Annotated in this window: 42 protein-coding genes and 2 tRNA genes; 9 read left to right on the forward strand and 35 right to left on the reverse strand. The window is 64.9% G+C overall.

Annotated elements, in window-relative coordinates:
* Positions 1-171: 171 nt before the first annotated feature.
* From IVB31_RS28150 to IVB31_RS28175, 6 genes are all read right to left on the reverse strand, one after another.
* Complete coding sequence (locus IVB31_RS28150) at positions 172-555, reverse strand: RidA family protein (protein WP_247330623.1); 384 nt, start codon at positions 553-555, stop codon at positions 172-174.
* A gap of 17 nt (positions 556-572) precedes the next feature.
* Positions 573-2,918: an acetamidase/formamidase family protein gene (locus IVB31_RS28155; RefSeq protein ID WP_247330625.1), complete on the reverse strand. Its 2,346-nt coding sequence runs from the start codon at positions 2,916-2,918 to the stop codon at positions 573-575.
* A 306-nt stretch (positions 2,919-3,224) separates the two neighbouring features.
* Complete coding sequence (locus IVB31_RS28160; RefSeq protein WP_247330627.1) at positions 3,225-4,466, reverse strand: acetamidase/formamidase family protein; 1,242 nt, start codon at positions 4,464-4,466, stop codon at positions 3,225-3,227.
* A 55-nt stretch (positions 4,467-4,521) separates the two neighbouring features.
* On the reverse strand, positions 4,522-6,144 hold the full coding sequence (locus tag IVB31_RS28165; protein ID WP_247330629.1) for an amino acid ABC transporter permease/ATP-binding protein: 1,623 nt from the start codon (positions 6,142-6,144) through the stop codon (positions 4,522-4,524).
* The gene (locus IVB31_RS28170) at positions 6,144-7,025 is read right to left on the reverse strand and encodes an ABC transporter substrate-binding protein (RefSeq protein ID WP_247330798.1); all 882 of its coding nucleotides are present in this window, start codon (positions 7,023-7,025) and stop codon (positions 6,144-6,146) included. The genes IVB31_RS28165 and IVB31_RS28170 overlap by 1 nt, the downstream gene beginning before the upstream one ends.
* Positions 7,026-7,471: 446 nt before the next feature.
* Positions 7,472-7,732, reverse strand: coding sequence for a hypothetical protein (locus IVB31_RS28175; protein WP_211395868.1), 261 nt, complete (start codon positions 7,730-7,732; stop codon positions 7,472-7,474).
* A 257-nt stretch (positions 7,733-7,989) separates the two neighbouring features.
* Here IVB31_RS28175 and IVB31_RS28180 point away from each other — a divergent pair, with 257 nt between their 5' ends.
* Positions 7,990-8,214: a hypothetical protein gene (locus IVB31_RS28180; RefSeq protein WP_247330631.1), complete on the forward strand. Its 225-nt coding sequence runs from the start codon at positions 7,990-7,992 to the stop codon at positions 8,212-8,214.
* An 84-nt stretch (positions 8,215-8,298) separates the two neighbouring features.
* On the opposite strand, the gene IVB31_RS28185 is transcribed toward IVB31_RS28180, so the two are convergent.
* The 10 genes from IVB31_RS28185 to IVB31_RS28230 form a co-directional block, all read right to left on the reverse strand.
* Positions 8,299-8,445, reverse strand: coding sequence for a hypothetical protein (locus tag IVB31_RS28185; protein WP_247330633.1), 147 nt, complete (start codon positions 8,443-8,445; stop codon positions 8,299-8,301).
* A 180-nt stretch (positions 8,446-8,625) separates the two neighbouring features.
* A tRNA-Cys gene (locus tag IVB31_RS28190) sits at positions 8,626-8,699 on the reverse strand.
* Between the two features lie 168 nt (positions 8,700-8,867).
* Positions 8,868-9,629, reverse strand: coding sequence for an enoyl-CoA hydratase-related protein (locus tag IVB31_RS28195; RefSeq protein WP_247330635.1), 762 nt, complete (start codon positions 9,627-9,629; stop codon positions 8,868-8,870).
* A 203-nt stretch (positions 9,630-9,832) separates the two neighbouring features.
* Positions 9,833-10,585 (reverse strand): ABC transporter ATP-binding protein, encoded by a 753-nt coding sequence (locus IVB31_RS28200; protein WP_247330637.1) that lies wholly within the window; start codon positions 10,583-10,585, stop codon positions 9,833-9,835.
* Between the two features lie 7 nt (positions 10,586-10,592).
* Complete coding sequence (locus IVB31_RS28205) at positions 10,593-11,309, reverse strand: ABC transporter permease (RefSeq protein WP_249803648.1); 717 nt, start codon at positions 11,307-11,309, stop codon at positions 10,593-10,595.
* A gap of 198 nt (positions 11,310-11,507) precedes the next feature.
* Positions 11,508-12,245, reverse strand: a complete 738-nt coding sequence (locus tag IVB31_RS28210) for a tRNA-uridine aminocarboxypropyltransferase (RefSeq protein ID WP_247330642.1) — start codon at positions 12,243-12,245, stop codon at positions 11,508-11,510.
* A 40-nt stretch (positions 12,246-12,285) separates the two neighbouring features.
* Positions 12,286-15,393: an efflux RND transporter permease subunit gene (locus IVB31_RS28215; RefSeq protein ID WP_247330644.1), complete on the reverse strand. Its 3,108-nt coding sequence runs from the start codon at positions 15,391-15,393 to the stop codon at positions 12,286-12,288.
* Positions 15,393-18,542 (reverse strand): efflux RND transporter permease subunit, encoded by a 3,150-nt coding sequence (locus tag IVB31_RS28220; protein WP_247330646.1) that lies wholly within the window; start codon positions 18,540-18,542, stop codon positions 15,393-15,395. The genes IVB31_RS28215 and IVB31_RS28220 overlap by 1 nt, the downstream gene beginning before the upstream one ends.
* Positions 18,543-18,578: 36 nt before the next feature.
* Entirely contained in the window at positions 18,579-20,000 is a 1,422-nt protein-coding gene (locus IVB31_RS28225; protein ID WP_247330648.1) for an efflux RND transporter periplasmic adaptor subunit, read from the reverse strand.
* A complete protein-coding gene (locus tag IVB31_RS28230; RefSeq protein ID WP_247330650.1) occupies positions 19,990-21,474 on the reverse strand; it encodes an efflux transporter outer membrane subunit in 1,485 nt (494 codons plus the stop codon). The genes IVB31_RS28225 and IVB31_RS28230 overlap by 11 nt, the downstream gene beginning before the upstream one ends.
* 684 nt (positions 21,475-22,158) lie before the next feature.
* On the opposite strand from IVB31_RS28230, the gene IVB31_RS28235 reads away from it, so the two are divergent.
* Complete coding sequence (locus tag IVB31_RS28235) at positions 22,159-23,193, forward strand: cysteine synthase A (RefSeq protein WP_247330652.1); 1,035 nt, start codon at positions 22,159-22,161, stop codon at positions 23,191-23,193.
* Here the strand turns inward: IVB31_RS28235 and IVB31_RS28240 are convergent.
* From IVB31_RS28240 to IVB31_RS28280, 9 genes are all read right to left on the reverse strand, one after another.
* Positions 23,190-23,723 carry a DUF805 domain-containing protein gene (locus IVB31_RS28240; protein ID WP_247330654.1) on the reverse strand — a complete coding sequence of 178 codons (534 nt, stop codon included), beginning with the start codon at positions 23,721-23,723 and terminating at the stop codon, positions 23,190-23,192. The genes IVB31_RS28235 and IVB31_RS28240 overlap by 4 nt on opposite strands.
* A gap of 136 nt (positions 23,724-23,859) precedes the next feature.
* Entirely contained in the window at positions 23,860-26,103 is a 2,244-nt protein-coding gene (locus IVB31_RS28245) for a glycosyltransferase family 41 protein (RefSeq protein WP_247330656.1), read from the reverse strand.
* Positions 26,104-26,240: 137 nt separating this feature from the next.
* A complete protein-coding gene (locus tag IVB31_RS28250) occupies positions 26,241-28,484 on the reverse strand; it encodes a tetratricopeptide repeat protein (protein WP_247330658.1) in 2,244 nt (747 codons plus the stop codon).
* Between the two features lie 137 nt (positions 28,485-28,621).
* Positions 28,622-30,862: a tetratricopeptide repeat protein gene (locus tag IVB31_RS28255; protein WP_247330660.1), complete on the reverse strand. Its 2,241-nt coding sequence runs from the start codon at positions 30,860-30,862 to the stop codon at positions 28,622-28,624.
* Positions 30,863-31,015: 153 nt separating this feature from the next.
* Positions 31,016-33,256: a tetratricopeptide repeat protein gene (locus IVB31_RS28260; RefSeq protein WP_247330662.1), complete on the reverse strand. Its 2,241-nt coding sequence runs from the start codon at positions 33,254-33,256 to the stop codon at positions 31,016-31,018.
* Positions 33,257-33,358: 102 nt separating this feature from the next.
* Positions 33,359-34,096, reverse strand: coding sequence for an amino acid ABC transporter ATP-binding protein (locus tag IVB31_RS28265; protein ID WP_247330665.1), 738 nt, complete (start codon positions 34,094-34,096; stop codon positions 33,359-33,361).
* 11 nt (positions 34,097-34,107) lie between these two features.
* Positions 34,108-35,628, reverse strand: coding sequence for an amino acid ABC transporter permease (locus IVB31_RS28270; RefSeq protein WP_247330667.1), 1,521 nt, complete (start codon positions 35,626-35,628; stop codon positions 34,108-34,110).
* On the reverse strand, positions 35,625-36,830 hold the full coding sequence (locus IVB31_RS28275) for an ABC transporter permease subunit (RefSeq protein WP_247330669.1): 1,206 nt from the start codon (positions 36,828-36,830) through the stop codon (positions 35,625-35,627). Before IVB31_RS28275 ends, IVB31_RS28270 begins: the two co-directional genes overlap by 4 nt.
* 23 nt (positions 36,831-36,853) lie before the next feature.
* Positions 36,854-37,870: an amino acid ABC transporter substrate-binding protein gene (locus IVB31_RS28280; protein ID WP_247330672.1), complete on the reverse strand. Its 1,017-nt coding sequence runs from the start codon at positions 37,868-37,870 to the stop codon at positions 36,854-36,856.
* A gap of 394 nt (positions 37,871-38,264) precedes the next feature.
* On the opposite strand from IVB31_RS28280, the gene metC reads away from it, so the two are divergent.
* Both metC and IVB31_RS28290 read left to right on the forward strand, forming a co-directional pair.
* Positions 38,265-39,449 (forward strand): cystathionine beta-lyase, encoded by a 1,185-nt coding sequence (gene metC, locus IVB31_RS28285; RefSeq protein ID WP_247330674.1) that lies wholly within the window; start codon positions 38,265-38,267, stop codon positions 39,447-39,449.
* 152 nt (positions 39,450-39,601) lie between these two features.
* The gene (locus tag IVB31_RS28290; RefSeq protein WP_247330676.1) at positions 39,602-41,293 is read left to right on the forward strand and encodes a Na/Pi cotransporter family protein; all 1,692 of its coding nucleotides are present in this window, start codon (positions 39,602-39,604) and stop codon (positions 41,291-41,293) included.
* Between the two features lie 113 nt (positions 41,294-41,406).
* On the opposite strand, the gene IVB31_RS28295 is transcribed toward IVB31_RS28290, so the two are convergent.
* From IVB31_RS28295 to IVB31_RS28320, 6 genes are all read right to left on the reverse strand, one after another.
* Positions 41,407-41,745 (reverse strand): lipid-A-disaccharide synthase N-terminal domain-containing protein, encoded by a 339-nt coding sequence (locus IVB31_RS28295; protein ID WP_247330678.1) that lies wholly within the window; start codon positions 41,743-41,745, stop codon positions 41,407-41,409.
* On the reverse strand, positions 41,742-42,491 hold the full coding sequence (locus tag IVB31_RS28300) for a glycosyltransferase family 2 protein (protein ID WP_247330680.1): 750 nt from the start codon (positions 42,489-42,491) through the stop codon (positions 41,742-41,744). Before IVB31_RS28300 ends, IVB31_RS28295 begins: the two co-directional genes overlap by 4 nt.
* Positions 42,492-42,557: 66 nt before the next feature.
* Positions 42,558-43,403 (reverse strand): phosphatase PAP2 family protein, encoded by an 846-nt coding sequence (locus IVB31_RS28305; RefSeq protein WP_247330682.1) that lies wholly within the window; start codon positions 43,401-43,403, stop codon positions 42,558-42,560.
* Position 43,404: 1 nt separating this feature from the next.
* Positions 43,405-45,147 carry a glycosyltransferase family 39 protein gene (locus IVB31_RS28310; protein WP_247330684.1) on the reverse strand — a complete coding sequence of 581 codons (1,743 nt, stop codon included), beginning with the start codon at positions 45,145-45,147 and terminating at the stop codon, positions 43,405-43,407.
* 50 nt (positions 45,148-45,197) lie between these two features.
* Entirely contained in the window at positions 45,198-47,315 is a 2,118-nt protein-coding gene (gene pbpC, locus IVB31_RS28315) for a penicillin-binding protein 1C (RefSeq protein WP_247330686.1), read from the reverse strand.
* Between the two features lie 5 nt (positions 47,316-47,320).
* A complete protein-coding gene (locus IVB31_RS28320; protein ID WP_247330688.1) occupies positions 47,321-52,525 on the reverse strand; it encodes an alpha-2-macroglobulin in 5,205 nt (1,734 codons plus the stop codon).
* A 400-nt stretch (positions 52,526-52,925) separates the two neighbouring features.
* Between IVB31_RS28320 and IVB31_RS28325 the strand changes: the two genes are divergently transcribed.
* A tRNA-Arg gene (locus tag IVB31_RS28325) sits at positions 52,926-53,002 on the forward strand.
* Between the two features lie 169 nt (positions 53,003-53,171).
* Complete coding sequence (locus IVB31_RS28330; RefSeq protein ID WP_247330690.1) at positions 53,172-53,426, forward strand: hypothetical protein; 255 nt, start codon at positions 53,172-53,174, stop codon at positions 53,424-53,426.
* A 39-nt stretch (positions 53,427-53,465) separates the two neighbouring features.
* Here the strand turns inward: IVB31_RS28330 and IVB31_RS28335 are convergent, their stop codons facing one another.
* Together IVB31_RS28335 and IVB31_RS28340 are read right to left on the reverse strand one after the other, a co-directional pair.
* Positions 53,466-53,822 carry a hypothetical protein gene (locus tag IVB31_RS28335; protein ID WP_247330692.1) on the reverse strand — a complete coding sequence of 119 codons (357 nt, stop codon included), beginning with the start codon at positions 53,820-53,822 and terminating at the stop codon, positions 53,466-53,468.
* Between the two features lie 15 nt (positions 53,823-53,837).
* Positions 53,838-55,106: a hypothetical protein gene (locus tag IVB31_RS28340; RefSeq protein WP_247330695.1), complete on the reverse strand. Its 1,269-nt coding sequence runs from the start codon at positions 55,104-55,106 to the stop codon at positions 53,838-53,840.
* A gap of 118 nt (positions 55,107-55,224) precedes the next feature.
* Between IVB31_RS28340 and IVB31_RS28345 the strand changes: the two genes are divergently transcribed.
* Positions 55,225-55,452, forward strand: a complete 228-nt coding sequence (locus tag IVB31_RS28345) for a DUF2171 domain-containing protein (protein WP_247330697.1) — start codon at positions 55,225-55,227, stop codon at positions 55,450-55,452.
* 125 nt (positions 55,453-55,577) lie between these two features.
* On the opposite strand, the gene IVB31_RS28350 is transcribed toward IVB31_RS28345, so the two are convergent.
* On the reverse strand, positions 55,578-55,796 hold the full coding sequence (locus tag IVB31_RS28350) for a hypothetical protein (RefSeq protein WP_247330699.1): 219 nt from the start codon (positions 55,794-55,796) through the stop codon (positions 55,578-55,580).
* Between the two features lie 210 nt (positions 55,797-56,006).
* On the opposite strand from IVB31_RS28350, the gene IVB31_RS28355 reads away from it, so the two are divergent.
* The gene (locus tag IVB31_RS28355) at positions 56,007-56,405 is read left to right on the forward strand and encodes a hypothetical protein (RefSeq protein WP_247330701.1); all 399 of its coding nucleotides are present in this window, start codon (positions 56,007-56,009) and stop codon (positions 56,403-56,405) included.
* Between the two features lie 87 nt (positions 56,406-56,492).
* The gene (locus IVB31_RS28360) at positions 56,493-56,651 is read left to right on the forward strand and encodes a hypothetical protein (RefSeq protein ID WP_247330703.1); all 159 of its coding nucleotides are present in this window, start codon (positions 56,493-56,495) and stop codon (positions 56,649-56,651) included.
* An 88-nt stretch (positions 56,652-56,739) separates the two neighbouring features.
* Here IVB31_RS28360 and IVB31_RS28365 read toward each other — a convergent pair.
* Positions 56,740-57,441 (reverse strand): hypothetical protein (locus tag IVB31_RS28365; protein ID WP_247330705.1); only part of this gene is annotated, 702 nt, incomplete at its 5' end.

A 57,441-nucleotide genomic window follows, 5' to 3' on the forward strand; every position in this document is an offset into this window, starting at 1 on the left:
TAGAATATTTTCGCATGCGCGGGTTGACCCGCTGGTTGGGTGTTTTGCCCGTCGGGCAACACAAGGAATCGTAGGGTGGATTAGCCGAAGGCGTAATCCACCGCTTCCTTTGCTTCGGAAACAGACGTGGGGATTGCGCTTCGCTAATCCACCCTACGAAGTCTTGGTGTGTCACGGCCTCCGGCACACCAGGTCGATCTCGATCAGCGCGTCATAGGCAAGCCCGGTGACGCCGACGCAGGTGCGGGCCGGCAGTCGGCCGGGCGCGAAGTACGTGCGATAAGTCTCGTTCATCGCCGCATAGTCTTCCTTGAAACGCGTGAGATAGATCCGCGTCATCACCACGTGCTCCAGGCCAAGGTCGAGGCCGGCGAGAACCACCTTCAAATTCTCCATCACCGCGCGGGTCTGCGCGACGATGCCCTCGGGCAGCACGCCCGGCATCTCCGGCGTATCCGGCATCTGTCCGGTGACGAACACGAAGCCGTCGGTCTCGACCGCGTGGCTGAAGGGCGCGACCGGCTTCGGTCCGCCGCTGATCATGTGGAATTTCACTCGATCTATCCTTGGGTTTAAGGCGCGTCCTGAAACAGGCGCTTGCTGAGAATGGCGTGCACGCCCCAATTGCCGTCGACCACCTGGGTGACGCCGAAATCGACGGCCGCCGACATCAGCGCGATCGCCTCGTCCTCGCTGAGGCCTTTGACGTTCATCAGGAAGCGCCGCATCTTGCGGAACGCATCCTTCATGGCGAGGTCGAGCGACGATTTGGCGTAGACCTCGCTTTGGCCCTGCGCGCCGAATTCGGCGAGGTAGTTGGGATGGCTGAAGCCTGTCAGCACCCAGTCGGTCGCGGTCTCGATCAGGGGATAAGAGAGATCGGCGAAGGGCTGGCCGGCGAGATCGGCCTTCTTGTGCAGGATCACCTCGAACGTCCCGGTCATCGAGCATTCGATCGCGGTGCCGCTCAACTCTCCGTCGCCCTGGGTGGCATGGGAATCGCCGACCGACAGCAACGCGCCAGGCACCGAGACCGGAAGATAGACGGTCGCCCCCTTCCCCAACCGCCAATTGTCGAGATTTCCTCCGAAATAGGAGGGCGGCACCGAGTCCACGAAATCGACCTCGCGCGGCGCTACCGCGATCACGCCGAAATGCGGCCGCAGGGGAATGCGGATGCCGTCGAGCACGGCATGGCGGCGCTTGACCGTGCCTGTGACGACGGGCACACCGGGATAATCGTAGGTGGTGTGCACGACGCCGAAAGGATCGGTCTGCGGCTCCCAGCGGTAGGAATAAAGCGCGCGGGCGTGCGGCGCGTCGGTATCGTCGAAGATCTCGTAGATGGTGACGACCTCGCGCGGCTTGGGCCCGGTGAGAAACTCGTTGTAATGATATCCCCACCACGCCGCGACCGAGGAGCCGAATACACGACCCGCATGGCTCGGGTTGCGGCTTGCGCGTGGCACCATGTCGAGGATGCGAACCTCCAGGACGTCGCCGGGCTGGGCGTCCTTCACCGCCACGGGCCCCGTGCAGATGTGGACGCCAAAGCCCTCGCCGGCGCCGCGGCCGAACACGCTGGCATCCATCGGACCGGCGCCGCGACGGTCGACGTTCTTCCTGTCCGCGGTCCAGCCGAACACGCTTTCGGCGCCGGCATCGCCCGCGATCATCATGTCGGGGGCGTCGGAGGCGTGCTGGGTCAGCGTCTCGATCGTGATCGTGTCGCCCGACGCAATCTCGATCTGCGGCGACAGCGAGCGGCTGAAATAGCCCCAATGGACGCGGCCGGCTTCGACCGGGAGATGATGATGCCTGCGCCCGGCCGTGCGCGGCTCTTCGGCGTCGGGACGGGTGACGTTGCCACGTGCCTCCACGCCACTCTGATGCGCGCGCAGCAGCGCCAGCGCCTCATGTGGCCAGCCGCGCTGGCCGGCAATTCCGTGCTGCGATGTTGCCCGCCCCGCCTCCTGCTGACGAAATTCGCGCGGCGGCAGGCCGAAGCGGTGGCGGAAGGCGCGGCTGAAATGCGCGGAATCGCCAAAGCCATAAGCGTAGGCGATTTCCGAGATCGAGCGATGCGCTTCCGTGGGGTTGGACAAGTCGGCCCAGGCGCGCTGCAGGCGGCGCTCTCGGACGTAATGGGTGAAATTATCGCCGACCGTCTCGAACAGCTTCTGCAAGTAGCGCTCGGAAATCCCCTCGGCCTGTGCGACCCGCGCCGGCACGAGGTCGGGATCGTCGAGCCGGCGTTCGATGGTCTGGCAGATCCGGTGTAGCAGCGCCGCCTGCGTCGCGCTCGATCCGGCTTCGGAGGTCAAGGCCGCCAGTTGGTGCGCCAGTGTCAGCAGGAGGTCGACGAGGGACTGAGCCACCGAGTTCCATTCGGCATCGCTCAAATTGTCGAGCGTACGCGCGCTGGCGTCCAGCAGGCGCGCGAACACATCGGCGAAGCCGCTGGGCGGAACGACGCGGGGCTCGCCGAGCGTTGGCCTGCCCCTTGGGTTGCCCGAGAGGCGCCCGTGTAGCGCTTCCGAGGTGACCGACAGCACGATGGCGCGCATGTCACGCTGGAACACGATGCTCCAGTCGCCGCGCCGCGGCAGCAGCACGAGATGACCAACGGGAACGATGCGGTGTCCGGCGGCGCTTTTCAGCACCATGCCGTCCTCGACCGGCATCAGCGCGATGGGGAGGTCTTCGTTGGATTGCGCGAGCGGGCCGATGGTCTGCGCGCCCGCAGCCATGCGCGTCAGCGCAACGCCCGTGGCGTGGCGATGCGACGCCGTCGCGTGCCCGTCGAGGATGGAATGGCCAGTGGCCGGTTGCAGGCCGACCGCAGCCAGCACGTCCCGCCAGGCTTCGGGGCGGTCGTCTTGCGCGTAGGACTCGCTCGTGAAGGGACGGAAGCTCATCGGATCGGCCCAGATTGCAGTCGATCGAAGCAACCTCCGTGCCAGACGCACGGGATCATCCGTCGCAGCGACGGGCCGTAAATGACGATCCCTGCTCATCCTCTCATCCCGAAAACAGACTTCGCTTCAACGTACTATGCTGTGAAAGGGCTCGGCCTTCATGGTTCGAGACGCGCCGCAAGGCGGCGCTCCTCACCATGAGGGTCTAAGATCTCACCGCGAAACGGGACCTCATCCTGAGGAGCCCGCCAAAAGCGGGCGTCTCGAAGGATAGGCCGCAACGAAACTCCCTCGTCTGAAGGCGCATCAATCGCACCGGAAGATGTTCTTGCGGATCGTGCCGTGGACGCCCCAATTGGCATCGACCACCTGGGTGACGCCGAAATCGGCACCGACCGACAACAGCGAGATGGCCTCGTCCTCGCTCAGGCGATGCACCGTCATCAGGAACCGCCGGAGCTTGCGAAACGCATCGCGCATCGCACGGTCGAGGCTCGAATGATTGGCAATCTCGGTTTGCGCATCGGCGCCGAGTGCGGCGAGATAGTTCGGATAGGTGAAGCCGTAGAACGACCATGCCTGATCGGTCTCGAGCATCGGATGGTCGAGCCCTTCGAGGTTGGTGCCGGCGAGATCGGCCTTCTTGTGCAGAACAAATTCGAAATCGCCGGTGAGCGAGGTCTCGATCGCCGTGCCGCCGAGCTCGCTGTCGCCTTGCGCGGCATGGGGATCGCCGACCGAGAAATAGGCGCCGGGGACCGCGACGGGGTAGAACATCCGCGCGCCCTTGCCGATGCGCCAATCGTCGATGTTGCCGCCGGTATAGCTCGGCGGGATCGAGCTGACGAAATCGGCCTCCGATGGCGCAAGGCCCATGGTGCCGAAATGCAGCCGCGCCGGCACCTTCACGCTCGACAGGACGTTCTCGCGCTTCGTGATGGTGGCGTGATCGACGCGCACGCCGGGATAGTCGATGGTCGGATGCACGATGCCGTCAGGATCGGTCTGCGGCGTCCAGACATAGTTGTAGACGGCCTTCGCGTAGGGCTCGCCGGAGGTGTCGAGCTCGAAGATGGTGACGACCTCGCGCGGCTTCGGCTCCTCGATCAGATCGTGGTAGTGAAAGCCCCAGTTCGCCGCGACGTTGGAGCCGAAGCAGCGGCCGGAATGGCAAGCGCTGCAGCTTGGCCGCGGCCGGACGTCGAGGATGCGCACTTCAAGAATGTCGCCGGGCTCGGCGCCTTCGATCGCCACTGGTCCGGTCAGAAGATGCACGCCGATCCCCTCGCCTGCACCACGAATGAACGGGCCTTCGACCGGGCCCGAGCCGCGGCGCGCCACCGCTTTGTGCTCGCGCGTCCACTGGAACACGCTCTCGGCGCCGGGATCGCCTGATATCATGCGCTCGTAATCGTCGTTGGCGTGGTGGGTGAGTGTCTCGATGGTGGCGCGATCGCCTGAGCGCAGCGTCAGGGCCGGCGCGACTTTCTTGGAGAAATAGCCCCAGTGGACGGTTTTCGGCGACACCGGCAGCGTGAAATGCTTCATGAGATGGCCTCTTCAGGGAACGCGGTCGTCAGTCTTGCGAGGCCGGACGGCAGGCTCATCGCACGGCCTCCGGAATCTTGTCGGCTTCCATGACGCTCAGGAAGCGTGCGGTCAGCGGATTACGGGGGTTGGTGAGCACCTCGTGCGCCGGCCCCTCCTCGATGATCGTGCCGCCGCTCAGGAAGGCAACACGGTCGGCGACTTCGTCGGCGAAGCGGATCTGGTGCGTCGAGATGATCATGGTGAGACCGTCGTCGATGGCGAGGCGCCGGATCACCTCAAGCACCTCGTTGACGAGCTCGGGATCGAGCGCGGAGGTCGGCTCGTCCAGCAGCAGTACGCTCGGGTTCGGCGCCAGCGCCCGCGCAATGGCGACGCGCTGTTGCTGGCCGCCCGAGAGATGCCGCGGCAGCGCATCGGCACGATGTGTCAGGCCGACGCGGTTGAGCAGCTCGGTGGCGCGACGATCGGCATCGATCCTGGTCATGCCGTGGACCCAGCGCAAGGGACCGGCGATGTTCTCCTTCGCCGACAGATGGGCGAACAGGTTGAACTGCTGGAATACCATGCCGACGCCGACGGTCGCCCGTTCGTTGGCGATCGCCCGCGGTGACAGCAGCTTGCCGTCGTCGTCGAAACCGAGACGGCGGCCGCCGACCCGCACTGTGCCGGACTCCCAGCTTTCAAGGTGGTTGATGCAGCGGAGCAGCGTGCTCTTGCCCGAGCCGCTCGGCCCGAGCAGCGCGACGACCTCGCCGACTCGGACGGTCAGATCGAGGCCGGCGAGCACCTTTTGCGGGCCGTAGCTCTTGGTGAGATCCCTGGTTTCGACCGCGATGTTGTTGCGTGCGATCGTCGCGGCGCGCCGCGTGCGCTCCTCGCGCGTCAAGGCGAGCGGCGGCGTGTCGGTGAGCTCTGGCTGTGCGGGCTCGGGGGCGGCAACGGCGGCTGCGGCAAGGTCGAGCTTTGTGCCGAGATCGACACGACGCCAAGGCAAGTAATCAGCGAGCTTGCGCTGACGGTCCTTGGTCCGGTCGAGATCAAGCAGCCATTCGACGAAAAGCTGGATGATGCTGATGGCAAAGGTCAGCACAAGGTACAGAAGGCCCGAGGCGAAGAAGATCGAGAAGAAGTCGAAGGTCGAGGACGCGAGCTGGGTCGAGCGCAGGGTCAATTCCTGGACCGCGACCACGGACGCCAGCGAGGAGTTCTTCAGCGCACTGACGGCCTCGTTGCCAAACGCAGGAATCATGGTGCGGATCGCTTGCGGCGCGATCACCCGCCACATCAGCACGCGTGGTGTCATGCCCAGCGCCTGGCCGGCCGTGACCTGCCCGCGATCGACGCCGAGCACCCCGGCCCGCAGCATCTCCGCGATGAAGGGCGCCTCGTTGCAGGCGAGCGCGAGGCCGGCGGCCAGCACGGCCGGCAGCTTGATGCCGATATGCGGCAGCGCGTCGTAGGCAAACACCATTTGCAGGATCAGCGGCGTGCCGCGGAAGATCACCGTGTAGGCCCTGGCGATCGCCGCCAGGAGCCAGAAGCGCGAGAGCTGCATGCCGGCAAGGATCAACCCGAGGATCAATCCGCCGCCGAGCCCGAGGGCTGTCACCTCGAGGGTGAGCTCGATGCCCTCGAGCAGATACGGCATGCTCAAATAGTGGAGGAATAGCGACATCAGTCGGCCGTCAGAATGTCCGGCTCCTTGAAGTTGCCCACATCGAGCCCGTGCTTCTTCAGAAGCTCCATGTGCGTGCCGGCCTTCTGCACCTCGATCAGGGCAGCAAGCACGGCGTCACGGAATTTCGGCTTGTCCTTGGGCACAGCGATGCCGACCGAATACGGGATCGTCACGGCGGTCGCCTTCTCCAGCTTGTCCGGATAGGCCTTGACCGCGCTGTCCACGGTGTTGACGTCGTTGACATAGGTGTCGGCGCGGCCGGCGAGGATTGCCTGGATGCAGTTGGCGTTGTTGTCGTAGAGCTGGACGGTCGGCTCGGGCTTGCCGGCCTTCTTGCACTCCGGCATCAGCGCCTGGATCAGGGGCACCTCGACATAGCCGGTGTTTTCGGCGGCTGCCGCCCCGCACATCGACATGTTGATGCCGTTGATGCCCTTCGGATTGCCCTTGGCGACCAGCACGCCGTCGAACACTTTCGAGTAGGTGATGAAGTCGGCCGCTTTCGCGCGCTCCTTGGTGGCGTAGATGTCGGAGATGACGATGTCGGCTTGTCCCGCGGCGAGCGTGGTCAGGAGCGCCGCAAATGTCACCGGCTTGTAGGTCAGCTTGAAGCCGAGGCATTCGCCGATGGCTTCGCCGAGATCGATGTCGAAGCCGATATATTTGCCGGGGTCTTTCGGGTCGATGGTCTCATAGCCCGGCGTGTGCGGGTTGATGGCATTGACGAGCGTCTTGCCTTTCCAGTCCGGATATTTCCCCTGGAGCGCGGCGCAGGCCGCAGGCGCCGCGGCCTGCGCGCTCAGCGGCGCGGTAGCGACCAGACCGAAAGCGATGGTGACGCCGAGCGCGACTTTGCGCCATGGCAACGCGCGCGACATCCCCCGCGTCTGGGGCAATACCCGTCTCTCCATCTCCAGCTCCTTCGAATTGTCATGGCACTGGCCGTGTTCCAGATCTCGGGAGCGAGCCTAGTTGGAGCGGCCAGAGAAAAGCTTGTCCGCGGGCGTACAAAAAATTGGATGGAGGGAGCCTGCGATTTGGGCAAGCCGCTGCACAAAATCTGTTCGTGGGCACGGAACGTCGAGATCCGCAATTCCGAATTCGGAACAATCACATGATCTCGAGCGGCGCAGCGATCTGTCCGATAATGGAATCACTCGGTGCGACATTTGACGGAGATATGGCGTCGGCAAGACGTATCTGCGAAGGCGCGGCGGCGCGTCGCCGTCTCTCCACAGCCTGTCCGCAGCATATCCACAGGCTGACCATGGCGGATTCGCGAGCTCGCGCGAGCCACTTGCTGCGCACAAATCCACAGGCCCGCTCAGCCGCCCGCTTGGTCGAACACGCTGCGGCAGGCCTCGCTCAGGCTGGCGCGGTTGCGGCGCAGGCACGCCGTGATGGCCCGAACGTTGGGGATCTCTCCGGCGCAAAGGCGATAGACGTCGGGCGTGCAGGCCCGGCGTTGTTCCTGGGTTCCCTGGGCGTGCGCCGCGGACGCGAACAAAGTCAGGAACAGCCCGAGCGTCGAGGCGCGCCGCGCCCGGCTTTTCACACCCGCAAACCGCAAGAACCTCGCCTTCATGACCAGTCTCCCGTTCTGCCCTGCCCGCCCGGCCTGCATTGGCCGGTGTGCGAAGGGGTAGGAGAAATAAACAGCGGACGATGTGATCTCCTTCACACTGCGGGCGCCCGGCAGGAACCTAGCGTTCCCACGGGAATTTTCATGAATCGCTAACCAATCGGGACCCGATCGGACGATCGTTAAAATGCGAACGATCGGCTCAATCGGGAAACAAACCGGCTTTGCGACAGTGCGCCATCCGCGGTCCGGAGGGTGTGATGAGCGAAGCCGAATTCAACTTGCTGCTGGATGCCGTCGAGGACGCCATGGTCCATGAAGACCTGATCCATCAAGACCTGGTCCATCAAGATCTGGCATTCGCGTCGGAGGAGGATTTCGTGCCCCGCTCGTGGTCGTACGCCGTAACGCCCAAAGCCGCCAATGACAACGAGGGCGCCTGGCCTCTGCTGCCGTTTCCGGACGGCTGGTACGCGGCCTGCTGAGGCCAATTTCCCCGTGAACCGATACGCCCGCGCTCTGCGGGCGTTTTGCCATAGGCCCTGTGCCAAAACCCGGCGCGGCCGCGATCAGGCCTTGCCGGGCTCCTCGCCGTCCTGCGGCGCCCGGTCGGGTGCCGCCGACGGAAAGATGCTGTCATAGATCGCACGGGCCTCGCGAATGAGGCGAGCGCGCTCCAGCTCGGATTTCGGGACAAATCGGACGATTTCGCTCACGTGCTCTCCAGCACTCGATGGACGGGAATGCATCACTTCGCAGATGCGAACTCTATGCCAACGAGCCTGAATCGCGGGTTTCCGCCACCCCCGGGCAAACCCGGTGCGTGCGGCCGGCAGGCATCCCCTCGGAACCCCGCTTCGCAATCGAATATTTGCCGAGATATCAGGAGCTTGTGATGGAGGCCACGTCGGGACTCGAACCCGAGTAAACGGTTTTGCAGACCGGCGCGTAACCACTCCGCCACGTGGCCCCAACGAGGGCGGAGCAATATAGGGGATCAAGGGTTTAGGCAACCCCGACGGGGCGGCCAAGCCTTCGCGCCGTCGAGATATCGCGCAAGAATCTCGTCACCTCGCCCGGCGCGCTCCTCGATAGGAGCATTCATCGTTGCGGCGCGGAATGAAGGCGTGCCGCCGATTTATCGGGTCTTGCGCGCAAAGAAATTCTGAAAGGCCGCGAGCGCCTCGGGCGATCGCATGCGTTGGCCGAAGAAGTGGTTTTCCTGACTGATCCGGCGCTCGATATCTTCGGTCGGAGGCCTCAGGAGCTTGCGCGAGATCGCAACTGCCTCGGCAGGCAAGGCGCAGATCTGCCGCGCCACCTTTTGCGCTTCCACCACGGCGTGACCGGGCGGGACAATTTGATTGACCAGGCCGGCTTCCCGGGCGGCTTCCGCGCTCATCTCGCGACCCATCAGCAGCGTCGCGAAGGCGCGCTGATGCCCGACCATATGCGGCACGACCAGACTGGTGGCGCCGTCGGGTACGAGTCCATACTGGATGTACGGCGACGAAAACGTCGTCGTCGTGCTCGCGATCACATAGTCGCAATGGACCACCATGGTCATCCCGATGCCGATCGCGATGCCGTCGACTGCGGCGATGATCGGCTTGGTGTTGTTGACCAGCGAGTGCAGGAAGATCACGGAATTGCGGGGGCGCCCGGCGTCTTGTGCCTCGGTGGCCGCTTTCAGGAAATCGCCGATGTCGTTGCCGGCGGTGAACACGCCGGAGCGTCCCGTCAGGATCAGGCAGCGGATCGCGGGATTGGACTGCGCGGAGTCGATGGCATCGCTCATCGCCAGGTACATGTCCTGCGTGAGCGTGTTCTTCTTCTCCGGCCGCCGCATCGTGATGATGCGGGTGGCGCCCTCGTCGGTGACGATGATGTGCTCGGCCATGACGCTCCTCGCTTCGCTTGCGAATGGACGCTCGGCGCGCGGCGCCCTGGTTCTTCTTCCTCGGCGGCTTTGCCGGACCGGGGGCGCGCGCTCCGCCCCGCGGTCGTATGTCCCGTCGGGCACCGGAATCCTGTCGAGCGCTGCCTTATACGCCTTTTCATCGACTTTCGGGTGGTTTTCGACGGTCGGGCCCGACGGGGCGGCTAGGCCTTCGTGCCGCCGAGATATCTGCCGAGAATCTCGTCGATCGCGCCGGCCGCCGCGATCCGTCCCTCCTCCAGAAGGATCGCGCGGTTGCAGATGCTCCTGATCAGGTCGATGTCGTGCGATGCCAGCACCAGGATGCCGGCGCGCGCGACGATTTCGTCGAGCCGTTGCCGCGCCTTCTTGCGGAACTGCTGGTCGCCGACGCCGATCCATTCGTCGAGCAGCACGATCTCGCCTTCGACTGCGGTTGCGACCGCAAAAATCAGGCGCAGCATCATGCCGCTGGAATAGGTGCGCAGCGGCAGGTCGAGCCGGTCGCCGAGCTCGGTAAACGCGGCGATCTCCGCGCGCCGGGCGTCGATCTCGGCGCGCCGCGCGCCGATCACGAGGCCGCGCCGCATGATGTTCTCGTAACCGGTGGCCTCCTCGTCGAAGCCGGCCTGGAGATCGAACAGCGACAGGCAGCGGCCGTCGATGTCCACGCTGCCCGCGGTCGGATGGTAGATGCCGGCGAGCACCCGCAGCAGCGTGGTCTTGCCGGCGCCATTGGCACCGATGATGGCGACGCGGTCGCCGGCGCGGATGTCGAGACTGACGTCCTTGAGCGCGGAGACGATGTGTGGGACGGCAGCCTGCCGCCGCAGCGTCACCGCGCTGACGAACCGGCTGCGCAGCGAGCGGTCGCGGAACGACAGCACCGGAAACGTCACCGAGACGTTGCGAAGCACGATCTGGGCAGCAAGGCTCATGCGCGCCTCACAGCCAGTACGCCACGCGGTGGCGGTATTTCGCGTAGCAGCCGAGGCCGATGACCGCCATGACGGCCGCATAGACCAGCCCGAGCAGCCATTGCTCCGGATCGGTCGGCTGCGACAGCAGCGGCCTGCGCACGAGATCGAGCAGCGTCGCGAACGGATTGGCGCGGATCAACCAGTCAAAACCGGTGCCGCGCACGGTGTCCTCGGTCCAGATGATCGGCGTCAGGAAGAAGACGAATTGCAGGCCGCTGACGATGGCCGAGCCGATGTCGCGAAAGCGCGCGCAGAGCAGGCCGAGCGCGACCGAGCCGCCGAGGAGAACGATGAGCAGGATCGCAAAGCCGGGCGCCGCGAGCAGCATGTTCCCATGCAGCGGCCACGGCATCACGAGATAGAGCAGGAGCAGGATCACCAGATGATGCGCCAAGATGAGGACGTTGCGCGCGATCATCTGCAGCACATGCACGATCAGCGGCGCCGGCACCGCCTTGATCAGATGGCCCGATGCCACGAAGATGTTGGACCCCTCCTGGAGCGTCGTCGCGATCAGCGTCCAGACGATCAGGCCGACCGCGAAGAGCGGCAGGAAGCTCGTGATGTCCTGCTTGAACAGGGTCGCATAGACCGTCCCGACACTGGCGATCGTCGCCGCGAGTGTCAACGTGATCCAGAGCGGGCCGATCACGGTGCGCCGGTAGCGCAGCGAAATGTCCATCAGCGCGAGCGTGCCCCACCGATCGAGCCGCGCCGCCTGAGCCAGGATTTCCTTCGCTGCGGCCTGAATTCGAATGCCCGTCACGCTTCCGGCTTTCCGATGGTGCGACAGGATAGCAGATGGCATCGCGTCGGCCGAGCGTCTCTATCCGCCCGCTCCCCGCGGGGCAATCAACCGTACGGATGAATTGGGCCGAAGTCAGGCTCGCTTCTTGCCCCGCCGGACACCGCGCCGGCGGTCCTTGGCCACCGGCTTTGGCGCGAGCTCCGGCATTTCCGCCTGCACCTCGCGATAGCGCGTCAGCATCCGTTCAAAGCTGGCGTTCAGCGTCTCGGCAATGTCGGGCCGCTTCTCGAGGCTGGCCAGGATCGCCGCTGCGGCCTCGATGGTCGACAGCCCGTCCTTGCGCGGCTCCTTGCGCAGGCGTCCGTAGCGGGAGGGGGCGGCCGGGTTGAGGATGACGCGCTGGCATTTCAGCATCCAGGGGTTGCGCCACCACAGTGCCTTGGCCTGGCTCCAGGTGCCGTCGAGCAGCACCACGCCTTCGATTCCGCGCAGAATGCCCCGCTGGTGTTCGGCCACCTCGCCCTTTCGGGTCAGCGCGATGACGTCTCCCTCCGCTTCGAGATCGGCCGCACGAGCCGAGCCGAGATAGAGTATGGCCCATTTTGCGGGATCATCGACCGGTTGCCCCAGTGCCTTGGACAGACTCGGCCAGGACAGTCCGACCCGTAGCGTGGCATCGGCGAAATGCTTGGCAAGCAGCCGCGCGGTGGCGAGCGCGCTGTCCTGCTCCTGCGGATGCTGCAGGATCAGGAGCGAGAGCCGGTTTTCAATGGGTGTGACGCTGTCGCAGATGCACAGCGGCATCGGCTTCTGGCAATGCGGGCATTCGGGGATCGGCTCGGCCGGCGCGGCGGCGGTGGGGTTCGACATGGCGCCGCTATACGCTTTGCACGGCGGTTCAACAACCCGCCTATTCCGCCGGCGCCGCCAGCGGCCGCGGCGCGGACCGCCGGCGCAGGCGGTCGATCAGCAGGTAGATCACGGGCGTGGTGTAGAGCGTCAGGATCTGCGAGACGAACAGCCCGCCGATGATGGTGATGCCGAGCGGGCGACGGAGCTCCGTGCCGGGTCCGGTGGCCACGACCAGCGGAATGCCGGCGAACAGCGCCGCCATGGTCGTCATCAGGATCGGGCGGAAACGCGCCTGGCACGCCTCGAAGATCGCTTCCGCCGAGGACAGGCCGCGCTGACGCTCGGCATCGAGGGCGAAATCCACCATCATGATGCCGTTCTTCTTGACGATGCCGATCAGCAGGATGATGCCGACGAAGGCGATCACCGTCAGCGGCGTGTTGGTGAGTTGCAAGGCCAGCAGCGCGCCGAGCCCCGCCGACGGCAGCGTCGAGATGATCGTGAGCGGATGGGCGAGGCTCTCATAGAGCACGCCGAGCACGATATACATCGCCACCAGCGCCCCGAGGATCAGCAGCGGCTGCCGGCCGCTGGTCTTGGCGAAATCGCCGGCATTGCCGTCAAAACTGCCGCGGATGCCCTCCGGCATATGCAACTCCTCGACCGCGCGCTGGATGTTCTGCGTTGCGGCCTGGATCTGCACGTCCGGCAACAGGTTGAACGACACGGTGGTCGATGGGAACGATTGCGAATGATAGACCGCGAGCGCGGCGAGCCCGCGCGTCGCATGCACCACGGCCGACAGCGGCACCTGCGCGCCACCCGCGCCGGCGACATAGATACGGTCGAGGTTGGACGGGTCGACCTGGAATTTCGGGTCGATCTCCAGCACGGTCATGTACTGGTTGCGCTGGGTGTAGATGATCCCGATCTGACGCTGCGAGAAGGCGTTGTTGAGCGCGTTGTCGATGTCCTGGACGCGGACGCCGAGCGCTGAGGCCTTCTGGCGGTCGATCGACAAGGTCAGTTGAAGCCCGCCGGGATCGCGGTCGCTGGAGATATCGGTGATGCCCTCGACGCTCTCCATGCGCTTGGCCACGATTGGGGCCCATTTCTGCAACAGGCCAAGATCGGTGCTGGACAGCGTGTACTGATAGTCGGAATCGCTCTGCCGTCCGCCGGCCCGCACGTCCTGGGCGGCGAACATGAAGAGGCGGATGCCGGGCACCGGGTACAAAGCGCGCCTGAGACGGTCGATCACGACCTGGGTCGAGACGTGGTCGCGCTCCTCCGGCGGCTTCAGGCTGATGAACATGGTGCCACGGTTCGATGTCGCGGCGCCCGGCCCCCCGCCTCCGCTGCCGACCGTCGAGCCGATGCCGGCAACCGCCGGATCCTGCATCACGATGTCGGCAAGCCGCTGCTGCAGGCCCAGCATGGATTGGAACGAAATGTCGGCCGAGGCGCGCGTGGCGCCAATGACGAAACCGGAATCGTCGGTCGGGAAATACCCCTTGGGGATCTTGATGTAGAGCGTCACCGTCAGCGCAATGGTGGCGAAGAACACCAACAGCGTCAGCAGGGGAAAGTCCAGTGCCGCGCGCAAGGTGCGGGCATAAAACGCGACGACGCGCGTCAGCGAACCCTCGATGATTCGATCGAACAGGGTCGCGGTCCCCGAGGTGGCCTGCCGGATGTAATGGGCGCAGATCATCGGCGTGACCGTGAGCGACACCAGCGTCGAGACCACGATCGCGAAGGTCAGCGTCAGCGAAAACTCGCGCAAGAGACGGCCGACGATGCCGTCCATGAAGATCAGCGGTGTGAAGGCCGCGATCAGCGACAGGCTGATCGACACCACGGTGAAGCCGATCTGCCGGGCGCCCTCCAGGGCTGCCTGGAGCGGCCGCATGCCGTGCTCGAGATTGCGGTACATGTTCTCGATCATGACGATGGCATCGTCGACCACGAAGCCGACGGAGATCGCCAACGCCATCAGCGACAAATTGTCGATCGAAAATCCCGCGACCCACATGCCGGCGCAGGTCCCCGCCAGCGCCAGCGGCACGGAGATGCCGGCCGCGATCGTCGGCGTGAGGCGTCGCAGGAAGACGAACACGACGACCATCACCAGGATGGCGGTTGCGAGCAAGGTCCACTGCATGTCCTGCACGCTGGCGCGGATCGTGCTGGTGCGGTCGACCAGAGTGGAAATATCTACGCCGGCCGGAATCCATTGCTTCAGCTCGGGGATCAGCGCCTTCACCCTGTCGACGGTGTCGATGACGTTGGCATCGCCCTGCTTGGTGATCTGGATCAGCACCGCGGGCTGCTTGTTGAACCAGGCGATGGAGCGGGCGTTGCGGACGCCGTCCTCGATGTCGGCGACGTCGGACAGCCGCACGAAATTGCCATTGGAACTCTTGATGACGATGTCGCGAAACTCTTTCGCAGTGCGCATCTGCTTGTTCAGCGCCAGCGTCTCGCTCTGGCGCTCGCCGTTGAAGATGCCGACCGGGCCGAGGGGATTGGCATTGATGATCGCCGTCCGGACGCCGTCGGTGGCGATGCCTGCGTTCGACAGCGCGACCGGATTGAGCTGGATGCGCACCGCCGGCTGGTCGGCGCCGCTGACCGTGACGTCGCCCACGCCTGGCACCTGCGAGATACGCTGCGCGATGACGGTATCGGCGACGTCGTAGATCGCACTTGCCGACAGCGTCTTCGAGGTCAGCGCCAGCACGAAGACCGGCGCGCCGGCCGAGTTGGCCTTGCGGAAGCGCGGCAGCGTCGGCAGATCGCTCGGCAGATCGACCAGCGAGGCGTTGATGGCGGCCTGCACGTCACGCGCAGCCTTGTCGATGTTGCGGCCGATGTCGAACTGGAGCTGGATATTGGAGACGCCGAGCGAACTCGTCGAGGTGATCTGGTTGATGCCCGATATCTCACCCAACCGCCGCTCCAGCGGCGAGGCCACGGTCGCGGCCATCACGGATGGATCTGCGCCGGGGCGGCTGGCCGAGACGAAGATGGCGGGAAAATCGACGTTCGGAACCGAGGCGACGGGAAGAAACTCGTAGGCGACGCCACCCAGCAGGAACAACCCGATCGACAGCAGCGTGGTCGCGACCGGGCGGCGGATGAAGGGCTCCGAGATCGATGCCATCACTGCATCCCCTCGGTCGCGCCCGCGACGGGCGGGCCGCCGGATTCGGCCGGCGGCAGCGCCTGCTCGAGGCGACGGTTGATGCGGTCGAGCGCGAGATAGATCACCGGCGTGGTGTAGAGCGTCAGCAGCTGGCTCAGCAGCAGGCCGCCGATGATGGAGATGCCGAGCGGAAAGCGCAGTTCCGCGCCGGTGCCACTCTCGATCGCCAGCGGCAGCGCGCCGAACAGCGCGGCCAGCGTCGTCATCATGATGGGACGGAAGCGCAACAGACAAGCCTGCACGATCGCCTCGTTCGGCGACATCCCCTGCCTGCGCTCGGCTTCGAGCGCGAAGTCGATCATCATGATCGCGTTCTTCTTGACGATGCCCATCAGCAGGATGATGCCGATCAGCCCGATCACCGAGAGGTCCTGCCCGCACAGCATCAGCGCCAGGATCGCGCCGACGCCGGCCGAAGGCAGCGTCGAGAGGATCGTGATCGGGTGGATGTAGCTCTCATAGAGCACGCCCAGCACGATGTAGATGGTGATCACGGCGGCGAGCAGCAGCCACGGCTGCCCCGCGAGCGCCTTGGAGAATTCGGCGGCATCGCCGGCATAGACGCCGACGATGCTGTTGGGCATTTCGATGCGCGTCTCGATGGTCTTCACGGTCTCGACGGCATCGCCCAGCGCCGCGCCCGGCGCGAGGTTGAAGCTGAGCGAGATCGACGGGAACTGCGCCTGGTGCGAGATCGAGAGCGGTGCGGTGGTTCGGGTCAGCGTCGCGACGGCGGACAGCGGCACCTGCGCGTTGGGCGCGCCGGCGGTCGCGCTCGCCCCGCCCGGCAGATAAAGTTTTGACAGGATCGAGGGATCGCGCTGGTACATCGGCAGCGCCTCCAGCACGACGCGGTACTGGTTGGCCTGGCCGTAGATGGTCGAGATCTGGCGCTGCGCGAAGGCGTCGTTGAGGGTGTCGGTGATGCCCTGCAGGCTGACACCGAGCTGGCCGGCCCGGGTGCGGTCGACCGTGAGCTGCGCCCGCAGGCCGCCTTCCTGCGCCTCCGAGGAGACGTCGCGGAACAGCGGATCGTGCCGCATCTCGGCGACCAGCTTGCGCGCCCACTCCGACACCAGCGCCGCGTCGGTGCCGGTCAGCGTGTACTGGTATTGCGAGCGGCTCGACTGGGTCGAGATCTGCACGTCCTGCACCGGCTGGAAATAGACGGTCATGCCGGGGATGCCTGATACCCGCTCCTTCAGGCGGGTGATGACCACGCCGACATCGTCGCGCCGCTCGCCGCGGGGCTTGAGCGTCATGACGAGACGGCCGACATTGGTGGTCGGATTGACCGAGCCGGCGCCAATGACCGAGACCACGCCTGTTACATCAGGGTCGGCCTTGATGGCGTCGGCGGCTTCGGCCTGCCGCTTCTGCATCTCCGCGAACGACACGTCGGGCCCCGCCTCCGTCACCGCGGTGATCGAGGCGGTGTCCTGCAGCGGCAGGAAGCCCTTTGGCGCGACGACGTAAAGCACGAGGGTCGCAACCAGCGTGGCGAAAGTCACGACCAGCGTGGCGCGCTGGCGTTCCAGCACCCACAACAGCGTCCGGTGATAGCCCTCGACGGTCCGGTCGATGAAGCGGCTGACGGCCGCCAGTCCCGGTATCGCCAACTCCTCATGGGCGTGCTTGAGCAGACGCGAGCACATCATCGGCGTCAGTGTCAGCGAGACCACGGCCGAGGTCACGACCGCGATCGTCAGCGTCAGCGCGAATTCGCGGAACATGCGGCCCACGAGACCCGACATGAACAATAGCGGGATGAACACCGCGATCAGCGACACCGTCAACGAGATCACGGTGAAGCCGATCTCGCTGGCCCCCTTCAGCGAGGCCTCCATCGCGCTATCGCCATTCTCCATGTGGCGAACGATGTTCTCGATCATGACGATGGCGTCGTCGACGACGAAGCCGGTGCCGATGGTGAGCGCCATCAGCGACAGATTGTCGAGGCTGAAGCCGGCGAAATACATGATGCCGAAGCTGGTGATCAACGACAGCGGCAGCGCCACGCCCGCGATCAGCGTGGCGCGCAGCGAGCGCAGGAACAGCAGCACCACCAGCGTCACCAGCACGACGCTGAGGATCAGCGTGAACTGCACGTCGCGGACCGAGGCGCGGATGGTGACGGTGCGGTCGGAGACGATGGTGAGGTTCACGCCCGCCGGTATGGCGCGCTGGACTTTTGGGATTTCCGCGCGGATCTGGCTGACGACGTCGATGACGTTGGCGCCGGGCTGACGCTGAATGTCGATGATGACCGCGGGCGAGCCCTGGTACCAGCCGCCGGTGCGGTCGTTCTCCAGCCCGTCCACGATCTGCGCGACGTCGGCGATGGTGACCGGCGAGCCGTTGCGGTAGGCGATGATGACAGGTCTGTAGGCGTCGGCGGCGGCGATCTGGTCGTTGGCGGCGATGATGTAGGATTGCTGCGCGCCGTCGAGCGAGCCTTTCGGCCCGGAGACATTGGCATTGGCGATCGCGGCGCGGAGGTCTTCCATGGCGATGCCATAGGCCGCGAGCCGCGCGAGATCGGCCTGGATGCGCACCGCCGGCTTCAGCCCCCCGAGCACCGAGACCCGTCCGACGCCGGAAATCTGGCTCAAACGTTGCGCCAAAAGCGTGTCGGCGATATCGCTCATCGCCCGCAAAGAGATCGTGTCGGAGCGCAGCGCCAAGGTCATCACCGGCGCATCGGCCGGGTTCACCTTGGCGTAGGTCGGCGGATAGGGCAGCGTTTTTGGCAAGACGCCGGCCGCGGCGTTGATCGCGGCCTGCACGTCCTGGGTCGCGCCGTCGATGTCGCGGTTGAGATCGAACTGGAGCGATATCTGGCTGACGCCGAACGAACTCGTCGAGTTTATCGCCGACAGCGACGGGATCTGGCCGAGCTGCCGCTCCAGCGGCGCGGTGATCAGCGAGGCGATCACGTCGGGGCTCGCGCCGGGAAGCTGCGTCGTCACCTGCACGGTCGGGAAATCGACCTGCGGCAGCGCCGAGACCGGCAGCGCGAAATAGCCCAGCAGCCCGCCGATCAGCAGGGCGATACCGAGCAACGAGGTCGCGATCGGACGGCGGATGAAGGGTTCGGAGACACCCATGGGATATGCCTGCCGCTCAGGCGGCTGTTGTCGGGATCATGGCTGCTTGGCTCCACTTCCCGATGCCCCAGGATTTGATGCAGGCCCCGGTGCCGGCCCGGTCTGGCCCTTCTGGTCGCCTTCGCTGCTCTTCCGCTTGGCGCGAAGCTCGCCGTCCTTGTCCTGTCCGTCTTTTTGCCCGTCCTTTGCACCATCCTTCTTCTGGGCGTCCGGCCCGCGCGAGCGCTTGCGCGGCGCGAGATCGGCCGACGGGGTCTGGTCGTCGCGGCCCACCACCACTTTTGAGCCTTCGGACAGGTTGGCAAAGCCCGTCGTAACGACCTTGTCGGTCGCCGACAGGCCGCTGGCGACCACGGCGTCATGCTCGTTCTGCTGCGTCACCGTCACGGCCTTGGCCGAGACGACATTGTCCTCGCCAATGACATAGCTGAAGGTGCCGATCGGGCCACGCTGCACGGCCGAGGTCGGCACCACCAGCGCCTGCATCAAGGTCTCGACCTTGAGGCGGACATTGACGAACTGGCCCGGCCAGAGCTGGTAATTGGCGTTGGGGAATTCGGCCTTGAGCTTGAGCGTGCCGGTGGTCTGGTCGACCTGGTTGTCGATGCCGGTGAGCTTGCCGGTGTCGACCACGGCGATGCCGTCATTGCCGAACACGTCGACCGCGAGCGTGCCCTTCGACGCGGCCGCGTTGACGCGCATGATCTGCTGCTGCGGCAGGCTGAACCACACCGCGATCGGCTGCAATTGCGTGATCACCACGAGGCCCGTGGTGTCGGAAGCGTGGATGATGTTGCCCTGGTCGACCTGGCGCAGGCCGGCGCGACCCGAGATCGGCGCCACGATCTTGGTGTAGCTCAGCGTCGCCGCCGCATTGTCGATCGAGGCCTGGTCGGCCTTCACCAGCGCCTCGGTCTGCGCGACCAACGCGCGCTGGGTGTCGGCCTGCTGCTTGGAGCCGGCATTGGAGGCAGCGAGCTGCTCGTAGCGTGTGAGATCGATGCGCTGGTTGGCGAGCTGGGCCTGATCCTGCGCCTTCTTGGCGACCGCCTGGTCGTACGTCGCCTGGTAGAGCGCGGGGTCGATCTCCCCGAGCACGTCGCCCTTCTTGACGTCCTGCCCTTCGGTGAAATTCACGGCGATCAGCTTGCCGTCGACCTGCGAGCGCACGGTCACGGTGTTGAGTGCGCGGATCGCACCGACGCCGTCGAGATAGACAGGAACGTCCAGGACCCGCGGGCTCGCCGCCAGCACCGGCACCGGCAGATCGGGCCGCTGGTTGCGATTGTTCCCCTGCTGCGGCTGCTGATGCCAGACGGTCCAGCCGAGATAGCCAAGGCCGCCGAGGATCGCCAGCGTCATCAGGGTAATGACGAAGCCGCGCCCGCGCGATTTCTTCGCCGTCCCCTCCTTCGGGCCTTCCTTGGCGCCCTCTTTCGTATCCGGCTTAAAGAGCATTGACCGGTTTCTCCATCCTCGGCTCCCAGCCGCCGCCGAGCGCCTGATACAGGCTGACGATAGCAAGAAGCCGGGCAAGTTGCGCCTGCGACAGCGCGTCTTCCGCCTGGAACAGGGTGAGTTGGGTATTGAGCACGGTGACGATGTCGGCGGTGCCGGCGCGCAATTGCTGCTCGGCAAGATCGAAGGCGCGCCGCGAGGCAGCGACGACCTCGCGCTGCAATTGCAGCCGGATCGTCGTCTGCTTGATCGAGAACAGCGCATTGTCGACGTCGGCAAACGACTGGATGATGGTCTTGCGGTAGGTCTGGAGCAACTCGTCCTGCCGCGCCTTGGCGTATTCGAAATTGCCGAGGATCTTGCCGCCGTCGAAGATCGGCTGCGTCGCGCTGCCGACGAGCTGGAAGAACGCCGCATGCGGCTGGAACAGCGAGACCAGGGCCGAGCTCTGATAGCCGCCATTGCCGGTGAGCTGGATGGTCGGAAAGAATTGCGCGCGCGCATTGCCGATGTTCGCGGTCGCCGACGCGAGCTGCGCCTCCTGGCGGCGGATGTCCGGCCGCTGCGTCAAAAGCTCCGACGGCAGGCCCGGCGTCACGCGCGGGATGGCGATCCGGTTCAGCGAGCCGCCGAGCACGCGCACGCTCTCCGGCGGGCGCGACACCAGCACGGCGAGCGCGTTGACGTTCTGGTCGAGCGTCTGGCGCAGCGGCGGCACCAGTGCCTTCTGGTTGGCGAGCACGCTCTCCTGCTGGGCGACGTCGAGATCGGTGCCGGTGCCGGCCTTGCGGCGGTCCCTGACGGCATCGAGAATGCGCTGCGCACTCGCGATGTTGCGCTGTGAGGTCTTGATGCGATCCTGCGAGGCCAGCACCTGGAAATAGGCGTTGGCCACGCCCGCAAGCGTCGTCAGCGCGACGACGTCGCGATCGAAGCGGTTGGCATTGGCGGTCTCTTCCGCCGTTTGCAAGGCGTCGCGGTTCTGGCCCCAGAAGTCGAGCTGGTAGCTTGCGCTGAGCGAAGCCGAATAATTGACCACCTCGCGGCCGCCATTGGTGAGGCCTGAGGACGAGGAGCCCGAGGTGCGCGAATAGGTCTCCTGCCCGGCGCCTGACAAGCTCGGCAGCAGTGCTGCGCCCGCCTGCCGCGCCTGGGCGTCGGCCTCGACGATGCGCGAGACGGCGGCGGCGATGTCGAGGTTGACGGTGTGCGCCTCCTCCATCAATTGCGTCAGCTCCGCCGAGCGGAAGCCGCGCCACCAATCCAGCGTGGGCGGCGCATCCGCCTTGCCGGCATATTTGTACTGCGTGGGAACGTCGAGCGCGGGATCCGGAAGGTCCTGCGTCAACATGCAAGCGCCCGAACCGGCGGCGAGGCACAGCGCGGCAAGCCAGCGCGCCGCCCGCAGCATGCAGGAAGCCGATCCAACAAGCCGCCGCACGGCGACCGCAGGAACATCTTGTGTCACATCCACCCCCCACCGGGCAGATTCAGCCGCCACCGCACAGCCGGATTAACCGATTCGCGGCGGGACAGTCGGGGATCTCTGGATAACTCGTTCACAGCGGCGATGCTTTCTGCGGAACCTTGAGCTTCATACTAGCCGGGCGCGGAACTGCGGGACAGTCCCGCAGGTGCGAAGCACACAGCCTGACGCATCGACATTCAAGGTGACAGAATACAAGATACGCTTGTCTAGCAGCGACTTTTAACATCGTCGAAACGTTCGGAAACGAAGGCAAACTTACCAAGATTTCATGTGACATCGCCGCCACACCGCGCCGGAGCTGTCCGATTCCGCGTGCAACACAGCCCGCGCGCCCCGTTCAGCCTCTAAGCGCGGGCCATTCTCACGAGGTCGTCAATTTCCGAGCGACGATGCGCAAGCGTTTCAACATTGTCACGCCAGCCAAGGCGCACAATTGGCTCATCAACTCCGCTCGCGACGACCGTTATCTTCTACGGCCGAATAACGGCCCGCCATATTCTTCCAGTGATCATCGGATTCGTAGCCAAGAAAGTGTCTCCGACGGAAATATCGTTGCTTTAGCCGGCATTTGGGCCGGATTCGCTGCAGCGCAAAAGCCTTCCCCTTTGGCGTTCCAAGCACTAGGTTCTGGCCAACCTGATCAACCCTTTGCTAGTGATTTCCCCCGACATGACCATCAAAAACGACGTTGTCGAAGCCATCGGCAACACCCCGCTGATCAAGCTCAAGCGCGCCTCGGAATTGACCGGCTGCACCATTCTGGGCAAGGCCGAGTTCATGAATCCCGGCCAGTCGGTCAAGGACCGGGCCGGCAAATGGATGATCCTGGAGGCGGAGAAACGCGGCGAGCTCAAGCCGGGCGGGCTCGTGGTGGAATCGACCGCCGGCAATACCGGGATCGGCCTTGCGGTCGTCGCCAGCGCCCGCGGCTACCGCACGCTGATCGTGATCCCGGAGACGCAGAGCCAGGAGAAGAAGGACTTTCTGAAGCTGTGCGGCGCCGAGCTCCTGGAATCGCCGGCACTGCCCTATTCCAATCCGAACAGCTACCAGCATGTCGGCCGCCGTCTCGCCGACGAGCTGCGCAAGACCGAGCCCAACGGCGTGCTGTTCGCCGACCAGTGGAATAATCTCGACAATGCGAAGGCGCATTACGACTCGACCGGCCCCGAGATCTGGCAGCAGACCGGCGGCAAGGTCGACGGCTTCGTCTGCTCGGTCGGCAGCGGCGGCACGCTCGCCGGCGTCAGCCGCTATCTGAAAGAGAAGAATAAGGACATTCGGATTGCCTGCGCCGATCCGCATGGCGCCGGCATGTACGAATATTTCAGGACAGGCGACGCCAAAGCCACACCCGGCAGCTCGATCACGGAAGGCATCGGGCTTGGCCGCGCGACCGCCATCGTCGAGAGCGCGAAGGTCGATGACGCCTATCTCATTCCCGACGCCGAAGCTGTCACGGCGATCTACGAGCTGCTCCAGCACGAAGGGCTGTGCCTCGGCGGCTCCACCGGCATCAACGTCGTCGGTGCGATGCGTCTGGCAAAACAGCTCGGGCCCGGCAAGACGATCGTCACCGTGCTCTGCGATTCCGGCAGCCGCTACCAGTCGAAGCTGTTCAACGCGGACTTCATGCGCGCCAAGAACCTTCCGGTGCCGGAATGGCTGGAGAAGCGCAGCAACATCAAGCTGCCGTTCGTCTAACTCCAGATCGACCGCGTCGATCCCTGCGACACCCGCGCGAGACGCTCGTTCGATAGCGAGGGCTTGACCTCGCGCGTGCGCGGCGGGAGGGGAGTACCGTAGGAGCGTTCGCTGTCGCCGCTCGGCCAGAACGCGAGCGCGAGCATCAGCCCAAGATTGACGAGCGCGCCGACCGCCGTTGCCTGGTGATCCTGTCCGATCGCCCAGGCTGGAAACCGGCCCGCGACGACATGGTCGACGATCATGAGCGCGAACCAGCCCGGGATCACGCAGACCGGATCCCAGCCGATGTCGCGGATGCGCATCGATTGCAGGGTGAAGGTCGCAACTCCGAAGAAGACGATCGCAGCGATGATCGCCCGGCTGCTGGTGAGGTCTTCCGGCCGGATCGCACCGGGCGAGCTGTCGCGCAGCACGGCCATCGCAATTCCAAAGCAGATCGCCGTCATCACGATCGCAAGCGCGACCGAGGCGAGGAAGAAATGCAACCGCCCGAGCCGGGCGTTCAAGCCGAAGACGAAGCCGAGCATTGGCGCACCCTTTTGGCGCCAAATGCACAGAAATAGCTTTCGGAGCCGTGAACCGGCACGGCCGCGCGCCCGCGCATGGTTTCCGGAAGACTAAGCCGGCCCGCGCAATGTGAGGCCTTCGCTCCGACCGGCGGGGTCAGGCGCCCTCGCCGCCTAACGAGGCCGCAGCACAATAGTCGCGCCAGAACTGGCGATAGCCCGCCTCGACCCTGCCCGCGTAGATCTCGACATTGCCGGCGGGCGAGGCTGCGATCCGGGCCGGCAAATCCGCCCGCAACTTCGCCAGATGATCAGGCTGCGTCGCAAATTTGCAGGCGATCGCGGCGTAACCGTCGTCATCCTCAGCGACCCAATCGCCGAGGCCGACGGCGGTCACGATGGAGGCGCCGGCGCGCGACGAGGCGCCGTTGCCGAGTTTGGCAACGACCGGAACGCCCGCATAGAGCGATTCCCAGGTGCTGGCGCCGCCGTTTTGCGGGAACGTGTCGAGGGACACGTCGACGTTCGAAAACGCGAGCAGATGCTCGTGACGCGGGGTCGAGCCCAGGCAGGTGACATTTTCTTCGGCAATACCCTGTGCCACGAACCGCGCAACCAGGCTGTCGCGAAGCAAGGGATCGTCGAGCAGGGTGTGCTTGATGATGATCTTCGATCCCGTCACCGCTCGCATCACCTTCGACCATACGCGGATGGCCTCGTCCGATATCTTGTAGATGCGATTAAACACGCCGAAGGTCACATAGCCGTTGCGGAGCATAGGAAGCTCGGACGGGGGCACATCCAGGATGGGATCCATCGTGATCAGGCACGGCAGATCATGAACTTTTTCGGCCAGCAGATGGCGCGCCGATGGCGGAATGAAAATCGGGTCCGCAAGCAAATAGTCCATGGTCTGAAGGCCGGTACCGGTCGCATGTCCGAAACCCGTGACCTGGATGGGAGCAGGCTTTCGCGCGAAAACAGGGAGCCTGTTCCCGCTCGAATGCCCGGACACGTCGATCAAGATATCGACCCCGTCGGCCTGGATACGATCAGCCAGCTCGTCGTCCGAAAGCTGCCAGGCGTCGACCCAGACGTCCGCCAACGACTTGAACTTGGCGGTCATCTCATCTCGTAACGGCGAGCACGAATAGCAGACGATCTCGAACCTGGCGTGATCGTGATGGCGCAGCACCGGCAACAGGCCGAACGCCGCCGAGTGGTACCAGAACTCGGCCGCAACATAGCCGATCACGATGCGCCCATCAGGATCGAGCTGCCGGGGTGAGAGCTGCCTTTGCGGCAGTCTGGCGCCGATCGCTTCCCACCAATGTCTTCGCGCGGCCTGCTGGACCGCGAAATCGGCCTCGGAGAGAAAGTCCAGGAAGTAGATTTTTCGCGCGATCAAGTCCGCATGATCAGGCGCGATTGCCAGCGCGGCGTCGAGATGTTCGATCGCGGATGCTATTTCCCCCTGCTGTGCAAAACAGGCACTCAGCAGCGCCATCGCGATCGCGGAGCGCGGGTTTGCCTCGAGCAAGGTCGTGCATGCCAGGATCGCCTGCGCCGTATTCCCTGCGTTGAGCGAGACTTTCGCCCTCCCCTCCAAGGCCACCTCGAGCTTGGGCGACAGCGCAAGTGCCGCATCGAAATCCGCAGCCGCCCGTTCCGATCGCGACAGCTCGAAATGGAGCCGTCCGCGGTGCGCCAGGGCCTTGGCCGAATTGGGCCTGATCGCGAGCGCCGTCGTGAGCGCGGCTTCCGCCTCGTCATAGTGCTTGAGGTCGATACTGACCGTGCCTTTGCCGACGAGCGCTTCCGCGTGACGCGGCTGAAACAACAAAGCGCGATCGAAACTTTGTCTGGCGCGGTCGAACCGGTGCAGCGCCAGCTCCGCGACACCACGATTGCAAAGTGCGTCGGCATAGTCGGGCTTCAGCCTGATAGCGCGATCGTACTGCTCGATGGCCTGTTCGGGCAGACTCATGTGGAGGAAGGTATTGCCGAGGCTGGTCAGCGCCAGCGGAAAATTCGGCTTCAGCGCGATGGCCTTCTCCTGACAAGCGCGGGCGGCCTCAAATTGCCCGAGGTCGCAGTACACGGTCGCGAGATTGTTATAGGCCTCGTGCGAGCGCGGATCGATCGCGACGGCGCGCTCTAGCAGCTGTCGCGCCTCCTCCAGACGCCCGCCATGGCGCGCGCACAGGCCGAGCAGGTGCGTAGCGTCGAAATGATCGGGAACAGCCTGCAGTATCTGACGGCACAGCGCATCTGTCTCCGCATATCGCCCCTGGCCAAAGGCGCTCGCCGCAGCGGCGATGATCGCGTCCGCCTGCTTCTTCAATTTCTTCTGCAATCGCGCGTTCTGGAACGCGCGCGCGCCGGCGCCGCTGCTCTGCAATGTGTCTCTCCGGAGGGTAGCCTTCGAAGAGTCTAGCTGATTCGCGAGCCAAGGCCGGCCGGTCAGCCGGCCCGGCGACATCCGGAATTCTCCGGTGCCCGGCGCAGGAACCGGCTCAGAAACAGCTTCGAGGCTGTCTATGCAGCGTCGCTTCCTTCCGAGGCCGCAGCACAATAGTCGCGCCAGAACTGGCGATAGCCCGCTTCGAGTTCGCGCGTGTAGATTTCGACATTGCCGGCGGGCGAGGCTGCGATCCGGGCCGGCAAATCCGCGCGCAACTTCGCCAGATGATCAGGCTGCGTCGCAAACTTGCAGGCGATCGCGGCGTAACTATCGTCATCCTCGGCGACCCAATCGCCGAGACCGACGGCGGTCACGATGGAGGCGCCGGCGCGCGAGGAGGCGCCGTTGCCGAGCTTGGCCACGACAGGAACGCCCGCATAGAGCGATTCCCAGGTGCTGATGCCGCCGTTTTGCGGGAAGGGATCGAGCGACATATCGACTTTCGCGAAGTCCCGCAGATGTTCCGCGCGCTCTGACGAGCCCAGGCAGGTGATGTTCTCTTCGGGGATGCCTTGGTTCACGAGCCGCGCAAGAAGGCCGTCGCGCACCAGAGGATCGTCAAGCAGGGTGTGCTTGATGATGATCTTCGATCCCGTCACCTCGCGCATCACTTTCGACCACACTTGGATCGCCTCGTCCGAGATCTTGTTGACGCGGTTGAACACGCCGAAAGTCACATGGCCATTGCGGAGCATGGGAAGGTCCGAAGGCGGCACCTCCAGGATCGGATCGATGGTGTTGAGGCACGGCAGGTCAAAGACCTTTTCGGCCAGCAGATGCCGTGCCGATTGCGGAATGAAGACAGGGTCCGCGAGCACATAGTCCATGGTCGGCATGCCCGTGCCCGTCGCGTGTCCGAAGCCGGTGATCTGAATCGGGGCCGGCTTCCGCGCGAAGACCTGCAGCCTGTTGCCGGTTGTGTGGCCCGAAACGTCGATCAGGATGTCAACATTGTCGGCCTGGATGCGATCGGCGAGCTCGTCGTCCGAAAGCTGCCAGGCATCGACCCAGGCGTCCGCCAGTGACTTGAATTTGGCGGTCATCTCGTCTCCAGACGGCGAGCACGAATAGCAGATGATCTTGAAGTTGGCTTCATCATGATGGCGCAGCACCGGCAGCAAGGTGAGCGCCGCCGAGTGTTGTCGGAATTCGGCCGCGACATAGCCGACCACAATCTGCTTTTCCGGATCAAGCGGCCGCTTCGGCAGCGGTCGCCGCAGTATCTTGGAGCCGATCAAGTCCCACCAATCCCGTCGTACCGCCTGCTGGATCGCGAAATCGGCCTCGGCGCGGAAGTCCTGCAAGAAGATCTTTCCCCGGATCGCATCTTCATAGTCCGGTCGAATCGCCAGCGCGCGATCGAGATATTCGATCGCGGCGTCCATTTCTCCCTGGTTCGAATGAGCAAAGCCCATCAGCGCCAGCCCCGTCTCCGAGCGCGGATTTCGCTCGATCAAGGTCGCTGCGGCCGCCATCGCCTGCGCTGTCTTTCCCATCACGAGGCAAGCCTGTGCCTTGCCTCGGAGAGCGAGTTCGAGCTTGGGCGAAATCGCAAGCGCCGCCTCGAAATCGGCAACTGCCGGTTCCAGGCGCTGCAGCTCGTAATTGAGCCGCCCGCGTTGCGCTAGTATCTTCGCAGAACCGGGCCTGATCGCGAGCGCCTCTGCGAGAGCGGATTCCGCGTCGTCGTAATGCTTGAGCTCGAGGCCGACCACGCCTTTGCCGACGAGCGCCTCAGCGTGACGCGGTTGAAACAACAAAGCACGCTCGAAGCTTTGTCTGGAGCGCTCAAACTGGCCCAGCGCCAGCTCGGCCAGACCACGATTGCAGAGCGCATCGGTATAATCGGGCTTCAGCTTGATGGCGCGATCGTACATCTCGATGGCCTGCTCGGGCAGGTTCATCTGGAGCAATGTATTGCCAAGGCCGGCCAGCGCCGGCGGAAAGTTCGGCTTCAGCGCGATCGCCTTCTCCTGACATGCACGGGCTGCCTCAAAGTTCTGAAGGGCCAAGTGCACGGTCGCGAGATTGTTATAGGCCTCGTGCGAACGCGGATCAGTCGCGATGGCGCGCTCTAGCAGCTGTCGCGCCTCCTCCAGGCGCCCGCCATGGCGCGCACACAGGCCGAGCAGGTGCGTGGCGTCGAAATGATCGGGAATAGCTTGCAGGACCTGGCGGCAGAGAGCCTCTGTCTCCGCATATCGTCCCTGGCCATAAGCAGTTGCCGCGGCGGAGATGACGGCGCCCGCCTGCTTCTGCAATTTCTTCTGCAATCGCGCGTTCTGGAACGCGCGCGCGCCGGCGCCGCCGCTTTGCAATGTGTCTCTCCGGAGGATGGCCTGGAGAGAGTCTAGCTGATTCGCGAGCCAAGACCGGCCGGCCAGCCGGGCCGGCAAGCTCCGGGATTACCCGGTGCCCACCGCAGGAACCGGCTCAGACACAGCTTCGAGGCTGGCTACGCAGCGTCGCCGTCTTCCGAGGCCCCAGCACAATAGTCGCGCCAGAACTGGCGATAGCCCGCTTCGAGCTCGCGCGTGTAGATTTCGACATTGCCGGCGGGCGAGGCTGCGATCCGGGCCGGCAAATCCGCGCGCAACGTCACCAGATGTTCGGGCTGCGACGCAAATTTGCGGGCGATCTCGACATAGCCATCGTCATCCTCGGCGACCCAATCGCCGAGACCGACGGCGGCCACGATGGAGGCGCCGGCGCGCGAGGAGGCCCCGATGCCGAGCTTGGCCACGACGGGAACCCCCTTGTAGAGGGATTCCCAGGTGCTGATGCCGCCATTTTGCGGGAACGTGTCGAGGGAAATATCGATCTTGTCAAAGGCCATCAGGTGGTCGTCGCGCGAGGTGGTGCCGAGGCAAATGATGTCCTCCTCCGCAATGCCTTGCGCGACGAAGCGTGCCACCAGGCTATCGCGCAGCAGGGGATCATCGAGCAAACTATGCTTGAGAACGATCTTCGATCCCGGCACTTCCCGCATGATGCGCGACCACACACGGATCGCATCATCCGATATCTTGTAGATGCGGTTGAACACGCCGAAGGTGACGTAGCCGTTGCGGAGCATCGGCAGCTCGGAAGGCTGCAGGTTGGTGACGGGCTCCATCGTGATCAGGCACGGCAGATCGTAGATCTTTTCAGCAAACAAATGCCGGGCCGATGGCGGAATGAAGATGGGATCGGCGAGCACGTAATCCATGGTCGGCATGCCCGTCCCCGTCGCGTGACCGAAGCCGGTGGCCTGGATGGGGGCCGGCTTCCGCGCGAAGCATTGCAGCCTGTTCCCGGTCGTGTGGCCCGAAACGTCGATCAGGATGTCGACATTGTCGGCCTGAATACGATCGGCGAGTTCGTCGTCCGAAAGCCCCCAGGCGTCAACCCAGACGTCCGCCAATGATTTGAACATGGCGGTGTACTCGTCAGCTCCCGGCCAGGAGTAGTAGCAGATGATTTCAAACTTGGCGTGATCATGGTTGCGCAGAACCGGCAGCAGGGTGAGCCCCGCCGAGTGCTGGCGGAATTCGGCGGCGACATAGCCGACCACGATCCGCTTGTCCGGATCAAGCGGCCGCTTCGGCAGCTCCCTCCGCGGCAGCTTCGACCCGATCTGATCCCACCAAGATTTTCGTACCGCCTGCTGGACCACGAAATCGGCCTCGGCGCGGTAGTCCTCCAGGAAGATCTTGCCTCTGATCGCATCGCCATAATCCGGTCGGAGCTCCAGCGCGCGATCGAGGTATTCGATCGCGGCGTCCATGTCCCCCTGGTTCGAATAAGCGAAGCCCATCAGCGCCATTCCCATCTCCGAGCGCGGATTTCGCTCGATCAAGGTCGTCGCTGCCGCCATCGCCTGCGCGGTCTTTCCCATGACGAGGCAGGTCTGCGCCTTGCCCCGGAGCGCCAGCTCGAGCTTGGGTGAGATCGCAAGCGCCGCCTCGAAATCTGCAAGCGCGGGCTCCAGCCGCTGTAGTTCGTAACTGAGCCGCCCGCGCTGGGCCAAAATCCGCGGCGCGCCGGGCTTGATCGCGAGCGCCGTGGCAAATTTGGCGGCCGCCTCCTCATAGTGCCGGAGCTCCGAGCTGACCATGCCCTGGCCCACGATGGCCTCGGCGTGACGTGGCTGAAACAGCAGGGCGCGATCGAAACTTTCCTTGGCGCGTGTGATCTGCCCAAGCACGATCTCGACCATGCCACGGTTGCAGAGCGCATCGGCATAATCCGGCTTCAGCTTGATGGCGCGCTCGTGCATCTCGAGCGCCTGCTCGTACTGCCCCAAATGCATCAGCGTGTTGCCGAGATTGGTCAGCGCGACCGCGAAATTGGGCTTCAGCGCGATCGCCCTCTCCTGGCACCGCCGCGCCTGCTCGTAATTGCCGAGGTCGAAATGCACAGTCGCGAGGTTGTTATGGGCATCATGCAAGCGCGGATCGAGCGCAATCACGCGCTCGAGCAGCTCTTGCGCCTCCTCCAGGCGCCGGCCGTCATGCGCGCACATGCCGAGCAGGTGCATGGCGTCGACGTGATCCGGAAGCGCTTTCAGGATCTCACGGCAGAGCGCCTCGGTCTCTGCGTATTTGCCCTGGCCATAGGCTGCGGCCGCGGCGGACAGGACGGCGTCCGCCTGCTTCATCAGTTTCTTCTGCAATCGCGCATTCTGGAATGCGCGCGCCCCGCCGCTGCTCTGCAAGGTTTTCTCTCCGGAGGATAGCCCTGCGCGGAGTCTAACTGATTCGCGCGCCGGGCCGGCCGGTCACCCCGAACCTCCGGGGTTTCCCGGTGCCCAGCGCAGGATTGGCTCGGGAACAGCTTCGGCCGCGCCGGTCCGGCGCAGCCGACCTGCCTACGCAGCGTCTCCGCCTTCCATGGCCGCGGCACAATAGTCGCGCCAGAACTGTCGATAACCCGCCTCGACTCTGCGCGTGTAGATCTCGACGTTGCCGGCGGGTGAGTTGGCGATCTGAGCCGGCAGATCCGCGCGCAGCTTCGCCAGATGAGCGGGCTGCGCCGCGTATTTGCATGCGATCGCCGCATAGCCCTCGTCATCCTCGGCGACCCAGTCGTCCAGACCGACGGCCGCCACGATCGACCCGCCGGCGCGCGAGGAGGAGCCGTTCCCGAGCTTGGCCACGACCGGGACGCCCGCGTAGAGGGATTCCCAGGTGCTGATGCCGCCGTTTTGCGGGAAGGTATCGAGCGAAATGTCGACATTGGCGAAGGCCCGCAAATGCTCGTGGCGTGGAGTCGAGCCCATGCAGATGACGTTCTCCTCGGCAATGCCCTGCGCCACGAACCGCGCGATCAGGCGGTCGCGCAGCAATGGATCGTCGAGCAGCCCGTTCTTGATGACGATTTTCGATCCGGTCAATTCGCGCATCACGCCCGACCACACCCGGATTGCCTCGTCCGAGATCTTGAAGATGCGGTTGAACACGCCGAAGGTCACGTAGCCGTTGCGGAGCATGGGAAGCTCCGACGGCGGCACATCCAGGATGGGATCGATCGTGATCAGGCACGGCAGATCATGGACCTTTTCGGCCAGCAGATGGCGCGCCGATCGCGGAATGAAGGTCGGATCCGCGAGCACGTAGTCCATGGTCTGGAGGCCCGTACCCGTGGCGTGCCCGAAACCCGTGACCTGGATGGGAGCCGGCTTGCGGGCGAAGACATGGAGCCTGCTGCCGGTCGTGTGCCCGGACACATCGATCAGAATATCGATTCCGTCGGCCTGAATACGATCGGCCAATTCGTCGTCCGACAGCTGCGCGACCTCGACCCAGACGTCCGCGAGAGGCTTGAATCTCTCGGTCATGTCATCCTGCAAGGGCCAGCACGAATAGCAGACGATCTCGAAATTGGCGTGATCGTGATGCCGCAGCACCGGCAGCAGGGAATACGCTGCGGAGTGGTGCCTGAATTCGGAAGCGACATATCCGATCACGATCCGTTTGTCCGGATCGAGCTTGCGCGGCGACAGCGTTCGTTGCGGGAGTTTGGCGCCGATCTCGTCCCACCAGTATTTTCGCGCCGCCTGCTGAACCACGAAATCAGCCTCCGGCAGATAATCCAGCACGAAAATCTTGTATCCGATGGCCTCCGGAAAGTCCGGCGCGATCGCCAGCGCCGCGTCGAGATGCACAAGCGCCGTCGCGATGTCTCCCTGATTCACATAGCAAGCGGCCAGAAGCGCCATTCCCGCCTCGGACTGCGGATTGACCTCGAGCAGTTTCTTGACGCCCGCGATCGCCTCCGCCGTGTTCCTTACGAGAAGGTCGACTTGCGCCCTCCAGCACAGCGCGAGCTCGAGTCGTGGCGATTGCGCCAGCGCTGCATCGAAATCCGCTGCCGCCCGCTCCAGCCGGGACAGTGTCAAATTGAGCCGTCCGCGCTGCACCAGAATCCTCGGTGCCCCTGGCTTGAGCGCGAGCGCGGCATCGAAGGCGGCTTCCGCCGCCTCGAAATGTCTGAGCTCGAGGCTCACCATGCCCTTGCCGGCGATGGCTTCCGCATGGCGCGGCTGCAGCGACAGCGCGCGATCGAAGTTCTCACCGGCCCGCTCGAACTTGCCGATCATCAGCTCTGCCATGCCACGATTGCAAAATGCGTCGGCATAGTCCGGCCTCAGCCTGATGGCGCGTTCGTGCAGTTCGATCGCCTCTTGGGGGAGGCCCAGGTGCAACATCGTATTGCCGAGATTGGTCAGGGTGATCGGACAATTCGGCTTCAGCGCAATGGCCTTCTCCTGGCATGCGCGGGCGTTCTTGAATTTCTCGAGCGCGAAATACACAGCCCCGAGATTGCCATGCGCATCGGGCGAACGCGGATCGAGCATGGTCGCACGCTCGAGCAGGAATTGCGCGTCCTCAAGCCACCCGCCGTCGAACGCGCGCAGGCCGAGCAGGTGCGTGGCGTGGAAATGATCCGGAACCTCTTTCAGGATCTCGCGGCAGAGTATCTCGGCCTCGGCAAAATTGCCCTGTCCCAGCGACTGAATCGCGATGGACATGACGGCGTCCGCCTGCTTCCTCAGCTTCTTTTCCAGTCGCGCGGTCTGGTATGCGCGTGCGCCGACACTGCCCTGCAAGGTCTCTCTCCGGAGGATGGTCCGAAAAGAGAGACAAGCTGATTCGGATGGTGCCAAGCTGGTGTGTCGGCCAGGCCGGCGAGGATACCGGATCGCAGGCGCTTACCGCAATATCTGGCTGAGGAACAGCTTCGAGCGCGCATGCTGCGGGTTGGCGAAGAACTCGCCGGGCGTGTTGGATTCGATGATCTGGCCGGCATCCATGAACACCACGCGGTTGGCGACTTCCTTCGCAAAGCCCATTTCGTGGGTGACGACCAGCATGGTCATGCCCTCCCCGGCGAGGTCGACCATGGTGTCGAGCACCTCCTTGACCATTTCAGGGTCGAGCGCGGAGGTCGGCTCGTCGAACAACATCACTTTGGGGTTCATCGTCAGCGCGCGGGCAATCGCGACGCGCTGCTGCTGGCCGCCGGACATCTGCCCTGGAAACTTGTTGGCCTGGTGCGGGATCTTGACCCGCTCCAGGAATTTCATCGCGGCCGTCTCGGCGTCCTTCTTGGGGATGTTGCGCACCCAGATCGGCGCCAGCGTGCAATTGTCGAGCACCGTGAGGTGCGGGAACAGATTAAAACTCTGGAACACCATGCCCACTTCGCGGCGTACGGCATCGACATGCTTGAGGTTGGGCCCGAGTTCGATGCCGTCGACGACGATCTCGCCCTCCTGGAATTCCTCGAGCGCATTGATGCAGCGGATCAGTGTCGATTTGCCGGAGCCCGAGGGGCCGCAGATCACGATGCGCTCGCCCTTGGCGACATCGAGGTCGATGTCGCGCAGCACGTGAAACTCGCCGTACCATTTGTTCAGGCCGGAAATCTTGACGATGGGGTCGGACATGGCGAGCTCGATCAGTTGCGGCGGTGAGCGTTGAGGCGGTACTCGACGAAGAGCGAGTAGCGCGACATTCCAAAGCAGAAGAGAAAGTAGATGATCCCGGCGAAGGCGAAGCCGGTGAACGCGGTCGACGGCGAGGACCATTTTGGATCCGAGAACGACGCCCGGAGCGAGCCCAGGAGATCGAACAGCGCCACGATCGAGACCAGCGAAGTGTCCTTGAACAGCGAAATGAAGCTGTTGACGAGGTTCGGAATGACATGGCGCAGCGCCTGCGGCAGCACGATCAGCGAGGTCGTCTTCCACCAGGACAGCCCCAGGGCCGCCGCGGCCTCGCCCTGCCCGCGCGGGATCGCAGCCAGCCCGCCGCGGACGTTCTCGGCCTGATAGGCGCCCGTGAACAGCGCAATGCCGATCAGCGCGCGCACGAGCCCATCGACCGTGAAATTGCCCGGCAGGAACAAGGGCAGCATATAGGTGGCGAAGAACAGCACGGTGATCAACGGCACGCCGCGCCAGAACTCGATGAAGGCGATCGAGAAGATCCGGATCAGCGGAATGGTGGAGCGCCGCCCCAGCGCCAGCGCGATGCCGATCGGCAGCGAGGTGACGATGCCGGTGACGGAGACCACCAGCGTCACCAGAAGTCCGCCCCACAGATTCGTCGTGACGATCGGCAGCCCACCGTGATCGAGCCCCATCAGCTTGATCACGATGGCGATGGCGACGAAGGTGACGAGACTGGATGTCAGGGCCCGCCCGCCGGTGCGAACGCCGCCGCCGAGGAAGAAGGCGATCAGGGAGACGATCGCGGCCGTGATGGCGAAATCGGTCCAGACCGACTGGCCCGTTCCCTGAAACTGGTCGCGCAGCCAGGTCAGCGGGAAGATCAGCCAGTAAATCGCGCTACCGACGAGCACGATGAAGTTGCCGACGACCCACAACAGCGGTGCGAAAGCCGAACTCTTGCTGGAAGTGAGCAGAGCCTGTCCGGCGCCGATGATGCTATCGTCGAACAATTGCAGCAGCCCGGCCGTCCAGCTGAGGCCGAATCCGGTGATGCCGCCGCCGTGCAGCAGGAAAAACGCAACCACTGGAAATGCGAAGAAGAACAGGCCGGCGTTCAGTCCTTTCGACGGCAGGCGCGGAATAAGCAATGGCAACAACAAGACCACCGCCAGGACGAGCGTGAGGTTGACGCGCCAGCGCTCGGCCTCGGGGTAGAAGCCGTAGATCAGCTGCGGCAGCTTGGCCTGGATGTAGGGCCAGCAGGCGCCGACCGCAAAGCCGGCGTTCTCGGCGAGGCAGGCCGTGCGGTCCTTGCCGGTCCAGACCGCATCGACCATCAGGAATTTGACGGCAGGAATGATGGTGAACCAGAGCAGCAAGGCGCCGACGATCGTGAGCAGGATGTTGGTCGGCGAGTTGAACAGGCGTGTGCGCACGAGGCCGATGAAGCCCGTGGTCTTGACCGGCGCGGGACGCTCGTTGAGAAGGTCTTGACGGACGAAACTGGACGAGGCGATATCGCTCATGCGCCGAGGCTCCGGCTCAAGCGCCAACCGTAGACGCTCATGACGGCGCTGGTGATCAGCGAGATCAGGAGATAGACGCCCATCGTCATGGCGATGATCTCGATGGCCTGCCCGGTCTGGCTCAGCGACGTGCCGGCGAACACGGAGACGAGGTCGGGATAGCCGATCGCGACGGCCAGCGACGAATTCTTGGTGAGATTGAGGTACTGGTTGGTCAGCGGCGGAACGATGACGCGCATCGCCTGCGGCACGACGATCAGGCGGAGCGTGGTGCCGCGGCTCAGGCCAAGCGAGGATCCCGCCTCCATCTGTCCGCTGTGGACGGAGAGGATGCCCGCGCGCACGATCTCGGCGATGAAGGCGGCGGTATAGGTCGACAAGGCCAATGTGAGCGCCACGAACTCGGGGATAATCCGCGAGCCGCCGGCGAAATTGAAGCCCTTGAGCTGCGGCAGCTCGAAGGTGAAGGGCGGACCTGATACCAGCACCATGACGAGCGGCAGTCCGACCAGCAGGCCCAGCACATAAGGCCAGATCCGGATCACCTGCCCCCGCTGAAACAACGCCCGGCGCGCATAGATGCGCAGCGCCAGCGAAGCCACGATGCCGAGCGCCAGCACCACCAGGAACGCCTCGAAGCCGCTCTCCCCGATCGGGCGGGGAATGACGAGACCGCGATTGCTGACGAAGGCGAGGCCGAGCAGCGAAATGCTCTGCCGCGGATTGGGCAAGGCCGCGAGCACCGCCAGGTACCAGAACAGGATCTGGAACAGCACTGGCAGGTTGCGGATGATCTCGACATAGATCTCGCCGACGCGCGACAGCAGCCAATTGGGCGACAGCCGGCACAGCGCGACGATGAAGCCGATCACGGTGGCAAAGACGATGCCCACCACCGAGACCACAAGCGTGTTGAGGAGCCCGACCACGAACACGCGCAGGAACGTGTCCGAGCCGGTGTACGAGATCAGCGTCTGATTGACGTCGAAGCCCGCGTTGTTCCCGAGGAAGCCGAAGCCCGCGGCAATGTGCTGGTTCTCGAGGTTGGCGCGGGCATTGGAGACGATTTCATAGGCAATCCAGCCCAGAATTGCCGCGAAGGCAAACTGGACGGCGATGCCGTTCCAGCCGGTCTTGCCGCCCAGCACGCGCCTGATCTTCAGCGCGATCTGGGGCGGCGGTTTGCGGGCCTCGGTGCTCATCGCCGCAGGCGGGATCGAGCGGATCAGCGGATCGGCGGCGCGTACTGGAGACCGCCCTTGTTCCAGAGATTGTTGACACCGCGATTGATGGCGAGCGGCGAGCCTGCGCCGACGTTGCGATCGAACACCTCGCCGTAATTGCCGACGGCCTTCACGATCCGCACCACCCAATCCTTGGTCAGGCCAAGCTGCTCGCCGAAATTGCCGTCGGTTCCGAGGACGCGCTTCAGCTCCGGATTTTCCTGTTTCGCCTTCTCGTCGACGTTCTTCGAGGTCACGCCGAGCTCTTCGGCGGTGATCATGGCGAACAGCGTCCATTTCACGATGTCGAACCACTGGTCGTCGCCGTGGCGCACCATCGGTCCGAGCGGCTCCTTCGAGATGATTTCCGGGAGCACCATGTGATCGCCGGGATTGGCAAGCTTCAGGCGATTGGCGTACAGGCCCGACTGGTCGGTGGTGAAGACGTCGCAGCGTCCGGCCTCATAGGCCTTGACCGTTTCGTCGTTGGTTCCGAACGCGATCACCTCGTACTTCATGTTGTTGGCCTTGAAGTAGTCGGCGAGATTCTGCTCGGTCGTGGTGCCGGTCTGGACGCAGACCGAGGCGCTGTTGAGCTCGAGCGCCGAATTCACCTTGAGCGACTTCTTCACCATGAAGCCCTGCCCGTCATAATAGGTCACGCCGGTGAAGTTGGCGCCCAGCGAGGTGTCGCGCGAGATGGTCCAGGTGGTGTTGCGCGACAGCACGTCGACCTCGCCGGATTGCAGCGCCGTGAAGCGGTCCTTGGCGGAGAGCGGCACGTACTTGACCTTGGTCGCATCGTTGAAGATCGCCCCGGCGATCGCGCGGCAGACGTCGACGTCAAGCCCCGTCCAATTGCCCTTGTCGTCCGGCGAGGAGAAGCCGGGCAGGCCCTGGCTGACGCCACAGGACAGCATGCCCCGGTCCTTGATGGTCTTGAGCGTTTGCGCATCGGCGGCTTCGGCAGTCAGGCCGGCGGCGAGAGCGAGAGTGAGAGCCAGGGTTACGCGTTTCATGGGCTTTGGGCCTTTCAAAGTCGTCTCAAGGTCAGGAACGTTGTCTTTGCGATCGTCTCTGCCAGGGCTAGCCGGATCAAGACCTGCCTTGCAAGAGTCATGCTGGAAACCTTGCCAAACACGCGCCGATCCCGGGAGGCCATACCTTAAACCCCGCCGAAAGGCGCCCGCCGTTACGGCTGTGGCGCAAGGTCGGTCAGGCGATGGATCGAAGGTCGCAGCAGGCCCCTCAACATGCGGCGACTGAATAGCACCTACGCATCACAGAACGACTGGCGAGCCGGGTCAAGGGGTTGACGGGACTCTTCTGTGTTCTGTTATTAACGACAGCGGCCTTTCGGCCAGCCCGCGGGCGCGGCGCGCCCGGTGGAAACGCGGTTTTGAAAGCAGACGCATGGATTCCTCGCACCCCCAAGAGCAGCATGCCGAGACCCGGCTGGTCACCTCCGGCCGCGACACCAAGGCGCAGAAGGGGTTCGTCAACCCGCCGGTCTTCCACGGCTCGACCGTGCTCTATCCGACCGCCGAGGACCTGCATGCCCATCGCGGCGAGTTCACCTATGGCCGCCACGGCACCCCGACGACCAGGGCTTTCCAGGACACGCTGATGGCGCTGGAGGGCCCGCAATGCGCCGGCGTCGGTATCGTGCCGTCGGGGCTCTCGGCGATCTCCACCACCCTGCTCGCGGTGCTGAAGGCCGGCGACCACATTCTGGTCTGCGACAACGTCTACCGGCCCACGCGCAATTTCTGCAACGGCATGCTCGCCCGCTATGGTATCGAGACCACCTATTTCGATCCGATGATCGGCGCCGGCATCGACAAGCTGTTCAAGTCCAACACAACCGCCGTGCTGGTCGAGGCGCCCGGCTCGCAGTCGTTCGAGATGCCCGACATTCGCGCCATCGCCGAGGTCGCACATGCCCGCGGCGCGCTCGTCATCGACGACAACACCTGGGCGACGCCGCTCTATCACCGCTCGCTCGAGCAGGGCGTCGACATCAGCATGCAGGCCGCCACCAAATATATCGGCGGCCATTCCGACATCATGTTCGGCACCATCTCGGCCAATGCCAAGGCATGGCCGCAGATTGTGGAGGGCATCCGCCTGCTCGGCGTTTGCGCCGGCCCCGATGACGTCTTCCTCGCATTGCGCGGCCTGCGCACGCTGTCGGTGCGGTTGGCACAGCATCATCGCTCGGGCCTCGACATGGCGCGCTGGCTCGCGAGCCGGCCCGAGGTCGCGCGCGTGCTGCATCCCGGGCTCGAGACCGATCCAGGTCACGCGATCTGGAAGCGCGACTTCACCGGCGCCTCGGGCCTGTTCAGCATTGTCTTGAAGCCGGCGCCGCAGAAGGCCGTCGACACCATGCTCAACACGCTAAAACTGTTCGGCATGGGTTTTTCCTGGGGCGGCTTCGAAAGCCTTGCGATTCCGTTCGATTGCGACGGCTATCGCACCGCCACGAAATGGTCGCCGGGCGGCCCGACCCTGCGACTCCATATCGGACTCGAGAGCGTCGACGATCTCAAGGCCGACCTCGATCGCGGCTTCGCTGCCCTCAAGGCGGCAATGTGAGCCTGCTCACGAGGCATCGCGCCTCGGGACGCGGCAATCGCGCGCGGCGGGAACGCGCAACGCAAACGTTGACGCCGGCGCGCCAACAAAGGGTTTGATACGCTGGCGTTTGGCGCTAGCCTCACCAATCGACTCTAGTCCGGACACGGAGCATGGGAACGTTGGTTTTGCTCGATCTGATGGGCGGCGTGGCGCTGTTGCTGTGGGGCCTGCACATGGTCCACAGCGGGATCTTGCGCGCCTTCGGCCCGGACCTGCGGCGGCTGCTCGGCAAGGCGCTCGGTAACCGCTTCAACGCGTTCGCCGCCGGCCTCGGGCTCACTGCGCTGCTCCAGAGCAGCACGGCGACGGCGCTGATCACCAGCTCGTTCGCGGCGGAGGGCCTCGTCAGCCTTGCCGCCGCACTCGCCATCATGTTGGGAGCCAATGTCGGCACGACGTTGATCGTCCAGGTGCTGTCGTTCAACATCGCGGCCGTTGCGCCTGTCCTGTTCGTGCTCGGGCTCGTCGCCTTCCGCACCGGCCCGCGGTCCCGAATCAAGGACATCGGCCGTGTCTTCATCGGGCTCGGATTGATGCTGCTGTCGCTGCACATCCTGCTCGACACGCTGGCCCCGGCGGAGAACGCGCCCGGCATGCGCGTCGTGATGTCGGCGATCACCGGCGATCCCGTTCTGTGCATCGTCATTGCCGCGCTCGTCGCATGGGCGGTGCATTCGAGCGTCGCCAGCGTCCTGCTGATCATGTCGCTGGCCTATTCGCAGTTCATCACGCCCTCGGCGGCGCTGGCGCTGGTGCTCGGCGCCAATCTCGGCAGCGCCATCAATCCCGTGTTCGAAGGCGCCAGGCGCGACGATCCCGCGAGCTATCGCCTGCCGGTCGGCAATCTTATCAACCGCGTGGTCGGGATTACCTTGGTCCTGCCCTTCCTGAACGTGATCGCCGCGCACATGCACGCCTGGCAGCCGGATCTTGCCAGGATGACGGCGGCCTTCCACATCGCCTTCAACGTCGGCACGGCCGTCATCTTCATCGGCCTGCTCGACCCGATGTCGCGTGTCCTGACCCGGCTGCTTCCCGACCGCGTCCAGGCAGACGATCCGGCCCGGCCGCGCTATCTCGACGAGACGGCGCTGGAGACCCCGTCGCTGGCGCTCGCCGACGCGGCGCGTGAGGCCTTGCGCATGGGCGACCTCGTCGAGGTGATGCTGCGCAAGGTGATGGCGGCAATGATGACCGGCGACCGCGCGCTCGTCGACCAGGTCTCGAAGATGGACAACATCGTCGACGGCCTCGACGAGGCCATCAAGCTCTACGTGACGAAGCTCATGCGCGGCAGTCTCGACGAGAGCGAGGGGCGGCGGGCGATGGAGATCATCTCTTTCACCATCAATCTGGAACATATCGGCGACATCATCGACAAGAGTCTGAGCGAACTCGCGACCAAGAAGATCAAGCGCCGCTTTCAGTTCTCGCCCGAGGGCGCCGAGGAACTCGCCGCCTTCCACAAGCGCACGATGGACTCGCTGCGGATCGCCTTCGGCATCTTCATGTCGGGTGATGCCAACGAGGCGCGCAAGCTGCTGATGGAGAAGACCGCGCTGCGCAACACCGAGCTTGCCGCCGTCGAGCGCCACCTCGATCGCCTGCGCGAGGGCCGTCCCGAGACCATCGAGACCACGTCGCTGCATCTCGACGTGCTGCGCGACCTGCGCCGAATCCACTCGCACATCTGCTCGGTCGCCTATCCCGTGCTCGACGCCGCGGGCGAACCCTATCGCAGGCACGAGGCGGAGACCGCCGCCCTGCCCGCAACAGGCGCGGCGTCGGCGTTGCCACGCTAGAGCGTTTTCGAGCGAAGTGGATGCCGGTTCGCGTGAAGAAAACGCGTCAAAACAAGAATCTAGAGCTTCGGTTCTGATTCAATCAGAACCGAAAATGCTCTAGCCGACTCGGATCAGCGCTCAAGCGTCCTTGAGCTGCGGCTGCGGTTCTTCACGATCAGCATGATGTTGCGGATATAGATGATGGTCGCGAGCGCCTGTCCGAGGATGATGACGGGCTCGCGCTTGACGACGCCGTAGACCAGCGTCATCAGGCCGCCGCCCATCGAGCAGAACCAGAACGCCATCGGCACGACGCTATTGCCGGCCCGCTCGCTCGCGATCCACTGCACCAGGAAGCGCGCGGTGAAGAACAGCTGCGCGACCAGGCCGAACGCCAGCCAGAAATCGAACTTGGCGACGAAGACGTCATAGAGATAGTTGCTCAACGCCTGACCGTATTGGATGATCATGCCTTCACCTCAGTCACATCCGGTGTCGGCTTCTTGCGGCGGATCAGCCACCACACGCCGACGAGATCCATGATCCCGATCCACAGCCGGTCGAAGAAACCGTAATTCGAGACGCCTGAGCGGCGCGGCCGGTCGATCACGTCGACATAGGCGATCTCGTAGCCTTCCCGGCGCATCAGCGCCGGCAGGAAGCGATGCAGCCCGTCGAAATAGGGCATCATCAGGAACACCTCGCGCCGGAACGCCTTCAGCCCGCAACCCGTATCGCGCGTGCCGTCCTTCAGGATCGCGTTGCGGACGCCGTTGGCCACCCGCGACTGGAATTTCTTGAAGCCGGTATCCTTACGGCCGACGCGCTGCCCGGCAGCGAGACCGACACGAGCGCCCTTCTCCACTGCCGCGATCAAGTCCGGCAGGAAAGCCGGATTGTTCTGGCCGTCGCCGTCGAGCGTCGCCACGATGGCGCCGCGCGCCGCGCGCACGCCGCTGCGCACGGCCGCCGACTGGCCGCCTGATTGGGCATGGCGAAGCTGCCGCAGATTGTCCCGCTGCTGCATGATGGCGCTGAGCCGCTCGCCGGTCGCATCCGTCGAGCCATCATTGACGTAGATGATCTCATAGGCCCAGCGGCCGTCGAGCGCCGCGCCGATCTCCTCGATCAGCGGCGCGATGTTGTCGGCTTCGTTGCGCACGGGAACGACGATGGAAACCGAGGGCTGGGAAACCGAAGGCTGGGACGACGACAAATCGAAAGCTCGTGGTTGGAATTGGCCTGCCCCTGGGGAACCGGCGGTCCCGGCAGGCAGCCGCTTTTATGGGGCGGATGGCCCGTGGGCAACCCTTTTGAGGCGACCCGAGACCGCCCCTGCAAGGGGCACAATGGTGCCGTCGGAGCGGATGGCAAAGCCGAGCCTGCGGGCCGCGAACCAATAGCGCACCGCCATGGCGCCGACCATGCCGACCAGGGCGCCGGCCACGACGTCGCTCGGGTGGTGTGCGAGCAGCACCAGCCGCGTCAGCAGGATCACGATTGCGTAAGTGAACATGACCACGCGCAGGCGCGGCCACAGCGCCGAGACTGCAAATGCGAGAGCGAACGCCGTCACCGCATGACCCGACGGCAGGCTGGCATAGGCCCCCGTTCCCTCGAACGGGATGAAGTTGAACGGATTGGCCTGGCCGCCGACGAACGGACGTCCGCGACCGATGAGATATTTCAGGATCTCGGCGACGAACACGGACAGGGCAACAGACAGAAACAAGAACTGCAGCCGCGTACCGAGGCCGAGCAGCAGCGTGCGGCGCGTGCCGTGCAGTCCCGCTGCAACGAGCGCCAGAGCCACCAGCACAGCCCCCAGCACCGAGAGCACATACTCGTCCTTGCCGAAATCGGTGAGGATGCGGATCGGCCAAAGGCCGGGCGTCCCGCGCGCCGGCATCAACTGGATCTCGGTCTGGTCGAACGCGACCATCAGCGCGATGACGAGGGCTGCGCCCGCCGCACTGAGCCACAGCGAATGCCGCGCCAGCTTTCGCGCGGCTTCGGCACGGCGCGAATGCGAGGGCGTGCGCACGAGTTGCGCCAGCGCACGTCCGGATACGGCGAGCAAGCGCGCGGGATAGCTCGTGCGCGGCGCGATCTCGGCGGAGGCCGGCATCCTACTCGGTGCCTTCAGAGCGGAAGATCGAGATCGAGATCGCGCGCCCTTGCGAGAAATTGTAGCCGTCGATCCGCGTGCCAACCTTGTAGCGCAGCCCGATTGCCTCGGCGCGCTGCACGAAGCCGCGCTCCGAACGCTGCTCGATCAGCGCGAAACGGCAGCTGCCCTGCCTCAGGAAATCCGCCGCGCCCGAGCCGTCGGTGAGCAGCGTCTGCGTGCCCGTCAGGAAGACGAGGCTCGGCTCGTGATAACCGGCCGCGGCCGCCTTCGGTCCGACGCAGGTGACGTTGCGCAACGCGCGCGCGACCTCGATGCTCGGAAACACCGGCGTCAGCGACGGCAGCACGATGCCGTAGACCACAACCGCGAGCATCAGGGCTGCCACCAGCGCGTTGAGCAGCGAGCGCTCGGCGTGGTTGTTGTCATGGAGCCACCAGGCGAACAGGCCGAAGATCAGCGAGGCCGCGATGAACGGCCAGGCCACGAAGGCCGGCTGCCGCGTCAGCATGACCGCGCCGACCACGGCGATGATGGAGCCGAGTGCAGGGATCGCGAACCACCAGGCCGAGCCGCGCATCAGCCAGGACCGCGACAGCACGCGCCGCTCCAGCGCACCGACGGTGAGGATCGCGATCGCAGGGTATAGCGGCAGCACGTAATGCGGCAGCTTGGTCAGCACCGCCTCGAACACGATCCAGGACGGGACCAGCCAGGCCAGCAGGAATTGCGCGCCGGGCTCGCGCCGCGCGCGCCAGACCGCGGGCGCCGCCATTGCCGCGAGCGGCGCGCCCGGCCAGAACGTGATCCAGAACAGCGCCAGGTACAGTCCGGGCGGCGCGCCATGGGATTCCTGGGCCCCCAACTTGCTCAGCATGTCGCCGCCGACGGAATCGGCGAAGAAGGCATCGCCCGCGCGCCAGAAGATCGCGACGAACCAGGGCAGCACCAGCACCAGCGTCCACATCAGGCCCCAGAGGGGACGCAGCTTCCATAGCCAGGAGGCATCGCGGTCCTGGATCGCGAGCGCCACGATGGTCAGGCCTGCGAACATCAGGATCAGCGGGCCCTTGATAAGGATGCCTACGGCAAGCGCGGTCCAGAAGATCGCGGGCCAGCTCCAGGGCGGATGGGTGTCGTCCTCGGCGCGCTGCCACGAAAGGTAGGCCCGCGCCATCGCGCCCATCGCGGCGACCACGCAGAACAGCAGCATCGCGTCGGTTTTCGCAAGCCGCGCCTCGACGCCGAGCAGCACGGAGGCGCTCATCAGCAGCGCGGCCAGCACCGCAGCACGCCGCGTGACGAAGCCGAGCGCCGTCCAATAGGTCATGAGAACGGCGCCGATCGCGCCGATCAGCGAGGGGAGACGATAGACCCAGATGCGCAATTCGGCGCGCGGCAGACCGAGCGCCGATGCCGTCTCGACCGCGGCCGATTGCAACCAGTAGATGCCCACCGGCTTCTTGTAGCGGACGTCCTCCTGGAAGCGGATGTCGACATAGTCGCCGCTCTCGACCATCTGCTTGGTGGCCTGCGCGAAGCGCGCCTCGTCGCGGTCGACAGGCGGAATCGTGAAGAAGCCCGGCAGGAACAGCAGCAGCGCGCAGAGCAGCAGGAAGGCGACGGCGCGGGCGTGGCTGGCCGTGGCGACGTCGAGCAGCGACACCAGCCGGCTGCCCGGATTGACGGGCGATTTCGGCTCGCGCGGAGCACCAAAACGGGGGCTTGGATAGGTCTCGGCCATTGGTTCCGCTTACGCTGAAACCGCCATCGCCACAACCGCTTGAGGCAGGGTCATTGAATTCGAATGACAACTGTGTCCGCGGCGCCAGTGGCGTCGATCACGGTCAGCCGCGCAAAGCCCGGACCGGGCGGATCGATCAGGCGCTGGCGCCGTCCGTCGATCTCACCCAGCGACGTTCCGTTAACCATGACGGTCATGGGCAGGACACCGCCGGCGACCTTGACCGGCATGGCTGCGCCTGCCTCGCCGGCGGACCGGTCGACGTCAATCCGCGAGCCGTTCAGCGGAAACTGAATATGGAGCGCCTGCTCGCCGCCCGTCCGCACCAATTCTCCGACCGGCCGGAACCGCTTGAGTGGCAACGGCAGCTTCGCGTTGCTGGCGACCAGGGTTCCCTTCGGCGGCTTCGGCAGCGGCGTCAGCGTCTTGCCCGTCCGGGCGAAAGCGTCGAACAGGATCGGTGCGGCGGCGACGCGGCCGATCAGGCCCGGAACCGGTGCGCCGTCGGGCCGGCCGACCCAGACGCCGATGGTCATGCGGCCGTCGAAGCCCATCGACCAGGCGTCGCGATAGCCATAGGAGGTGCCGGTCTTGAAGGCGATGCGGTTGTGGGCGGCGTTCTCCGGCGGCGGGGTGCCCAGCAGCACATTGCCGACCTGCCAGGCCGCAACCTGATCCAGCAGTCGCAGCGGCTCGCGATCGTCCCTGTCAGCCATGATCTCGCGCAGCGGCTTGGTGGTGCCGAGCCGGGCGAAGCCCGCATAAAGCTGGGCGAGGTCCTGCAGCGTCACGCCGACGCCGCCGAGGCCCATGGCGAGCCCCGGCGCTTCATCCTTGGGCAGCACCAGATTGCCGCCGGCCTGGCGCAGCCGCGAGGCCAGCCGGCTCGCGCCGACGCGGTCGAGCAGCACGATCGCCGGCACGTTCAGCGACATCTGCAGCGCCTTCTTCACCGGCACCGTGCCCTGAAACGTCATGTCGAAATTTTCCGGCGCGTAGGAGCCGAAACGGACCGGGCGGTCGTCGATCAGGCTGTCGGGGTGGACAAAACCGTCCTCGAAGGCGAGGCCATAGATGAAAGGCTTCAGCGTCGAGCCCGGCGAGCGGATCGCGCGGGTCATGTCGACCTGCCCTGCCCGGCGCTCGTCGAAATAATCCGCCGAGCCGACGCGCGCGAGCACGTCGCCGCTCTCGTTGTCGACGACGATGATGCCGACCGAGATGTTCGGCCCCAGCGCAATGGCACGGTCGCGCGCCAGCGGCTCCAGCACCTTCTGCAGATTCGCATCCAGCGTCAGCTTGATGACCGGCGTGTCCTTGACGGTGGAGAGCGCGCTGTCGGAGGCATGCGGCGCCAGGATCGGCATCGGCTTGCGCAGCTTTGGCACGGACACGGCCTTGGCCTGCGTCGCATCCTCAGTGCTGACCACATGCTCCTCGACCATGCGGTCAAGCACGCGATCGCGGGCTTTAAGCGCCGCGTCGGGATAGCGGTCGAGCCTGCGGGTCTCCGGCGACTGCGGCAGCGCGACCAGCAAAGCGGCTTCGGCCAGCGACAGCCGCTTCGGCTCCTTGCCGAGATAGGCGATCGAGGCGGCACGAATGCCTTCAAGATTGCCGCCATAGGGCGCGAGCGCGAGGTAGAGGTCGAGGATCTCAGCCTTGCTCATGCTGCGTTCGATCTCGATCGCGCGCACGATCTGACGCAGCTTCGCGGAGAGCGAGCGCTGCCGCCGCGGCTCCATCAGCCGCGCGAGCTGCATCGAGATGGTCGAGCCGCCCGAGACGATGTGGCCGCGCGTCCCAAGCTGCAAGGCGGCGCGTCCCAGCGCGAGCGGGTCGAGACCGTTATGGGCGTAGAAGCGTCGGTCCTCATAGGCGAGCAGCAGCTTCAAATATGTGGGATCGACATTCGCTTTGGCATCGACAGGCAGCCGCCAGCGGCCGTCCGCCATCGCATAGGCGCGCAGCAGCTTGCCGTTGCGGTCGACGACGGTGGTGGATACTTGGCGCGACTCGTCGAACGGCAAAGGGCCGAGGGAATAGACCCAGCCGATGAAGGTGCCGATGGCGAGGATGAAGGCGAGCGCGAGGCCAGAGAGGACGCGCATAGTCGCGCGCCCTGCTCTGCTGCTGTCGTTCCCAGAAACGCGATCAGCCTCGTTCATCTCACTCACTTCGCCGCCCGCACCTCGACATTGCCCGTTCCGGTGCGGCCGTAGCGCGAGGGGTTGTACATGTCCTCGACATAGGCCTGCGGCAGCACGTATTTGCCGGGCGAGACCGCGCGCACGACATAGGCCACCGTGAAGACCGCCTTGGAATCCGAGGCCCGGTCGACCGCCGCCGTGAAGCGGTCGTCGCGGAACTCGGTATCTTCAGGCTCCTCGCCGTCCTCGATCCAACCCAACGTGCCGCTGTCGCCCGACGACACCAGTTTTGGGTTGTCGATCTCGAGGCCCGCGGGCAGATAGTCGGACACCATGATGTGGCCGTACTCGGGCTTGGCCTCGGTGATTTTCAACACCACGGCGAAGCGGTCGTTCTGCTTGACCTTGCTGATGTCGGCGGGCTTGCCGTCGAGCGTAAAATAGCTGCGCTCGATCTTGAAGCCGTTGGACGCGGCCGGCTCCGGCGTCACCGGCGAGCCCGACACGGAAATCACCGCCTGCACCGGCGCATCGCCAGTGTTGGTGATCTTGAGCGGCTTGCCGCTTAGCGTGTCCGCCTTGTAGCTGCGATAGAGCGCGGTCTTGACGCTCTGGCCGTCGACCTCGATCGAGAGGTTTTCCCTGGCCAGCGCGCGCGCCGCCAGCACCAGCCACGCGTTCTCCTGCGTGGAGGTGTAGGGCGTCAGCCCGCGCGCGGTCTCGACCCGCGACACCGCCTGCGTCAGCGTTGCCTTCGGCGCGTTGCCTTCGCTGGCAAGCGACACCAGCGCTGCGGCGTCGCGGAGCTGCGAGCCGTAATCGGTGCGGCCGAATTCCAGCACCGGCTTTGGCGCGAGGCTGTCGAGGGCTGCGCCATAGACCCGCTCAGCGCGGTTGCGATCGCCGACCAGCGCGAGCGCCGCCGCGAGCTGCGACTTCGCGATTGGCGTCGCGAGGTTGGAGAGCTTGGTGTCGGCGAGATAGCGGAGGTCGCCGATGGGCGCAGCGCCATTGCGCGCAAGCACGTAGAGGCCGTAGGCCAGATCGCGGCCGCCGTCCTTCTCCGGCTCGTTGCCGTTGACGACGGAGTTGCGGATACGATCTAGCGCGTTCTTGAACAGCACATCCGGCACCACAAAGCCCTTTTCGCGGGCACGGGTGAGGAAGTCCGTCACATAGGCATCCAGCCAGGCATCGTCGCCGCCGGCCGACCACAGGCCGAACGAGCCATTGGAGCCCTGACGCGCGAAGAGCCGCTCGATGGCGTCGCGGATGCGCTGATCGACCTCGGTGTCCATGGCCAGATGCGCGCCGGCCGCGAGATCGTTGACATAGAGCAGCGGCAGTGCGCGGCTGGTGATCTGTTCCGAGCAGCCATAGGGATAACGATCCAGCGCTTTGAGGATCGTCGCCGCATCGAGCGCGGTCGACAGGCTCGCCGAGACCGAGACGCTGCCGGTGCCCGGCACGAGGTCGGCGAACATGTCCGACGTCAGCGTCAGGCTCTCGCCCTTCGCCAGCGTCCGGATCGAGCGCCGCGCCAGCACCTGCGTCGCCGCCTTGACGTCGAGCGCATAGTGGCGCGCCAGCGCAAGGCCATTCGGTCCCTTGATGTCGACGTCGAGCGTTGCCTGCCCCGCCGCGGTCGCATCGATCGCAAGCGCGAACGAATTGCGCTGCTTGGCGGCGAGCTTGACCGTGGTTGCAGGATTGCCGGTCATCTTCACCGGGCCACCCGTCTTCACGTTGATGATGTAATCGCCGGCCTGGCCCTCGACATTGTCGATCTCGAGATTGACCGTGCCGTGGTCGCCGTTGAGCAGAAAGCGCGGCAGGGTCGTGGTCAGCACCACGGGATCGCGGATCACGACATCGGTGTTCGCGCGGCCGAGTTTTGAGGCGGTCCACGCCACCGCCATCACGCGCGCGGTGCCCGCGAACTCCGGAATGTCGAAGCTCACCTCGGCCGTGCCGTCGGCAGCGACCGTGACGATACCCGAATAGAGCGCGAGCGGCTGTTGCGCGGGCGGCGAGCCCTGCAGCTCGGCCGCACCGGCATCGCCGCCGGACTTGATCTGCCCGCGCGTGCCCGACATGCCGTCGATCAGTTGCCCATAGAGATCGCGGATCTCCGCGCTCAGGCGGCGCTGGCCGAGATAATAGTCGTCCGGCGCCGGCGGCTTGTAATTGGTGAGGTTGAGAATGCCGACATCGACCGCGGCAATCACGATCTTGGCGTCTTCGCCCGGATTGAGCCCGTCGAGCTTGACCGGGATCTTCAGCATCGCATTAGGCCGGATCAGCGCCGGCGGCGACAGCTTCACCTGGAGCGTGCGGGTCTGCTTGTCGATGCCGAACCACTTGAGGCCGATCGCGCGGCCGGGCATGCGTTGCGCGGCGGCATCGAGCGGACGGCGCAACGTCGCCACCACATAGGCGCCGGTGCCCCAGTCCTTGCCGACCGGAAGCTTGACCTGCGCGGTGCCTTCCCTCACGTCGATGGTCTGCGTCGTCAGCAGGCGGTCGCCGAGCACATTGACGGTGAGCTTGCCGGCGCTGCGGACGTTGACCGACACCGTCATGGTGTCGCCGGAGGAATATTGCGGCTTGTCGATCGAGGTCTCCAGCAGGTCCGGCGTGTCGGCGCTGCCGTCGGAATACCAGCCGACGTCGAACTGCACGGAAGTCACCGGACCGTCGGCGTCGTTCGACTTGACGTCGAGCCGGTAGCGGCCAGGCTGGGGGTTGAGCGAAATCCGCGCCGGCTTGTCGGCGGCAACGACCACGTCACCGTCGGCGACGCGCGAGGTCGACTTGACCGGCTCGTACTCCCAGTAATTGTTCTGGCGATACCATTGGTAGCGCGACTCCATCTTCAGGAGCTCGTAGCGCAGGCCATCGCGGCGCAGCCTCTCGCCCTCGGGCGAGACGAACACGACATCGAACTCGGCCTTGTCGCCCTCGGCGACGTTCTTGTCAGCGAATAGCGGCTTGATGCCGATCATGGCGTTGGCGGGCGCGACCGGCAGCACGATCTTGCGCTCGACGGCGCGGCCCCCCGTCTCGACCATGCGGACGAAGATCTGCGCCTCCTGCGGCCGCGACGAGGCCGGCTGCTTGTCGAGCGTGACCGGGAAGGTCGCAACGCCATTGGCGTCGGCCTCGGGCAGGTTCTCCAGCGGCGTGCGTTCGTTCGAGGTGGTCTCCTCGTCGGCGACGCCGAACTGGTAGCCGGTAAAGCCCGGCCGTTCGCTCGCGGGTGCGACCAGCATGTCGCCTTCAAGTGCCAGGCCCGAGGCCGGCGCGCCATAAAGGAAATGGCCGTCGGCCTTAAGCTCCACTGGAGCGTTAGCTTTGATCAGCTTGTCCTTGGCGGACAAGTCGAATTCGATCCTGTCGGGGACATAGTCCTCGACCATGAAGGTGGTCTCGCCAACCGAGGAGCCCTTTGGATCGGTGAAGGCGCGCACGCGCCAGGTCCCGGTCGGCACGGCCGAGTTGAGCGGCACGGACAGCGTGCGGCCGCCGGCGCCCTGGTCGGACAGCACGGCACGGCGGTATTCGACGCCGTCGGGGCGCTCGATCACCAGGGTCATCGGTCCACCGGTGACGGCATTGCCCTGCCCGTCACGCAGCAGCGCTGTGAGATAGACGGTTTCGCTGGAGCGATAGACGCCGCGCTCGGCATAGACAAAGGCGTCGGCGCCTGATGGCACCGCGCGGCCCGAAACGCCGCGGTCGGACAGGTCGAAGGCGGAAGTCTTCAGGCTCAGGAAGGCATAGTCGGCCTTCTCGCCGGTGACCGTCAGCATCGCCGGCGACAGGCCGCCCTCGCCGCGCGCAAGCCCCGCCTCGAACAGCACATGGCCGCTCTCGTCGGTCTTGCGCGTCGCCAAAATCTCGTTGTTGCGGGCGACCAGCCGCACTTCGGCCTTGCCGACCGGATCGGTCGAGGCCAGCGAGTTCACGAACACATGGATGCCGTCATTGCCGGAATAGGCGGTGACGCCGAGATCGGAGACGATGAACCATTGGGTGGCAAGCTGGTAGTCGTCGTCCGAGCCCGGGCCCTTGGCGGCCGCCGTCATCACATAGACACCGGGCTGGAGCTCGCCGAGCGCCTGATCGACCGGGAATGCGGTAGTGACGTCCTGGTTCAGCGTCATCGCGGTCGCGAGCTCGCCGGTCCAGACCTTGACGCCGCGCTCGCCGCCGAGATCGCTGAGCTGATATTTCGACAGCGTCTTCTGGAAATCACTGTCGACCACCGTGTTGATCAGATTGCGGTCGCCGATCCGGAAGACGTTGATGTTGACCGCGGGTGTGTTGACGCTGACCACGGGAATGCCGCGCTGGCCGGTCCTCGGCAACACATAGGCGCGGCTGTTGAAGCGTACGAAGGGTTTGCGGTCGCGCACATAGACGTTGAACTCGGCCGATTTCGGCAGGCCTTCCTTCACGGTGGACGGCAGGCCGGCGCGTAAGTTGATGTTGTAGCGCTCGCCGTGCTTCAGCCCGTCGACGCAGAGCTGCTTGCCCTCGGCCGACAGCGCCGGCTTGTCCTGGCCCGCCAGCGCCAGATAGGGCGCGAAGTCGGTGCGTTTTGCCAGCTCCTCCGAGAACTGGAAGCAGGCGCGCGGGCTCGCCGAATCCGAGTCCACGGTGTAGTCGAGCAGCCGGAACCCGTGCTCGTCGCGCATCTTCTCATATTGCCCGCGGACGTCGGCGACCTCGCGCATGTCGAGCGACAGCCGCAGCGCATCCAGCGCCGGCCGCCAGAGTTTCCGTTCCGCGAGCGACTTGCCGAGGACGGCCAGCGCGTCGGCCTCCTCGCCCGCATTGCCGGCGCGCTGGTAGGCGATGTAGGCGGCAGTCGAGGCACGCTCCAGCAGGAACGTCTGCTCACTCGAGCTCTTCGGCGAGATCTGGAAGATGACTTTTGCCAGCCGCAGCCAGTTGCCTGCATCCTCGGGCGCGGTCGCCGCGATCTGGCCGAGCACCGACAGGCCGGTGCGGTAGTCGTTGCGCCGGAAGGCGGCGTCGGCGTCGGTGCGCAAGCTCGTACCGGTCTTGGCGACGGGGCCGGCTTCGCCTTTGATCTGGGCCTCCAGCTTGATCGCGGAATCGGCGAGGTCGTCGCGCTTGAACGCCTTGTCTGCGGCGTGGGCCGCAGTCAGGCCGAACGCCAGCGCGGCGCAGATTGTGACGGCGCGAACCAGACCGATCATGATGGACTCCCGGAAATCACGGCGAACGCCGCGGGCGCATAAAGTGCGCGGAAAGGTGACGGACTCAAGGCGACGGAACCAAAGGTGCAAATCGACGCATTCGCCATGGCGAGGCAAGCCCAGAGGTGACCGATCAAGATACCACCGCGCACGCCGTCCTGATGGCGCAGCAATATCCGACCCGTCGACCGGCGGCCGTGTCCCGGAAGCTGGTCAGCGTTCCCGGCGATGTGATCCATCGTCCAGTCCGCTGCCGCTCAACCCGGCACCCTGACACCCCACCGTTCCGCTTTGTCGCGGCTTTGAGGAAAACGGTTCGGTTCAGACTTGGCGAAAGACGATATTTTTCATAATGGCATGGTAGATGAACAGCTGGCCTCCTAAACGGGCCGGCTAAGACGGTCCCGTAGCTCAACTGGATAGAGCATCAGATTTCTACTCTGAGGGTTGCAGGTTCGATTCCTGCCGGGATCGCCAGTCTCCAAATCCGGGGACTTCGGCGACGGCGCCCATCAAGCAGCGTAATGCGGCACAGCTGCCAATCGATCTTCCTTCACGAACGCGTGGGTAACCTCGCCCCGGGCTTTCAACCGGCCAGGCCGGCTCTTACCTAGGTGCCGGCGAGTTGCGCCCGATAGGGATTCGGATGCCGGCCTACGAATGGACGAAAATGGCTATCGCATCTGCGGTGGCAATCGTCGCAATGTTGTATCTGGCAATCGACGCAGGCGTCGTGAACTCTAGTGCTATCACGAAACGAATCGAGACTGCGCGGGCTTCCATCGCGGGGACGGCGGTGAGTCAGTATCAGCTCGCCTTCGCGGTTCAGGCCTGGTCGGGTCGCGGCCACCAGAAGCCGGCTTTGAAGCCGGCCTTGGAAGAATGTCTGGTGACCGATTGATTTAGGCGCGGCGACAATCGGCCGGTCGCCGCGAAATCGTTAGCCGCCCCGGATGAAGATCGTCCAAATCCAGCCAAACAGTGCGCTTAAGGCGGCGATAGAAGCGGCGATTGCGGCGGTTCGGGTCCACCAGATCTGCCGCTCATGCCGCTCGATATCGGCCTCGGCTTTTTGATTGTCTTTCCAGTTCAGCCATTCCTGGGCGAATCCGATTGTCATGACGGGCACGGTTCCGATCGCGATCGCGCCAGCGGATGCCGCGTCGGTCTGGGCAAGGCGCGCGCGGACGTTAGCTGAGCCTGTCTTTTCAAGTACCGCGAGCCATTGCTCGGACTGTTCGTCTGACACATGCCAGGTGCATTCCCTGTAGGAAAATGCTTTCGGTCCCTCTGCCATGGCCTCGCACCGTGCTCACCCTTCCGAGTCTCGCTGACGTCTCGCCCACCACCTTGCAATCGCAGCCGTAAGATCCCCCCACAGTTCAGTCGGCAAATCCGGTACGGCGACCCGGACGCTGTACTCACCCGTTGTCGCGTTGTGAAACCACTCGGTCGCTGCAAAATCAAAACCAAAGCTGCCGGCGTGGCGGATCGGAAATCGTTCACCGCTCAGGTCACGGCTCATGTCTTCGGCGGCCTGCCGCGCGCTGGCCTCGTCGAGCGGGCGCCTACCGCGGAGCGTGACATAGAGGCCGTGGGTGAAGTGGAGCTCTGCGGAGAGCTGCGCCAGCTCCGAGGCAAAGTATCGGCTTATGCACCGGCCGTTGCGCAGGATCGCAGCGATGCGTTGTCTCGTCAGCCTCCAATAGACCGCGCTGCCCACATAGGGCGGAAAGTGCGCCGGGAGCGCCGCGCCGCCGAGCAGGCGCACGGCATCGCTGGCTTCCTGGGCCAAGCGCTCGCAGAACGACGGGCTCGCGCCCTCGTCCGGGCTGACGAAAACTGCCGAACCGAGCCGGCCATATTCCGCCCCGAGCGAATCCAGCTTGGTGTGGCTTCGCACCATCACGACGGGGATTCCGCAGCGCCGGGCCCAACCGAGCATACGCCGGATGCGGCCCGATCCACCGGCAAAACATGTCGTGTCGAAAACCAGCAGATCCAGCCCGGACGCATCAACGCGAAGCGCCGCTTCGAACGCGCCGGCCGGGACGCATGAATCCAGCAGCAAAATTCGCCGCGAGCCGGCCCGCGCCAACGCATCGCCAAGCGGCACCTGCAAGGTGATAAGCCGCAAATGCGGGACGAAACGCTCGATTAACTCGATCGTCTCGCCATAACACCCCGGCATCACCAGGATATCGGCCTTGCCGATGACCCGCGCCGAGGCCAGCAGCAACGCCGAGATCGCGGCCATGCCCGAAGCCATGTAGATCGCTTGGTCGGTGTGGCCGCATTGGTAAAATGACGGACCGCTTACTTTCAGGTCGGCGCGCTGATAGTCGTAGCTGAACGTGAATGGGCCGCTCCTGGGAGACGCCGCGTGCGACCAGGCCGTCTCCGTCGCCTTCCATTGACGCAATTCGTGCTCTGCCCGCAGCGCCGCGGTGACCTGGAATTTGGACCTGATGACCTCCTCGACCGATCTCGGACACGCGAGATGCACTGGATGACTCAGGCAATCGTTCAGCAGCCTGATCTCCTCGTGCTTCCGTTCCAGATAGGACTCAATGCTCTCCATGCGAACCCGAAAAATGCGACTGCCGTTCAACGTTTCGGAGGCGCGCTGGGTCCTAGTTCGACGCCCGCTTTGCAACGAACACCGGTCTTCGCCGTTGACGCTGCACAAGGAGAACATCATGAGCGAGATCAGAGAGCACATGAAAATCATCGGCAAGGACGGGGCGCATGTCGGCACCGTCGATCGCGTTGAGGGCAACCGCATCAAGCTGACGCGGAAGGACAGCCCGGAAGGCCACAAGGACCATCATCATTACATCGACACGAAATATGTCGGTGCCGTCGAAGGCGACGTCGTCAAGCTTTCGCTGAATGCCGACGCGGTGCCGAAGTCGGAAGCGGCCTGACGCCGGGCTTCCTTCGGGGGCCTTTTGTTTGTTCACGGTCCTGCTCTGCTTCGTTCTCCGAAACGAATCGCGATCGGAAAATCCCCTTCGGAACGAGTCTTAACGCCGCGTTTCGGCGGCGCGCGTCAGGCGTCGAGTGTGACGAGCGTGGGCCGCAACCGGTAGGCATCGATCGCGGCGTTGGACAGCAGCAGCCTTCGCTTTTCACCGCGCAGCATCATGCGGTCGATCCTGTTCAGGATGAAGCGGGCCGCATCCCTGTGCTCACCGGCAAGCAGGCCGGACTGATCGAGATATTTCCAGGCAATCTCGAAGGACTGCGCGCGTAACTCGGTGTCGGTCATAGCCGCCCAACGTCGCCGCAGAACGAATGTTCCTGCGTGCGCGCCGCGGATACCCTCCCGGCCGCCCGCCATGATGCCAAGAGGATAAGCGGGGCGCGAGGAACGAACGCCGGATCAGCGCGTTGGGCAGCGAATTGAGTGGTGCCGATCCGCCAGCCCCGATCGGCTCCAGAGAGCCCCGTGCTTGTCCCCCGAGCGCGGGGTTTTCTCGTGAGACACGGTATTTTTCTTGAGAGCGTGCGCTCAGTCCGCCCCATCCTCGCGCCGCTCGCGGGCGAGTTGATGCCAAGCCAGGGCCAGCTCGATGAGACGTTGCCGGTCGGCACCTTCGGCTGCCACGGCGCGCTTCATTGCCGCCTCGGCTTCATGCTGGGGATCGTACTTGGTACACATGAGGCCAATTCTAGCCGGCCGATCTGGACAAGCGGATGGCAAATTCGTCCGTATGATTGCGGGGTTAACACCCATCTCACGCGGATTTGCGACGCGCGATCCCGTTCACGCATGCCGAAGGACCGGCGCGACGATCATGGTGCGAACGGCGCGATTGTTTCCGGACATCCGCCGCACGAAGCGCTGAGGCCGGGCTTGATACAGACCGTTCTGTGAATTGCATCACAGCGTGCACCCGGCGTCTCCGCTAAACAGCCTCTCAGCGCTCCCAAAAGAGGGAAAGCGCGGGAGGTGTTTCCCGTCATGACACAAGAAGCCGCCGCCGAAGTTAACGTCCAGACGCGACGCGAAAGGTCCGACCCGCTCGGCATCGCATGTCTTGCGACCATCGGCATCGTGATGTTGGCCTGGATCGCAGGCCTGGTCTGGGCCGCGATCGCCTTCTTCAACTGGCTGGTGTGAGGCGCGGAGCGATCAAGCGATCGTCCGGTCGCAAATCAAAAGAGGCGGGCCTGAGCCCGCCTCTTTGTTTCAGATGTTGCCGAGATCTTCAGTAACAGGCCCGGGGATCGGCCTGCACATACTGGCCGCTCGGATAGCGGTAGTAGCAATTGCCCTGCGCCAGATAGTAGCCGGGGCGCGAGGCCGCCGTGGCGCCGGCGATCGCACCGGTGGCACCGCCGATCACGGCGCCTGCGGCCGCGCCCGAGGCGTTGCCCGAGATCAGTCCGCCCAGCACGCCGCCGACGATGGCGCCGCCAAGCGCGCTTGCGCCGGGATCAGCCGGTGGTGGCGGCGGTGGTTCATAAGCGACGGGGGGCGGGGCATAGGCCACGGGCACGTCGTCGTAATAGTCCTCCGAAATGTAGCCGGGCGGGCCGGCCATCCGCTGCGGATAATAATACCAGACGCCGCCGACATCCCACCACCAGCCGGAGCGGCCGTTGTGGACTTCGTGGCGCCAGCGTCCGCCGTCCCAGGCGACATTGCCGCGATAGGCATGTCCGCCCCAATCGCGTGCCGGTGCGGGACCCCTGGCGTAATTACGTCCAGGCGGCGGGCCGCCGGCATTGTGCGGGCCAGGACTTGGACCTCGAAGACCTGGACCTGCCGGCCCTGGACCTGCATGACCGGGGCCTTCATGGCCGGGGCCGCCGGCGTGAGGCTGGCCCCCGGGCTGTGGCGCGGGCCGGGCCGCCTGCTGCGGCGGTGGGCCCTTGCGCATGTTCTGCGGCGGCCCACCGGCGCCCGG

Origin of the sequence: Bradyrhizobium sp. 21, from assembly GCF_023073335.1 — a bacterium.
GTDB lineage: Bacteria > Pseudomonadota > Alphaproteobacteria > Rhizobiales > Xanthobacteraceae > Bradyrhizobium.

Excerpts from the sequence above, each read along its gene's own strand:
- IVB31_RS28155 (WP_247330625.1), bottom strand. The coding sequence starts at position 2,918 with ATGAGCTTCCGTCCCTTCACGAGCGAGTCCTACGCGCAAGACGACCGC.
- IVB31_RS28160 (WP_247330627.1), bottom strand. The coding sequence starts at position 4,466 with ATGAAGCATTTCACGCTGCCGGTGTCGCCGAAAACCGTCCACTGGGGC.
- IVB31_RS28165 (WP_247330629.1), bottom strand. The coding sequence starts at position 6,144 with ATGTCGCTATTCCTCCACTATTTGAGCATGCCGTATCTGCTCGAGGGC.
- IVB31_RS28170 (WP_247330798.1), bottom strand. The coding sequence starts at position 7,025 with ATGTCGCGCGCGTTGCCATGGCGCAAAGTCGCGCTCGGCGTCACCATC.
- IVB31_RS28175 (WP_211395868.1), bottom strand. The coding sequence starts at position 7,732 with ATGAAGGCGAGGTTCTTGCGGTTTGCGGGTGTGAAAAGCCGGGCGCGG.
- IVB31_RS28180 (WP_247330631.1), top strand. The coding sequence starts at position 7,990 with ATGAGCGAAGCCGAATTCAACTTGCTGCTGGATGCCGTCGAGGACGCC.
- IVB31_RS28195 (WP_247330635.1), bottom strand. The coding sequence starts at position 9,629 with ATGGCCGAGCACATCATCGTCACCGACGAGGGCGCCACCCGCATCATC.
- IVB31_RS28200 (WP_247330637.1), bottom strand. The coding sequence starts at position 10,585 with ATGAGCCTTGCTGCCCAGATCGTGCTTCGCAACGTCTCGGTGACGTTT.
- IVB31_RS28205 (WP_249803648.1), bottom strand. The coding sequence starts at position 11,309 with ATGGACATTTCGCTGCGCTACCGGCGCACCGTGATCGGCCCGCTCTGG.
- IVB31_RS28210 (WP_247330642.1), bottom strand. The coding sequence starts at position 12,245 with ATGTCGAACCCCACCGCCGCCGCGCCGGCCGAGCCGATCCCCGAATGC.
- IVB31_RS28215 (WP_247330644.1), bottom strand. The coding sequence starts at position 15,393 with ATGGCATCGATCTCGGAGCCCTTCATCCGCCGCCCGGTCGCGACCACG.
- IVB31_RS28220 (WP_247330646.1), bottom strand. The coding sequence starts at position 18,542 with ATGGGTGTCTCCGAACCCTTCATCCGCCGTCCGATCGCGACCTCGTTG.
- IVB31_RS28225 (WP_247330648.1), bottom strand. The coding sequence starts at position 20,000 with ATGCTCTTTAAGCCGGATACGAAAGAGGGCGCCAAGGAAGGCCCGAAG.
- IVB31_RS28235 (WP_247330652.1), top strand. The coding sequence starts at position 22,159 with ATGACCATCAAAAACGACGTTGTCGAAGCCATCGGCAACACCCCGCTG.
- IVB31_RS28240 (WP_247330654.1), bottom strand. The coding sequence starts at position 23,723 with ATGCTCGGCTTCGTCTTCGGCTTGAACGCCCGGCTCGGGCGGTTGCAT.
- IVB31_RS28265 (WP_247330665.1), bottom strand. The coding sequence starts at position 34,096 with ATGTCCGACCCCATCGTCAAGATTTCCGGCCTGAACAAATGGTACGGC.
- IVB31_RS28270 (WP_247330667.1), bottom strand. The coding sequence starts at position 35,628 with ATGAGCGATATCGCCTCGTCCAGTTTCGTCCGTCAAGACCTTCTCAAC.
- IVB31_RS28275 (WP_247330669.1), bottom strand. The coding sequence starts at position 36,830 with ATGAGCACCGAGGCCCGCAAACCGCCGCCCCAGATCGCGCTGAAGATC.
- IVB31_RS28280 (WP_247330672.1), bottom strand. The coding sequence starts at position 37,870 with ATGAAACGCGTAACCCTGGCTCTCACTCTCGCTCTCGCCGCCGGCCTG.
- metC (WP_247330674.1), top strand. The coding sequence starts at position 38,265 with ATGGATTCCTCGCACCCCCAAGAGCAGCATGCCGAGACCCGGCTGGTC.
- IVB31_RS28290 (WP_247330676.1), top strand. The coding sequence starts at position 39,602 with ATGGGAACGTTGGTTTTGCTCGATCTGATGGGCGGCGTGGCGCTGTTG.
- IVB31_RS28295 (WP_247330678.1), bottom strand. The coding sequence starts at position 41,745 with ATGATCATCCAATACGGTCAGGCGTTGAGCAACTATCTCTATGACGTC.
- IVB31_RS28305 (WP_247330682.1), bottom strand. The coding sequence starts at position 43,403 with ATGCCGGCCTCCGCCGAGATCGCGCCGCGCACGAGCTATCCCGCGCGC.
- IVB31_RS28310 (WP_247330684.1), bottom strand. The coding sequence starts at position 45,147 with ATGGCCGAGACCTATCCAAGCCCCCGTTTTGGTGCTCCGCGCGAGCCG.
- pbpC (WP_247330686.1), bottom strand. The coding sequence starts at position 47,315 with ATGAACGAGGCTGATCGCGTTTCTGGGAACGACAGCAGCAGAGCAGGG.
- IVB31_RS28320 (WP_247330688.1), bottom strand. The coding sequence starts at position 52,525 with ATGATCGGTCTGGTTCGCGCCGTCACAATCTGCGCCGCGCTGGCGTTC.
- IVB31_RS28330 (WP_247330690.1), top strand. The coding sequence starts at position 53,172 with ATGCCGGCCTACGAATGGACGAAAATGGCTATCGCATCTGCGGTGGCA.
- IVB31_RS28335 (WP_247330692.1), bottom strand. The coding sequence starts at position 53,822 with ATGGCAGAGGGACCGAAAGCATTTTCCTACAGGGAATGCACCTGGCAT.
- IVB31_RS28340 (WP_247330695.1), bottom strand. The coding sequence starts at position 55,106 with ATGGAGAGCATTGAGTCCTATCTGGAACGGAAGCACGAGGAGATCAGG.
- IVB31_RS28345 (WP_247330697.1), top strand. The coding sequence starts at position 55,225 with ATGAGCGAGATCAGAGAGCACATGAAAATCATCGGCAAGGACGGGGCG.
- IVB31_RS28350 (WP_247330699.1), bottom strand. The coding sequence starts at position 55,796 with ATGACCGACACCGAGTTACGCGCGCAGTCCTTCGAGATTGCCTGGAAA.
- IVB31_RS28360 (WP_247330703.1), top strand. The coding sequence starts at position 56,493 with ATGACACAAGAAGCCGCCGCCGAAGTTAACGTCCAGACGCGACGCGAA.